This is a genomic window from Leeuwenhoekiella marinoflava DSM 3653 (assembly GCF_900129005.1).
GTDB lineage: Bacteria > Bacteroidota > Bacteroidia > Flavobacteriales > Flavobacteriaceae > Leeuwenhoekiella > Leeuwenhoekiella marinoflava.
In genome coordinates this window covers 57,672-105,699 of the sequence record NZ_FQUN01000020.1, presented here as the reverse complement: position 1 = coordinate 105,699, position 48,028 = coordinate 57,672, and the positions used below count along the sequence as shown (strand labels likewise).

Here is a 48,028-nt window from a genome sequence, read left to right as displayed (position 1 = left end):
GCTTTCTCCAAATCCAGAAGTATAGGTTGCATAAATACCAGAATATTCCGTAATTAACCAGCTGGATAAGGCTTTTAATACCATAGCCAACACCATAACACTTAACTACAGATCCATTCTTAATTACTTTATCAATCAATAGAAGTACAAACGCTTCAGCAGAATCCTTTAATGCCAAAGTAAAGGCTTTTAGATCACAATTTAGAGGAGTGAGGAATACCGAATACTTCTTATTCGCTTGATTAAATTATATTCTTAAAATCGTAAAAACCCAGATTTTGGACTTGATCCGTGAAAAATGTTGAATTCTTCTTATATAGATTAACCACAATTTTTGCTTAAACACAACAATTAGACTTTATCCCAAATACGGATCAAATTATATGAATATCACAAAACATAAAACCCTGTAAATCATATGATTTACAGGGTTTTGATTTAGTTTATAAGCTAAATTTGTGATCGCAGCAGGATTCGAACCTGCGACCGTCTGCTTAGAAGGCAGATGCTCTATCCAACTGAGCTATGCGACCCTTTTTGCGGGTGCAAATATAATGCTTTAACTAAAAAGTGAAAGCATTACTTGATAAAAAAATTAAAAATAAATAATTACAAAAGCCAAATCGTTAATAATCTGGATTTTGCAATTAAAAAAAATTAAAATAAGCTGCCATTTAAAATCGCAACCTAACAAATCGCTCATACTTCAAGTATTTGAACTTCCCACCTATTCCGGTATCTGGAATTCCTTAGGCGCCGACGAAGAAGAACAAGCCGAATATTACACCGAATTTTTAACTTTCGCAAAAGCGAATCAATTGCATTATACCTTATGGGCACTTTATGATTTTGAAGAAATTCCAGCAACTGTTGTGGAACGATTCCCTTAGAGAAAAGCCCAATAAAAGCATTTCGATTTGATTGATAAAAATGGTGATGCAAAACCGGCACTATCTATTATTAAAAACATTCAGGATTAAGCTGCTCAACTCATAAATTTGCTGAAAAACACGTTATGAAATTATTTGATCTGGAACCAGATCCTTCAAAAAACCTACTGCCAAAAGATGGTATGGTAACCTACTCCGGTAAACTGTTTTCTCAGGAAGAAGCAGCCTTCTATTTTCAGCATTTAATGCATCATATCGAGTGGCGTAACGATGAAGCTGTTATGTTTGGAAAAAAGATTATTACCAAGCGCAAAGTAGCTTGGTATGGCGATGCTCCTTTCTCATACACGTATTCTAAGGTTACAAAACACGCCCTGTTATGGACCGAAGAATTGAAAAATCTTAAATCAAAAATTGAACAAGAAAGCGGTGAAAACTTCAACTCGTGTTTATTGAATTTATACCATAACGGCAGTGAAGGAATGGGTTGGCACAGTGACGGCGAAAAAGATCTCAAAAAAGACGGAGCAATAGCTTCAGTAAGTTTTGGAGCCGAACGTAAATTTGCTTTTAAGCACAAAAAGACTAGAGAAAAAGTGGATTTAAATCTTGAAAGTGGCAGCTTACTAATTATGAAAGGTAAAACGCAAACACACTGGCTACATCGCTTACCTCCTACTAACAAGATACATTCAGCACGAATAAATCTGACTTTTAGAACTATAATAGGGTAATCTCTAAACGATATTATAATCTCGATTATATAAAGTGGGGTAAAAAGCTCCTTAAATTGAAATCAGGTATTTTTGATTTTTTTGAATTTATCAGCGATTACACTCATCGGTTGCGCCATAGCCGCGGCATAATTTGCTTTTGCCGTCTCCACACACTATTTCAGATTAGCCAATACTTTGTATAATGCAGTGGAGAGCTCTTCAATATTGTTCAGCTGAAAAAAGTGCGCCTTATAACCTTCTTCACGAGATAAATCTCCAGGTCGCCGAGGTTTGGTATAATCACCACTTTATCATAACTTCTTACCTGATGCAAAATGCCGCTTTCCCGGTAATAAAAGTCCCAATGCTACAGGAATTTTCTTATCTCCAAATTTCATCAACTGAAGATTGAATAAAATACCGTCTGGCTGTGTTTGACGAATTGTGGTTTAATTGCTATTAGAGTCTTTTAAATCAACAACCAAAAATTCTCAATAGCTTTCTACATAGCACGAAGTATATAAAAACGAAAAACCCGCGCTCTCGCGACGGGCCTTTCTCCCAACTTAAACTCGTGAATCAATTATGATTTGGGGTAATCAAAAATGCTTAGTATCCGGTTATTATGATTTGGGTGTTTTGAAGTCAGGTCCGGTTACTAAAAAGATTTGGGGTTTGAGCTTAAGAGGATCTATTATGATTTGGGAATTATACAACTTTTATAGGGTTCTTAATATTAGCAAGTTCAAGTGGCCTGTGTGCATAAATGGTTACACCGGTAAATTTCACTTTCTCTAGCTGATACAATCTTAAAATTGCAGCAGGTAATTCTGATACTATCCCTTCAGATTTTTTCAATTTATTTTTAAAATCAACATCTGGATTTTCAAATACTACCTTTACGCTTTCAGCGCTTATAATTGTATTTTTAAAAAATGGCTTTGATTCTTTAGTGTCATTTGCAAGAAGTGCGGTAGACACGAAAAAGAATAGAAGAAGGGTAGTTATTCTAAGCATGTTGTTGGGTGGTTTTGTTTGTATTACATCCCAAATATATAACCATTCATCCTTTAAAAGCAATTATTTTCGACGAAATGCAAACATTTTTAAAATTTTATTGATATTCATCAATTAAGTATATCATTTTCGTTTATTTTCCTACAATTAATTCTTACAAGTAATAGTTTTCAATTCTTAGATTTTTTATTAAAACAAGATTTGAATAACTAAAAGTAAAATCATATTCAGGTTTTACATCAAAACAAGCTGTAACAGTTAGTATGATCTATACCACAGATTCTGGTGCTAACAATCCCAAGCTGTTGTTAACTTCTTTATACTATGGGTTGACCAAAAAACCAGCTATCTTTAATTTTACTCGATAATCGAGGTTTAAATGCTACTAGACTTCCCTCGAAGTCAAAAGCTGTTTCCTTTTAATGCCTTATGGGCCTGCCTTTGTCGGTAGACAGGCTTGTCCCAAGATGATTTACATAAAAACTTCACTAAATATCTTTTTTAAAGTATATTTACATCGTGCGCGATTTAATCGTAAAAGATACACTATGAAAACTTCAACAACTCAAAACGTATTTAGAATACTATTAGGTACTATGATGCTGCTGGCCGGTATAGGTCACCTCACCTTTCAACGAGATGAATTTAAGGCGCAGGTACCGCGCTGGCTGCCTACCGATCCTGCATTTATGGATTTTGTGGTTTTAGCTTCAGGTGTAACCGAAATTCTTCTGGGTCTCGCCTTGATTTTTCTTATTAAATACAAAGTGAAGATCGGACTCTTTCTGGCGATTTTCTACATTCTGATTTTTCCCGGCAATATCTCACAGTATACCAATGGTATAGACGCTTTTGGACTTGATACAGATCTAAAGCGTTTTACCCGTTTATTTTTTCAGCCGGTTTTAATTCTATGGGCACTTTGGTCTACCGGTGCTATTCCTTATTTAAAAAATCTAAAAAACAACTAGTTATGAATTTTTATGATCTAGAAGCAAAGACACTACAGGAAAAAACCATTCCTATGCGTTTTTATAAAGGTAAAACAGTTGTCGTTGTAAATACTGCAAGCAAGTGCGGACTTACACCTCAATATGAAGGACTTGAGGAATTGTATAAAAAGTATAAAGATCAAGGTCTTGAAATTTTAGGTTTTCCGTGTAATCAATTCGGGAATCAAGAGCCCGGTTCTGCAGATGATATTGAAGCATTTTGTCAGGTAAATTATGGCGTTAGCTTTACCATGTTTGATAAAGTAGATGTAAATGGCTCTCAAACTCACCCGATTTTTAAATACTTAAAATCTGAGTTAGGCGGATTGTTAGGACGTAAGATAAAATGGAATTTCACCAAATTTCTCATAGACAAAAACGGAAAGCCAATAAAACGCTATGCTCCTATTGCTAAACCACACAAAATGGAAGCTTCAATTAAAAGATTACTTTAATGGATGACGCTTCAGTTTTATATTTAGAAAATCAGTTTTGCTTTCCGCTTTATGCGGCATCGCGGCTTACGACAAAACTATATGCGCCTTTGTTAAAAGAATTAGAGCTTACGTATCCTCAATATTTAGTGCTTTTGGTTCTTTGGGAAAATGATTTACAAACGGTAAACGAGATCGGCAACTGCTTGTTATTAGAATCAAATACCTTAACTCCACTTCTCAAACGATTAGAACAGAAAAAACTCATCAAGCGAACACGTAAGAAAGAAGACGAGCGCATTGTTACAATCGCTCTTACAGCACCGGGTAAAGCATTACAGGAACGTGCAGTTTTAATTCCGCAGCAGATAGCTTCATTATTTAAAGATACAGGCTTAACTGAAGAAGACTATGTCTTTTTTCAGCAAACCCTCCTTAAACTCGTAAGCACTCTAAAAGATGAAACCTCAAAAATTTAATCTTTTAAAGTATCTATTAACGCGGGCTGTAATTTTTTAAGAGCCAAGGATGCAAAAGAGCGCACATCTTTGTTCTTTGCCGTGATTTGCAATTCTGCGAGTAATGGTAGGAAAGTAGTATCTCCTAAAAACTGAATCAAATAGATAACAGGTAATCTCAGGTGGCCGTCACCCACTTCAATAAGTTTGACTAAAGCCTTATTAAAACTAATGTCTGAATCTACGAGTATTTCTTCATAAACATCTGCATCTTCAATTATGGCGAGTTCTAATAACGGTAATAACACGTGTCTCAATTTGGGCGACAGAATATTATCTAAAAACTCAATCGCGTTAGCCCTTGTATCTCTGTCTGTACTTATAAAACCTTTGTAAGCAACATCAAGATCTTTTCTACTGTAATAAACAGCGAGTAACTTAAAGATGGTCTCAATTCTTAATTGAAGCTGTTTATCCAGAATTTCTAACAGACCTTTACGAGCTATTTCTAATTCAATTTTATCGTCAGAAGAAATCAGATTCTCATAAGCTTCAGCATTAAAATTGCTTTTGATCACCTTGCGGCTGCTAACAATATCCCGATATTCAAACGTATATTCTAACAACAATCTAAAAATAGTCTTAGGAAAGAAATTGAGTTTTGGGTTTTTACTCTTGAGTCGATATAAAGATTTTGCTGAAGCTCGGCGTATAAGATTATCTCTACTCTTCAATAAACGCAACAAAACGCGAACCGAAGCTTGTGTTTCAAAAGTTTGAATTACTGCAGGAATATACTTTTTGGTGTTGTTCTTCAGCAACTTTTCAGCCTCTCGAGCGAGCAACTCTTCGCTGATGGATTCTCCGTAATTTTTTAGGGCTTCGATTGCTACATTACGATATTCTTTTACTGTTAAAAAGTCAATTAGCGCATCAATAAACATCAGCTCACCGGAAATTCCTGCAGCTTCAATGGCGTGACTTACAATATGTGGATTTCGGTTATTAAAATTCGCCGAGATGAATGAATAAAATTGTGGAATTTGGGCATAACCTATGGATTCTAATAAAAACGATAATTCTTCGGGACGATGATCGCTGTTAGGCAACTCGAGTTCAGCTAGCCAAAGCTCAATACGCAACTCCAGATTGTACCGAGATGCAATTTTTTTATTTTGTCGAGCTTCTTTTGCCAAGCATAGTAACGCTGCATGAGCGATGTAATCACTGCTGTGATTCAGGTAGGAATCAAAGATTCGGTTATCATTAAGTGAGGTATGCAAAATCAGATAGTTCATCGCAGCATAAACCACTTCATCATCTTTCAAATACACCATTTTCCGAACGGCTTCCAGCGCTGTACCTTCAGGATAATGATACAATTGATTGATCGCAGCAATTTTAACAGCATCATTCTCATGCTCTAATAACGGAATTATTTTATTCCGCAAGATCTTAGCATTTCTTGAATTGATGTGCTCTAAATACCTTACTATTTGTTCTGTATCACCAGAAGCTAAAATACGCTTACCCAATTCTAAAGGAGACTTACGTTTTCTTCTAGATGTACCTTCAGAAAGTTCTACAGCCTCCCTGAGACTCTGTCTAAAACTTTTAAAATAAGAATCACGAACCTTAAAAATTCCAACGATCCAGATGAGGATTAAGAACAGAATAATTACTGTTACATAATTTGAAGGAAGCGAAAGTGCTTTGATTACAAAGATTAATAAACAACCAGCAATACCAGTAGCAACACTATCAACCACAACATCAATAAATGACTTGGTACGGTTTTTTATCTCTAAGGAAATGGGAACCATCGCCAACTCGGTAGCCGCTTTATTAACCGATTGTTTTAAGCTGCCGTCTAGGCCTTTTATGATAATTAGCACCCATAGCTCCGGAAAAGTCAAAAACAACAAAGAGCCTAAGGCTATGCTTAAAGGAAGGATCAATAGCGAACTGTTTACGCCTAGTTTTTCTACAACCCGATTAGTTAAAAATAATTGAATCCCCAACGAAACGAGATTGAAGGTTGAAAACCAAAAACCAAAAAACGATGCTAAGCGATCTGCATCCGGTATGGCCTGGCTTGCAAAATCACTAAACTGAAAGTCTACCAGTTTTGCTACAATAACCCCAAGTCCTATTATTAACGCTAAAAAAGTTAAGTGCTTTGATTTTAAAAGCAGTTTAAAAGCAGTATCGCCTATATTGTGATGAGCATTTGTATATCGTGAAGTTCTACTAACATAACCCTTTTTATAAATCATTGAAAGTATCGGGATACAGGCTAAAATAAAAACCGAAGCTATAAGCAACATATTTCCGTTACCGATAAAAGGTACCAGAATAGTCGTCAGATAACCTCCAAAAATTCCACCTGCAATAGCACCAGATCCTATAAAACCAAATAGTCGTTTTGCCTCTCTGGCATTAAAAACCATATTTGCCAATAACCAAAACTGACTGGTTGTGAGTACGGCAAAAATTCCGCTAATGACATAATAGATGTACAAAGTTGCAGAACCTATGACCTGCATTTTATACAAAACACTCAGCAGAATAAAGGCAAATGCAAAGAAGTATAGTGAGAAAACCATAATGCGCCTCAATGAATAGCGCCTCACTGCCTGATTGTAAAAATAAGAAGTGATTATAGCTGTAGCTGCTATAAAAAGATACCCAAATGCAAGATTATCTGCCCCCAGTCCTTCTAGAAAAAGGGCATTTACAGTAGGCTTAACGATCAATAAAATTGTAATGATCAAAAAGACATATAACTGCATGAAAAAAGAGATGGTGATTTCACCATCTCTTATATTAAAAGTCTTTTTGAGAAATTTCCTAATCACCAATACTGCCTGCGCCTTTTGTAGCACTTGCGAGTAAAGTTCGAGATTTTTGAATAGCTTTCTCTACAGGAAATACTAAATTTCTTATAATTTGTTCACCGTTAGGATCTTCAACTAAAGCTACAAGAATATATTTGCGGCCATTATCACCCCACACTAAAATAGAATCAGAGTGGTATTGTTTCCAAGAACCAGATTTTCTAAACAAACGTGCATTAGGTGCAATACGCTCTAGCGTGTTTACAAACTTGTGATGTAGTGAAGGATTCTCCATAATATCAAGCATTGCTTTAGAACGCTCCAGACTTACTAATTTACCCGTAACTAATTTGTAATAAAATCTACATACTTGTTCTGCAGTAGCTGCGTGACTCAAACCTTTAATAGGATCTGGTCTACGTTCACCGGCAGCAGCATAACGCTTACCTACCCATAAACCACCACCATGAGCTTTATCATACAATTTGTATTTATCACTTTGTAATACACTTGATATCTTATCATAACCCAGGCGATCAATCATACGCGTACTAGCTTGGTTGTTAGATTTACTAATCATCAACCACATATCTTTTTTTATCTCTGCCGTTTCTTTTAACTCTCCTTTTTCGATAGCATCCATTGCAGAAAGAAGAATTGCGATCTTAGGTAAGCTCGCTGCATACATCATTTCTTCACCGTTAAGACCGGCATATTGAATCGCATTAGGATCATCAAGACTCACAATACCTACAGCCATCTTCTTTTGATCAACAAGACGCTTCATTGTAGGGTCTTTAGCGATCTGAGAATACAATTGAGAAGTTAAGATTGAACTATTAAAATCTTCCAGTGGGGCATCTATACAATCTTTAAATGGAAGTTCTTGGGCTGTTACTTTTGAAGCTATTACTACTACTAGCAATAGGATTAACAAATTTATTTTTTTCATAGACAATTTTTGGGTGTGCTTGATTTTGGGGTTTAACGCAATATTTGCATTAATAGTATACAAAGGTTAAAGAAAAATCAAGTTAAAATCAATATTTAACATTCTTTATTTGAACACGTTGCAAGTCTTATGCCCAAGAATTGTTAAAATCAACTACGTTAAAATCATTCTGAAGTGTCAACTGCAATTAAAGAAGACTAACTCATTGATTAATAATCCCAACGTCTTGTTTGATTAAGTTCTTCCTCTTTCTGTAATTCTTCATGTGGAATCACCTTTAAAAAGGAAGGATGTTGTTCAATGGCGTACTCGATCATTTCTACAATATCTTCTATAGAATCGTTCTCATAATCAATGTCTAGTGGTTTTTTAATTTCCATAGTCTGAAGAATACCGCGCTTTTTAATACGAATTCCCTTTTTATCAAAAGAACGTCTAAAACCATCAATTACAATAGGAACAACAACGGGTTTGTATTGTTTGATAATATGCGCAGTTCCTTTACGAATGGGTTTCCAGGGTTTAGTAGTTCCTTGTGGAAATGTAATCACCCAACCATCGTGAAGTGCAATTCCTATATTTTCAGTATCGCTAAGATTTACCGGGCGATCAACTTCTTTTCCTTTTGAACGCCAGGTTCTACTTACCGAAACCGCACCGGCATAAGCCATAATACGCGGTAAAATCCCACTACGCATCGTCTCACTTGCAGCAACGTAATAGATATTGAGTTTAGGCTGCCACAAATATCCCACATTTTTTATACTGTCTACCCTACCGCTTAAACTCGCGTTAAACACGTGAAACATCGCCACAACATCTGCAAAATACGTCTGGTGATTCGACACAAAAAGTACATTAGTATCTGGCAAATCTTTAATAATTTCAGAACCTTCTATTTGCAACGCATTAAAACCCCGGTAACGTCTGTGTGATAACGAACCGGCAATACGGATAAGCCACTTCTTGATGAAGTCATAATGCCCAAACGGATTGGTTTTTAAAAGTCCCATAGTTTTTATTACGTAATGAAAGGATAATTGTGAAATATAAAATTAAAACTTCAAACTATATACCGAAACTCAATCTAATTGTTGAAGTGCCCACTTAACTTCGCTAAGCATCATTGCTGTTGCACCCCATACTACGTGCTCTGTAAGGTAAAATGCAGGCACTTCTAACATAGTACCGTAAGATGTGTCGATACGCTGTTTAATAACTTTTTTCTCGTCTAAAAATTCTGTCAAAGGAACTTCAAGAATTGCTTCTACCTCAGCTTCTTCTTTTACAAAAACAGGCTTAGATTGTACAATACCTATAAACGGCTGAACCCAAAAATTACTAGGTGGAATGTATATTTTAGTCAATTTTTTGATGACTTCGATGGTATCGCGGTCGACTCCTATCTCTTCTTCGGTTTCGCGTAAAGCGGTCTCTTCTATTGATGCATCAAAAGCTTCTGCCTTACCTCCAGGAAAACCTACCTGGTTGCTATGCACACCTTTATAGGTTTTCCGTAGAATTAAAACCAGCGTGGTCTCCCCTGCTTCATTAGGATAAAATACAGCCATCACGCCTGCCCATCTTGGATTTTTTGCTTCTATATCTGTATCTTTCAACGCACGTATGCGTTCATCAGGTGCCATTAAGAATTGAGCATCTTGTCCCAATAAAGTCAAATTGCTTAATTTTGGCATTCGTTTTACAAACTCTTCAAACTGCATTTATGCGTATCTCTGTTACTTTAGTAATATTCGTTTTGGTATTAACCGGAGCCGGCTGTGAAGATAAAAAATCAAATCAAAAAACAACCGAATCGCAACCCGTTGAAAAAGTTGTAGATAGCACTCCTGAGCAAAAAGCAAAGGCCGAAAATGAGAAATTAAAAAAGAAAGCCGGTTCAATAATTGAATCTCAGGCAGAACTTATTCCATTTTTAACGGAATACGGAAAGAAGAATCCCGAGACGCGTGTACGCATCAAAACCAAGTTTGGAAATATTGAAATCCAACTCTACAGAGATACTCCTTTACATCGCGCAAACTTTATATTGCTGGTAAAACAAGGTTATTTTGACGATACAATGATTCACAGAAACGCACTGGATTTTGTCGTGCAAGGCGGAAACAGCGATGGCTATGAAACTCCAAAAAAACGCCAACGCATCGGTAATTATTTAATACCAAACGAGGCCAACTCAAATCACAAACACGTAAGAGGTGCCTTTTCTGCTGCTAAATATTTAGAGCAAAATATAAGTGCAGCTTCTTCTCCTTTTGAATGGTTTATTGTGGTTCCAGAACGCGGTGCACATCATCTGGATGGCGAGCATACCGTTTTTGGTCGTGTGACTAAAGGAATGGATGTTGTAGATGAAATAAACAAATTGAAAACTGACGACAACGAGTGGCCTATAGAAAATGTTTATCTGGAGGCTGAGTTGATTAAATAAATTTCCTACTCACTATTTCATTGCTGTCAGGATTATTATTCAAAAATTCCAGTATCTAATCCGTCGAGGCTGGTTTGATTTTTCTCGGTCCAGTATTCTTTGATTCCGCTTTTTCCTTTTTGTTCTGACCAAACTTTTAAGGTTTCGCGCTCGCCGGTATATTCCATAAACGGCACACCGAAACCACACGAAGTTTGTACCAAGTCAATATTCAATTTAAAAATTTGACGGGCTCCGGCAGTTTCTTCAAAATGATTGATGTGTTCACTAAAAGCTTTATCCCGTTCATGAAACACTTCGGCTTGGCCATATAATCTCAATATCAACGGATTTTTATCAAAAGAACAAAACATAATGGTCATTCTGGGATCTTTAAGCATATGTGCAGCAGTCTCATTGCCGCTGCCGGTCATATTGAGCCACAAAACTTCTTGCTCGTTTAAAATGTAAAATGTTGCCATCCCTTTGGGTGAAACATTTACACGACCTGTTTCTGCCGCAGTACCCACAAAGAATATTTTTTGATTGTTGATGAATTCCTTTAAATTATCTGTAAGCTGCGGAAGTTGTTTTCCCATAATTGTTGATTTTAGTGATACCGAAAATGGCTAGTCCTGCTCGCGCTCTGCTTTACTATAAATTGAAGGCAACTGTAACTCATAAACAACAGCAAGTGTTCTAATGAGTACCACCACAAAGCCTGAAATAACTGCGTTGATACCTGAAGAAACACCATAAGAATGCAAAATCACATATAACGAACCGCCGGCAATACAAGCACTAGCATAGATTTCTTTTCTAAAAATGACAGGAATTTCATTGCATAAAATATCCCGAATCACACCTCCAAAACAGGCTGTTATTGTTCCCAAGGCTACACAAATAACAGGATCTAAATTTACCAGAAGTGCTATTTCTACACCGGTAATTGTGTATAAAGCAATACCGATAGTATCAAATAAAAATAATGACTTGCGCACATAACGCAGTTGTCTTCTGAATATAATACCGACTATGGTCGTAATCACAATGATATATACAGTTGAATTCAGTAACCAAGTAACTGGCGATTTACCGATTAATAAATCGCGGAGTGTTCCGCCTCCCACCGATGTTACGGTCGCAATAATGAGAATCCCAAAAAGGTCCATTCGCTTTTTTGTTGCACTAATAACCCCGGAAATCGCAAAAGCAATCGTCCCCAAAATATCGATGATGTCTGCGATACTTTCCATTTACTTCTGGGTGTAGTAATTATAATCTTTAAGAACACGATCTACAAAAGCAAACGGAGTTTCTTCTGGCGTAATCTGCATCGTTCTGGCGAGTTTTTCGCTAAGCTTTAGAATGACATTGTGCTTAGAATAACGCTTGGCATTGCTGTAAACCGTTTTCACTTTCTGAATATCTGCATCGGTAAAAACGGTTACCTGCGGATATTTTGGCACATAATCCTCGGCTATATCTTCTAATATGGTGTGGCTCAAACGCACTTTCTTACGTTCGGTTACAACGGTAGTTCCGGCAGCGATATCTCCCAAGCGTTGCCCTTTTCCATTTAATAAAATAGTAAAAACAGCAATACCTCCTGTGGTTAAGGCTACATCGATCACACGCATAATCCATCGCACAAAAAAACTACCGAAGCCCGGTTTTGATCCGTCTAGTTTTACAACACGTAAGCCAATTGCTGCTTTACCCGGTGTGCGACCGTCCCAGAATCCTTCAAAAAAAAGAAAGTATAAAAACGAAGGAATCCCAATAATCATAAAATAAATATTGATAGAAGAATCTTCATTGGAATCTAATCCAAAAGCAGTTACTAAAAAGATTGATGCTATCCAGTAAGCTCCTAGTATCAATAAATCAATGAGGTAGCTTAGTATGCGATCCCCTATTCCCGCGACCTGCTGCTGAATGCTCACATTTTGTGCGGTTTCAATTTGAAAGTTATCCATGAATTCTTTTTCTTTACCTAATTAAGTAGGATTTGGAGTTTATCTCTAAACTAATTAAACTACACATCGCTAAACAGGGAATCGAACCTGATTAATTAAACGAATAACCAGACCATGCGCGAGGCGGCTTTTGTGAAGCAAAATAAGGATAAATGGTTAAGATTTGAAAACGTTCTGGAAGAGAATCAATCTGATTTATCTCCAGACGAGTTATCTTCTTTGTATCTGGAGGTTACAGATCACCTGAGTTATGCTAAAACTTTTTATCCAAAAAGTAAAACTACGCAGTATCTTAATTATCTCGCATCTCAATCTCATCAAAAGATCTACAAGACCAAGCGCGAGTCTAGCCGCAGATTCATCACTTTTTTTACTGAAGAGTTCCCGGTGTTGATGTTTAAATATCAAAAGCAGTTGCTTCTTTCTTTTGCTACATTTTTAATCTTTTGCATCATTGGGGCTTACAGCGCAGCAACAGACGGAGCTTATGTGCGCAGTATTCTGGGCGATGGTTACGTCAATATGACTTTAGAAAACATACAGAACAATGACCCGATGCGGGTATATAAAGAGATGAACGAGGTTGAGATGTTTATGGGCATTACTGTAAACAACATCAGGGTTGCACTTATGGCATTTATATTAGGAATACTTTTTAGCATTGGTTCGCTATATATGATGATGCAAAACGGTGTGATGCTGGGCTCTTTTCAATATTTCTTTTATGATAAAGGTTTATTGTGGGAATCTGTGCGCACGATCTGGATTCACGGTACTATTGAAATTTCAGTAATCATTATTGCGGGTGCTGCAGGATTGGTTTTAGGAAATGGCATTTTATTTCCGGGAACCTATACCCGACTCGAATCGTTTAAACGCAGTATGAAAGACGGACTGAAAATCGTGGTGAGTACCATTCCGTTTTTTATCATTGCCGGTTTTCTGGAAGGTTTTGTAACCCGCCATACCGAAATGCCAGACTGGCTTGCCATTTTTATTGTTAGTATTTCTTTGTTACTAATTCTGTTTTACTACGTCGTATACCCCAGAATCGCTTATAAAAAACAACTACATCCATTAAATGAAAGAATTGATCACCTTTAAAAAGCAACGGGAATTAGGAGAGATTATTACAGATACCTTTAAATTTCTCCGTCTGGAATACAAACCGCTGTTTAAAGCCTTACTGCGCAATGCCGCAATTCCGTTTTTAATCTTAATTGGTATCTCTGCCTATTACACGGGGATCTCTACAGATTTTGATATGTTTAGTAATGATATGTTTAACGCTGCAAATATTATACTGCCGCTGATAGGTTTATTTATTGCTGTGTTTTTTTACTACGGAATCTTATATGGTACGATTCTCAACTTTATCAAACTCTATATTAAAAATCAAGGTGATGTTGACCAAGATGAACTCAAATCTTTAGTGCGGCGAGACCTGGGTAATTTGACTGGTCTTACGTTTCTGATTGCAATTATGATCTTTTTTGGGTTTATGCTTTGCTTTTTCCCGGGAGTCTATGTTGCCGTCCCGTTATCGTTAACATGGGCAATCTTGGTTTTTCAAAATCAATCTGTGGGTGATTCTATCTCAGACAGTTTTAGACTCGTTAAAGATGAGTGGTGGATTACCTTTGCGACTATGTTTGTTTTAGGCTTGTTGATGTGGGTTGCAAGTTTTGTATTTTCTTTACCTGCACTCATTTATACTATAACTAAAGGCTTAACTTCCGCAGAACAAATATCTCAGGGAGATCTATCTAGTATGTTTGATTGGGTTTATATTCTCTTAAACGTACTCTCTTCAGCTGTACAATATATTTTAGCAGGAATTTTCGCTATTGCGATCGCTTTTATTTATTTCAATCTGAATGAAAAAAAGAATCAAACCGGAACTTTTGAAACTATAGAAAGTATAGGTTCTGATAATGATTAAAAACCTGCTTTACATACTCGTTTTCTTATATTCTTTTGATTGTATCAGTCAGACCGCAACTATTGATACTACTGAATTTATTCAGGAAGTTCAATATGACAAAAGTGCTATCACACCCTTGCAGTTTGATGACGAAGCCATACAAGAACTGAAACAAGGCGAAGCATTTGATTATGTTGAGTTTGTCCCGCCAGATAATATTTGGACGCGTTTTAAAAGCTGGATCAATGGATTGTGGAATTCTTTTATTGATTGGATTTTGCAGGGAAATGAAGCCACAGGGATTTTGGGGTTTTTGGTCAAGGCACTGCCCTATTTACTCATTGCAGGAGTTCTCGCATTTTTAGTATGGCTTTTCTTACGCATTGATCTGGGCGGTTCTCCTCTTAAAAATACAGAACTCAATAAAGTGATTCTTTCTGACGAACAGGATATCATTGAGACGCAAGATATACATAGCTTGATTACTCAGGCAGTACGTGAAAACAAGTATAGACTCGCAGTGCGTTTTTACTATTTATTGGTGCTTCAAAAATTATCACAGAAAGACATTATAGACTGGCAGGTTCAAAAAACAAATGCCGATTATGTTTATGAGATTAAAAGCGAAAAATTACGCAAAGAATTCACCAAACTTACCCGCATTTACGATTTTATCTGGTACGGTAATTTTGATGTGAATGAAACGGATTTTCTAAAAGCAGAAAAAGAGTTTAAACAAATAACCGCCACGCTATGAGTAGACGTTATAAAATAATGGCGGTTCTTTTGGTGGCTTTTCTATCGCTTTTGATCGTTGGCGAAGCCACACAACCCGCACCGGTAAATTGGTTTCCGGGTTATGGGAAGCAAGATAAAATTCCGTTTGGCACGTATGTTTTCTATGATCAGCTTCCTTCCCTAATTGATGAAGAACGCTTAGAAGACGTCACTATTCCGCCTTTTGAATTTTTGCTTGATTCTACAGATCTACCTCAGGGCACGTATCTTTTTCTCAATTCCAGCGTGTATAATGATGCTTCAGAAAGCGTTAAACTACTAGATTGGGTTGCAAAAGGAAATACGCTATTTGTTGCTTCAAAAGCGATTAGCGAGACCATCCTAGACAGTTTGTGCTTAAACATGGAGTATCTTTCAGAAACCAGCGAACTCAAAAAACGTCCGTTAGTAAACCTCAGTAATCCGTCTTTAAAAGCTTCAAAACCCTATCGGTTGAATAAAGATGTAGGCACAGTATATTTTGATCAGATAGATACGACACAAACCACAATTTTAGGTATTTATGATCTTATCAGAAATAACGATTCTACGAAAATCCAAGAGCCTAAAGTCAATTTTATCAAAACTCCGTACAGAAGAGGAACAGTCATTCTGAATACTTTTCCCGAAGGCTTTACCAATGTGTTTATGCTAGACAGTCTTAACGCTAGTTACACGGCAAAAGCTTTGTCCTACCTTCCCAAAGAAGGAAAAATTTATCTGGATCACCATTACAAAAACAGCAAAGCCACTGCGGTCTCGCCACTCTATTTGATTCTCACAAACAAGTATTTAAAATGGTCGTGGTACACGCTCTTAATCGGGGCTTTGATATGGATTTATTTTGAAGGAAAACGCAAGCAACGCAGTATTCCTGTTATAAAACCACTACCCAACCAAACCCTTGATTACACCCGCACAATTGCCGGAATGTATCTTGACAAAAAAGACAACCGCCAGATCGCGATGCACCAGATCAATCATTTACTGGAATACATCAGAAGCACCTTTGCTCTGGCAACAGATCGCAGAGATTCGGCTTTTATAGAGAAGCTCGCTGCAAAAATCGGAATCGAGCAGGCAACAGTAAAAAACCTTATAAATTATACCATAACGATTAGACAAAAAGCAGTAGTCACCGAAGACGAATTGATCAAGCTGAATACGTTAATCGAAAATTTTAAAAACACCCATTAAAATGGAAAAACATAAAGATCAGGAAGACTTAAATTTGAATCAGGAGCATCCCCAAACACCATCTGAAGCTTCAGAAAATCTCGAATTTAAAAATAGAATTCCGCTTGAGGATTTACGCAAAAGCGTAGCGTCTTTAAAAGCTGAATTGGCTAAAGTTATCGTAGGTCAGCATGAGTTTATTGAACTGCTCATTGTAGCCTTATTGACAGACGGTCACGTTCTGATCGAAGGCGTACCGGGAATTGCAAAAACCGTTACGGCCAAGTTGTTTGCAAAGACGCTCAATACCGCGTTCAGTCGTATCCAGTTTACACCAGATTTGATGCCAAGTGATGTTTTAGGAACTTCGGTGCTCAATATGAAAACCAGCGATTTTGAGTTTAAACACGGACCTATTTTTTCAAATATTATTTTGATAGATGAGATCAACAGGGCTCCTGCAAAAACACAGGCTGCGCTTTTTGAAGTGATGGAAGAACGCCAAATTACCATAGATGGTCATAAATATGAGTTAGAAAAACCCTTTATGGTTTTAGCAACGCAAAATCCTATTGAGCAAGAAGGAACGTATGCCCTTCCGGAAGCACAATTAGACCGTTTTCTGTTTAAAATAAAAGTTGAATATCCAGATCTTGAAGATGAAATTCTAATTCTTAAAAGTCAGAATGCTAGAAAAGGTTCACAATTGGAAGTTGTAAATGCCATTCTATCGCCTGAAAAACTTCAGGAATATCGCGATCAAACCCGTCAGGTTTTAGTAGAAGAAAAAATACTGAATTATATCGCTTCGATTACAGTTAAATCCAGAACACATCCGCATTTGTATTTAGGAGGTTCGCCTCGTGCTTCATTAGCCATTATGAATTCGGCCAAAGCATTTGCAGCCATAAACGGTCGGGATTTCGTGACGCCAGAAGATGTTAAACGCGCAGTCACTCCTGTTTTAAGACACCGTGTTATTCTCTCTCCAGAACGTGAAATGGAAGGTATGACCCCGGAAACCGTTATTGAGATGCTTGTTCAATCTGTAGAAGTACCTCGCTAGTGCGCATCATAAACTTCATAAAAAATCTGTATTTAGGCAAACGTATATTCTACGTGCTTGCCGTTCTTATTGTGTTTTTCTTATTTTCATATTGGATTCACACGCTATATCCTATTGCTTTAGTTGGACTGTTTCTTTTAGCCATCATTGCACTTTTTGACAGCATTCTATTATTCAAAAGGAAAGACGGCATTCTTGCAACCCGGGAGTTAGCTGAAAAATTCTCAAACAGTGATCTTAATGAAGTACCGCTACGTATTCAAAACAAATACGGGTTTAAAATTGCGTATACCATCATTGACGAAATCCCTGTACACTTTCAAAAACGAGATTTTCTTAAATCAGGAAGTATTCCGGCGCGAGCCAAAAAATCGCTTATATACCGTTTAAGACCGGTAGATCGTGGAGTTTACACCTTTGGCAAATTGAATATTTATGTGAGTTCTCCGCTCCGTTTTGTTAAACGTCGTTTTTCCTTTGGGAAGGATCAGACTGTAAAAGTTTACCCTTCTTTTATACAAATGAAGAAATATGCGTTTCTTGCAATTGACAATAAACTGACGCAATTCGGCCTCAAGAAAATTCGCCGTATAGGTCACACAATGGAATTTGAGCAGATCAAAGATTACGTGAGCGGTGATGATGTGCGCACCATCAACTGGAAAGCCACTGCAAAACGCGGCAACCTGATGATCAATCAATTTCAGGATGAAAAATCACAACCTGTCTATTCAATTATAGATGCCAGCCGGGTGATGAAAATGCCCTTTGAAGGTTTGACTTTGCTCGATTATGCTATTAATAGTGCTTTAGCTTTTAGTAATATCGCGTTAAAAAAGAATGACAAAACCGGATTATTAACCTTCAGCAATACCATTCACAATCATCTTGCTGCAAGTAGTAAAAAAACGCATCTTAATACTATTCTGGAGGTTTTATATTCGATTAAAACTAATTTTCTGGATAGTGATTTTGGTCGGTTGTATGCCGAAGTCAAACGCAAAATCACCCACCGCAGCCTGCTGTTGTTGTACACCAATTTTGAACACGAAAGCGCCCTGCAGCGTCAACTCCCCTATCTGAAAGGCCTGGCACAAAAACACGTGCTGGTTGTTATCTTTTTTGAAAACACCGAGCTTACCGAACTTATCGCTAAAAAGGCCAACAACACCCCTGAAATTTACCACAAGACCATCGCTCAGAAAATGGACTATGAAAAAAAGCGTATGGTTAAAGAACTGGAACGCCATGGCATTCAAACCGTACTGACCAAACCCGAAGCGCTTACCGTAAACACCATCAACAAATACTTGGAAATCAAAGCCCGCGGTATTTTATAGCTTTTTTTGATGGAATAAGGAATTCTGTAAGGGGGATTACTTAAGAGCGTATATAGAGAAACGTATCCCAGACTCACCCGGGGCTTATGGTAGGCGTTTCCGGGTCATATCCCTGGGTGAAACACGGGTTAAACACGGGTGAACCTCGGGTGAACCTCGGGTGAACTGCGGGTGAACTGCGGGTGAACTGCGGGTGAACTGCGGGTGAAATTGTTTTACAGAAACTCAATTGAAGAAAAATAAATGTACTAGAAGATCTTATGGATTTGTTCTTTAGTGAGTGCTGCCGATTTGCGACAGACCAGCCTGCCGTTTAGCATAATACGTAATCCCATCGATAGTGCCTGTAAAAGCACTTAATTTAGAAACCAACTTTGCCATGACACTTCATTTTTAAGTCCACTAATATACAACCTAAAAAAGCCTTTTTCAAACATAAAATTCTTATTTTTAGATATTTGCATATTTCAAAATTGGAGTGCGACGAACGTTAGAAGTTATTCATTATTTGTTATTCCGGATTGCTTATTTCTAATTTATTATTAATGATTTTTCAAAGTTTACGGTTAAAGGTTACTGAAGGGGCGTTTTCTCCTCATCCCCGATCCTTCTCCCGCCCGAGAAGGGAGCTTGTCTTTAATTGAAGTTGAATCCAAAAACTAAAGATTATATTCTTCGATCTTCTTTTTCTTCAGTGTAGCACTAAGCCCCTTTAAAAATTTAGGGGCCTTGTTGCAGTTTTGTTTGGTCAGGTAAAATACCTAAGAAATGAATTTCACCAAGCAGATGATGTATAATCCAATGCTTATAAGCATATTGAATCTGACTAATTAATAACAAATGAAAAAGTATCTTTCTTTGTTACTTTTCTTTGGACAGGCAAAGAAAAGTAAAGAAGCTACTAACTTCAATACGTGTTCCTGTTCTTTTGCCTTGATGCCAAAGAACCAACCTGCCTATCGGCAGGAAGATCACACTTCGAGAGCCTCAGTGTTACATCCTTGAAAACTACACCCTATCTTGCGGATGGTAAACCGCTTCGCCAGGCCATCATCCGCACCCAAGGCTGCGGTATTTACTTGTTTTACTACGGATCTAAAAAGTAGCGGGTTCTATCTCATTATTGAGTTATTGAGTTATTGAGTTATTTTAATTTGAAGTTGCTGGTTTACTTGTGTAAGGTGAATGGTTTTCTGTTTATTGTTTGTGGAAAATTCCAATTAACTTTTAACGTTAAACTGAAATATCCTCCTCACCCCCGGCTTTTCTCCGGCTTTAGCAGGAAGATTTAGAGGAATGCTTTGGGCGGTGTGTTATTTTCGATTTGCTGTTTAGGGTTCGCTGTAATTTTTAAAATCATGCATCCATTTTTTTCCCGAAAGCCCTTATCTTTGCAGCCTAAATTTTTATTATGATCCAAGTTACTTTGCCAGATGGCAGCGTAAAAGAATTTGAAAGCGGAGCAACACCTTTTGATGTTGCAAACAGTATTAGCGCAGGACTTGCGCGTAATGTTATCTCTGCAAAATACAATAAGCAAACCATAGAAATAACGACCCCGCTTACCGAGGATGGTTCTTTGGTTTTGTATACTTGGAATGATGATGAAGGTAAAAAGGCATTCTGGCACTCTTCTGCTCACATTTTGGCGCAAGCTTTAGAAGAATTATATCCGGATATTAAATTGACTATTGGGCCGGCGATTGATAAAGGTTTTTACTATGATGTAGATCTTGGGGAGCGCTCACTAAGCGAAAATGACTTCAAAAAGATTGAAGATAAAATGCTTGAAATTGCTCGAGGAAAACATGAGTTTTCCATGCGCAGCGTTTCTAAAGCAGATGCTTTGGAGCTTTATAAAAAACAAGAAAATCCGTACAAGGTAGAATTGATTGAAAACCTTGAGGATGGTACGATCACATTTTGTGACCACGATACATTTACTGATTTGTGTCGCGGTGGACATTTACCCAATACCGGTTTTGTAAAAGCGGTTAAGTTGATGAGCGTTGCCGGAGCATACTGGCGTGGTGATGAAAACAAACCACAACTCACACGTGTTTATGGTATTTCATTCCCTAAACAAAAAGACCTAAAAGAATATTTAGAACTTCTTGAAGAAGCTAAAAAGAGAGACCATAGAAAATTAGGTAAAGAGCTTCAACTTTTTACTTTTTCTCAAAAAGTAGGTCAAGGTCTGCCATTATGGCTGCCTAATGGTGCCGCTTTGCGCGAGCGTCTTGAAAACTTTCTAAAAGCTGCTCAGAAAAAAGCAGGTTATGAAATGGTGGTTTCTCCACACATTGGTCAAAAAGAACTGTATGTGACTTCTGGGCATTATGCCAAGTATGGTGAAGACAGTTTTCAACCAATAACTACTCCTGCGGAAGGAGAAGAGTTCTTATTAAAACCTATGAACTGTCCACATCATTGTGAGATTTATAATGCGAATCAGTGGAGTTACCGGGATTTACCGAAGCGTTTTGCTGAGTTTGGAACAGTTTATCGTTATGAACAAAGTGGTGAATTACACGGTCTTACACGTGTTCGTGGCTTTACACAAGATGATGCACACATCTTTTGTACACCAGATCAACTTGATGACGAGTTTATGAAAGTTATAGACCTGGTACTTTATGTATTTGGTTCTTTAGGTTTTGAAAACTTTACAGCTCAGGTTTCGTTGAGAGACCCGGAGAACAAAGAGAAATACATAGGTTCTGATGAAAATTGGGCTAAAGCCGAAAATGCAATTATAAACGCAGCAAAAGCTAAAGGCCTTAATTATGTGATAGAAACCGGTGAAGCCGCTTTTTATGGTCCTAAGCTAGACTTTATGGTAAAAGATGCATTGGGTCGCAACTGGCAGTTAGGGACAATTCAGGTAGATTATAACCTTCCTGAGCGTTTTGAATTGACTTATAAAGGAAGTGATAATGAGGAGCATCGCCCGGTTATGATACACCGTGCCCCTTTTGGAAGTATGGAGCGTTTTGTTGCTATTTTATTAGAACATACCGGCGGAAACTTCCCGTTATGGCTTATGCCAGTACAAGCCAGTGTGTTAACACTCAGTAAAAACTATGAGAATTACGCACAAAATGTATTAACTTTGCTTGAAAATCACGAAGTTCGCGCCACGATTGATGATCGTGGAGAAACGATGGGAAGGAAGATTAGAGAAGCAGAAATGCAAAAAACTCCTTTCATGCTCATAATTGGTGAGAAAGAATCCAATGATGGTACGGTTTCTGTACGTAAACACGGTGGAGAGGATTTAGGAACAATGACAGTTGCAGAATTTGCAGAAATCATCAATACTGAAATCTCCAAGACATTAAAGAAATTTGAAGTTTAATTAAAATTATATAGCCATAGCAATACGTAGAAAAAGATCAAGAGGACCAGCAAGAGTCCAGAAGACAGACCAACACAATATCAACCAGAAAATTCGTGCTCGTGAAGTACGCCTTGTAGGTGATAATGTAGAAATGGGGATATACCCTACTAGTAAAGCCCTTGAAATCGCTCAAGAGCAAGAACTAGACTTAGTAGAGATCTCTCCTAATGCAGAACCACCTGTTTGTAAGGTGATGGATTACAAGAAGTTTGTTTACGAACAAAAGAAGCGTGAAAAAGTTATAAAAGCTAAAGCGTCTAAAGTTGTCGTTAAAGAAATCAGATTTGGTCCAAACACAGATGATCACGACTACGAGTTTAAAAAGAAACACGCTCTAAAGTTTCTTGAAGAAGGAGCAAAATTAAAAGCTTATGTTTTCTTTAAAGGTCGTTCAATTATATATAAAGATCAAGGGCAGATTTTGCTACTTCGTTTAGCACAAGATCTTGAAGAATATGGTAAAGTTGAGCAGATGCCTAAATTAGAAGGGAAACGTATGATTATGTTTCTTGCACCTAGGAAAACAAAATAAAGTCTAACGACTTTTTAAAATATAAATCCCGCCCTTTTATAAAGGCCGGGATTGTTTTGATAGTAGAAAATCAGGACAAACAGCAATAAGCGGAATAAATTAAATAAACTAGGAATTATGCCTAAAATGAAAACAAAAGGCAGTGCTAAAAAGCGTTTTAAGCTTACAGGTACTGGGAAAATCAAAAGAAAGCATGCGTTTAAGAGTCACATCTTGACTAAAAAGTCTAAGAAACGTAAGCTAGCGTTAACTCACGATACTTTGGTACACAAAGCTGACGAGAATAACGTGAAAATTATGTTACGTCTTAAATAAGAACGTAACCGGTTCAATTATTTTATAAACCCTGGAGTTGGGCAAAACGAAAATATAAGAGTTTTAAAAGTGGTGCTTGTCACCCGCCTGCTACAAAAACAATTAAATTATGCCAAGATCAGTAAATTCAGTTGCTTCTAGAGCCCGAAGAAAAAAGGTGATGAAGCAAGCCAAAGGTTACTTTGGAAGACGTAAAAACGTCTACACAGTTGCAAAAAATGCGGTTGAAAAGGCTATGCTTTACGCATACCGTGACCGTCGTCAAAAGAAAAGAAATTTCCGTGCTCTATGGATTACTCGTATTAATGCGGGTGCTCGCATACACGGGATGTCTTATTCACAGTTTATGGGTAAAGTTAAAGCTGCAAACATCGAGCTTAATCGTAAAGTATTAGCAGATTTAGCGATGAATCACCCAGAAGCTTTTGAAGCAATCGTAAGTAAAGTAAAATAAGGCTAACGCCTAATTAATTAACAAGACTCCGCTTATAAACAAAAAGCCCGATCCGTTTGATCGGGCTTTTTCATTTTAGGTAGTGGGTGTGTAATTACTTCCAGTTAAAGCTTATTGCTTTTTCCATATCAGGATGCAGACTATTCAAAACAGGACATGTCTTAGCCGTATTTTCAAGAATCCTTCGGTCTTTATTTTTTTCAACTCCCTGCAAATCTAATTCGATTTCAATGCGAGCGATTCTACGAGGCTCTGCTTTCATTATTTTAGTTACTGAAGCAGTTGAGCCTTTTAATTCTACTCCGTCTAATTGAGTAGCTTTTATACCCATCACTGTCAGCATACAACTCGCTAATGCAGTAGCAACCGTATCTGTAGGAGAAAATGCTTCTCCTTTCCCATTATTATCAGTTGGAGCATCTGTATTAAATTTATCACCAGATTTAAGATGCTCGCATTCTGTTCTAAGATTACCCAGATAAATAACTTTACTAGTCATAGTTTTAATCTTTTAAAAATGAAGATGGTGTATTTTCTACAGGAATCTCAACAACTATTTCTTCCAAATCTTGCCCATATTTCATGATATAAGCAGCGGTATTAAAATACCCCGCTGAAACAGGATCCTTCACATAATTAAATTTATTCTCAACATATTGAGTAATATAACCTGCTGCTGCAGCATCATACAAGCTTTCTGCAGCTGCTAAACGCAATAAGGTATCAAAAGTAATATCATAGCCTCTTACCGCATAGCTACTAGGTACATAACCATACTTTTCTTTATAAGCATCTATAAAGCTTTCCTGACCTACACCATAAGCACGATCTACAGAAGGGAAATGGAAATTCAACTTCATCAATGTAATATTAGAAACATCATCACTTTCATAAGCAGAACCTTTATCTGTAGTCATTAACGTGATCTTTCTGCTTTCTGATATTTGAGTTGATAAACTTGTAGTTACATTACTAATCAACGCAATATCATTAGTCTCAAGAACGACCCAATTCTCTATAGTCCCAGACAATTTTGCAGTAAGATCACTAGCTCTCAAATAAGAACCATTATCTGAAGATTTAGGGAAAACAACTTTAGCATCAGGATACATGGCTAAAATCTTATTCTTAATACTCTGATGTTTTGAGTCGGCTATTACAACAATATTTTTGCCTTTACCTTGCAGTTTTATATAGCGAAGCATTTCCTGCTTCAATATCTCATCATCTGGTCTAGACTGAAACATATTAGGACTCATCGCTACATTAGGGACAATAGGAGATATCACTGGTATAGAACGCCCTCTTAAAAGTTGACTTGCTTTTTCTACGTTTGAAGTAAGAAGAGGACCAACAACAGCATTTATCTTTGAAAAGTCATTGCTGCTGATGAGATTATCTATCTTACGATCGTTACCCGCTTTACCATCACCACGAGCATATTGTGTATCATACACATAAAGATTTGAAGGAATGCCTAGTGCTTTAGCTGAATCTATCGCCATAAGAGCACCACTGTAAAAATCTAAAGCGATATTCATCACCCGATCTTTTTTAATTACAGATTTACGCACATCCGCCGTATCGACTTCTGTTTTACCAAGATTAAAAGGAAGCATCAACGCTATATTCTTAGTTGATTTATTTGTCAAGTTATCAGCAAGTTTTATCGCTCCACTGCTAACATTAACAGCTGTTTCATCACCCAATTTTGATTTTGGTAATTTCAGAATCATTCCGCTTTTAAGACCATCTTCAAGAGCTGGGTTAAGTTTCATTAATTCTGCTTTTGTCATATCCCATCTTTGGGTTAGTCTAAACAGATTTTCTTTCGGTTTTACTTCATAAAATCCAAATCGACCGTCTTCAAGAACTGCATCTTTCGCATAAGATTTATCGGGAACATTGATGATATCTCCTATTTGCAAGCCATCTTCAATACCGGGATTCATTGTTTCAAGCTCTGCTATTGTAATTCCATACATAGATGCCAGACCATATTTAGTCTCTTTCGGCTTAACAATATGCTTTCTATTAGTTAAAGCTGGTTTAGCTGTTTGATCAACAACTACTGTTTCTTGATTAGGAAGCTTTACAATCTCACCATTTCTCAATTCAGCACTGTATAAATGCTTGTTGTAGCGTTTTATCTCAGATTCTGAAATATCGTATTTTTTTGAAAGGCTATAAAGAGTCTCCCCTTTTGCTACGGTATGCAAAACATATTTACCATCAGCACTTATTTCTGAGCCTCCAGGAACAGATTTACCTCCCGGGAGAATAAGAACCAACCCCGGATAAAGATTCCCTTTAGCTTCCGGATTTAAACGGTAAATCTCATAAACAGTAACATTATACTTATTAGCAATACTGGAAACAGTCTCCCCATCGCGTACCTGATGACTCGCATATTTTTGTTGACCAATACTGGAGCAACTGAATACAACAAATATAAAAACGAATAAAATGGTGATGTTTTTCATTGTAGTTATTTTTTAAACCAATACCTCATAAAACTATGAGGTATTGGTTTGAAAATGATTTTATAAAAATTAAAAATTCAGTTTATTCCCACTCAATAGTTGCCGGTGGTTTTGAACTGATGTCATAGACTACTCTATTAACGCCTTTAACCTTATTTATTATATCATTTGAGGTCTTTTGTAGAAAATTATAAGGAAGGTTCACCCAATCTGCAGTCATACCATCTGTACTTTCTACAGCTCTAAGTGCAACACATTTTTCATAAGTACGCTCATCACCCATCACTCCTACCGAGTCAACCGGTAACAACATAGCGCCAGCCTGCCAAACCTGATCATAAAGCCCCCATTCACGCAAACCGTTGATGAAAATTGCATCAACCTCTTGAAGAATACGCACTTTTTCTGGCGTGATATCTCCTAAAATTCTAATTGCAAGTCCAGGCCCCGGAAATGGATGTCTACCTAGCAATGCCGGACTCATATCCATACTAGCACCTACACGGCGTACTTCATCTTTAAAAAGCATACGAAGCGGCTCAACCACTTTAAGCTTCATAAAATCTGGCAATCCACCTACATTATGATGTGACTTTATAGTTGCTGAGGGGCCACCTGTTGCAGAAACAGATTCTATAACATCAGGATAAATAGTACCTTGTGCTAACCATTTTGCATCTTCAACTAAGTGAGCTTCGTCATCAAAAACTTCGATAAAGACACGACCTATAGTTTTTCTTTTTTCTTCAGGATCGCTTTTACCGGCAAGAGCATCTAGAAAACGAGCTGAAGCATCAACTCCTTTTACATTCAAGCCCATTCCCTTGTATTGCTTCAAAACATCATGAAACTCATTTTTACGAAGCAAGCCGTTATTTACAAAAATACAGTGCAGATTCTTTCCTATAGCTTTATGTAATAACATTGCCGCCACAGAACTGTCAACACCACCAGAAAGTCCCAAAATAACTTTATCTGTCCCTACTTTCTTTTTTAAGTCGGCAACAGTAGTATCTACAAAAGTATCTGGAGTCCAGCTTTGTTCAACTTTTGCTATATTGATTAAGAAGTTTTCTAATATTTTCTTTCCGTCTGTTGAGTGATAAACCTCCGGATGAAACTGAATCGCATACGTTTCTTCTCCTCCTATACGGTATGCAGCATTTTCTACATCGTGCGTACTTGCTAATCTTACAGATCCTTCAGGAAGTGCCCTTATTGTATCGCTATGACTCATCCACACCTGACTACCCACTGCTACGCCTTCAAAAAAGGGTTCACCTTCCTTAATCATAGAAAGATTTGCACGCCCATATTCACGCGTATTAGACTGCCCAACTTCACCTCCGTGAAAATGAGCCAGATATTGTGCTCCATAACAAACACCAAGCAATGGCTTTATACCCCGTATCTTAGAAAGATCTGGGTGCGGTGCATTTTCAGCACGAACTGATGATGGAGACCCCGATAGAATCACAGCCTTATAACTGCTTAAATCTTCAGGTAAATTATTGAATGGTTTTATTTCGCAGAAAATATTGAGCTCCCGTATGCGTCTTGCTATTAACTGGGTATACTGCGAACCGAAATCTAGAATGAGTACGTTATTTTGCATAAGCAAAAATAGCATTTCTATCTATTTTCACTAAGTCAAAAATCATTCTTATTTTAAACAATTAATGAACAAACCTAAGAGGCTAAAAATTGATCTATTAATAAATTTTTATACTAATAAATTAGCATGAATTTAAACTACAATAGGTGTTTTACTAGCTAAAACTGATAAAAATACTTTAATTAAGGTATTTTTATCAGTAACATCCTACACCAAATAGTAAATGCAACTTATTAATCTTTTATTTTTTTTATGAAATGACTAAAGATTCAGTACTTATACACTGTAAATATCGTAATAAGCTAATAATCAACTAAAAATATAATTATCAGCAATATATCTGTTATTAATCTTTATATTTGAAGAAATTAGATGTTCCCTAAACCTAATCTATAAAATGTCTATATCAAAACAACTTAAAGCGCTCAGAGAAAAAGCTTCTTTATCTCAAAAAAAAGTAGCCGAGGAGCTCGGAATTACACAAGGTGCCTATTCCTTGATTGAAAATGGGCAAAATTCTATTACCACAGAACATTTGCTCACATTAAGCAGACTTTATAGTGTACCTACAGATCGAATTTTAAAAGGCTCTCACAATTCTATAATGATGAGCTCGACTAACGGGTTTGTACCACTTATTAATGTTGAAGCAAGAGCCGGTTTTATCGAAAATCGTGATAACGAGCAGTGGATGTCTACTTTAGACATGTTTAAACTACCTGGTTATGAGCCTGCTCAAGGTCAAAAATTATTTGAGGTTGAAGGAGATAGCATGATGCCTACGCTCATGCACGGTGACATATTAATTACACAACACACAGATGATATTTCAGAAATATTAGATGGCTCTGTTGCGGTTATTATTACAACAAAATCAGTACTGACCAAACGAATTAAGAAAGACCTTTCTAACGATGCTATTATTTTAATAAGCGATAATAGCAAATACGAAAGCATAAGCTATGATTTAGAAAACATTCTTGAAATTCTTATCGTAAGAGGCAAGATCACCAGTTCGCTAAATGTCGTAGATATGGATGCTAATAAGCGCGTACAGCATTTAGAAAGTCAGGTTGACAAGCTCCAAAGCGATATGAGTAAACTCATAGAAAAAATAAATAAACTGGTTTAAAATCCCAGTTTACCCAATAAAAAATCCGGCCTAGTTTAGACCGGATTTTTTTGTTCTTACCTCCTAGAGGATTATCTAGAAATCACACCACGTGGAAATGATAATGTGTTTAAATCCATATTTTGAATATTTGGATATAGACTAGTCCCCGACTGTGGATTAATCAATGGCTGAATCACAAAAGGATTAGCGTAATCAAAATCTGGTTCTGGTTCTACAGATATAAAGATTTTCTTAAGAGTTAAATTAGGTGCAGCATTAAAACCTATTTGAGAAAGTATAGTCATATTTATAAAATCTTCACCTGGAAATGGAGGTGCTGTATTAATTTGTGAACTATAAGCTGCAGACTCATCTCTTCCTGAGGGTGAACTAAAACGCCCTGTACTCAAATTAACCATTTGATTAGATGCATTAGGGACTGTTACCCAGCCCTCATAACGCCATCCATCAGGTAATACTGGTAAATTTAAACCAGCCTGAGGATTTCCATCATTTGGCGCTACAAAATAAACTCCATTTTGGTTATTTGATGTGTTGTCATCTGTTGGAGTCCATAAAGTAAAATTTCCTGATGCATTACTAAAATCACCCAAGGATCCTCTTATTGATAAATCGGCTGAATTACCATTAAAACTTCCTGATAAGAGAACCGTTTCACTTATTTCTGGGGAAGGATCATTACCAGGCTCTATACTTATTTTTATACCACTAGCATCTGCCACCTGTCCTGTTAATGCAGAAAATGTCTGACCATTACTCAAATTATTGAATCTCCCTAATGAAATATTTTCACCACCACTCACAAGCCAAACTTCATATTGAGATGAAGCTGGTAATTCCTCTAATCGAGTAATTGATTCCAAGGTGATTGTTGAACGATCTACTGTATCATCATCTCCCGAGCAAGATGCCAAAAGGACAGCAGTAAGTAGTATTGTTAATAAATTAAGTTTTTTCATAAATAGTTTTTAAGTTGTTTCAAATTACAAACGCAAATAGCGTGCAAAAATTTCAATAAAAAAACCAAACCGCCCTAAAGCGGTTTGGTTTTAATAAATATTTAGTATAACGCTTAGGCGTTTTGCTTCTTGATCAAGTTTAAGGCAGAGCCTTCTCTATACCAAGCGATTTGCGCATCGTTATAAGTATGGTTTGCAATGATAGTATCTTTACTTCCATCTGCATGTGTAACCTCTATAGTTAACGGTTTATCTGGAGCAAATTCTTCGATATCAACAAAACTAAATGTATCATCTTCCTGAATCAAATCATAGTCACTTTCGTTAGCAAAAGTCAACCCTAACATACCTTGCTTCTTAAGATTTGTTTCGTGTATACGAGCAAATGACTTAACTAAAACAGCTGCAACACCTAAGAAACGAGGTTCCATCGCTGCGTGCTCACGAGAAGAACCTTCCCCATAGTTATGATCACCTACAACAATAGTTTTAATTCCTTTGGCTTTGTATTCACGCTGCGTATCTGGAACTCCACCATATTCATTAGTCAATTGATTCTTAACAAAATTCGTTTTCTTATTGTAAGCATTTACAGCTCCAATAAGGCAGTTGTTAGAAATGTTATCCAAGTGACCTCTATACCGTAACCAAGGTCCAGCCATTGAGATGTGGTCAGTAGTACACTTACCAAAAGCTTTGATAAGCAATTTAACCTCTTTTAATTCTGAATCCTGAATAGGCTCAAAAGGAGTCAACAACTCTAATCTTTCGCTATCTTCAGCGACTTTAACCTCTACAGAACTCCCATCTTCGGTAGGAGCAAGATATCCATTATCATCTACTGCAAAACCTTTTGGAGGAAGTTCAAGACCAACAGGAATATCTAATTTCACTTGTTCTCCATCCTCATTCAATAACGTATCTGTCATTGGATCAAAGTCTAAACGACCAGAAATTGCGATTGCAGCAACCATTTCTGGAGATCCTACAAAAGCGTGTGTATTTGGGTTACCATCAGCCCGTTTTGAGAAGTTGCGGTTGAATGAATGCACAATTGTGTTCTTCTCTTCACCTTTACGGTCACTACGATCCCATTGACCGATACAAGGACCACAAGCGTTTGTAAATATCGTAGCACCTAAGTTTTCAAAAACTTCGAGTAAACCATCGCGCTCAGCAGTAAAACGAATCTGCTCAGAACCCGGGTTGATACCAAAATCACTCTTAGGTTTTAATTTTTTATCTATTGCCTGTTGTGCGATAGAAGCTGCTCTGGATAAATCTTCATAAGAAGAGTTTGTACAAGAACCGATAAGACCCCAATCAACTTTAATAGGCCAATCATTTTTAGCTGCTTTTTCTCCGAGCTCTCCTACTGGTGTAGCAAGATCTGGAGTAAAAGGACCATTAAGGTGTGGACGTAATTCTGAAAGGTTAATTTCAATTACTTCATCAAAATATTGCTCAGGATTAGCATACACTTCATCATCACCAGTTAAATATTCTTTGATTTCGTTTGCAGCATCAGCAACATCAGCACGGTCTGTAGCACGTAAAAAACGCTCCATAGACTCATCGTAACCAAATGTAGAAGTAGTGGCTCCTATTTCAGCACCCATATTACAAATAGTACCTTTACCAGTAGCTGAAAGATTTTTAGCACCAGGGCCAAAATATTCTACAATAGCACCAGTACCTCCTTTTACAGTAAGAATACCAGCCACCTTAAGAATAACATCTTTAGAAGCAGTCCATCCATTTAACTCACCAGTCAACTTAACACCGATTAGTTTAGGGAATTTAAGCTCCCAAGCCATACCAGCCATTACATCAACTGCATCAGCACCACCTACACCAATAGCAACCATACCAAGACCTCCAGCATTTACTGTGTGACTATCTGTACCTATCATCATTCCTCCAGGGAATGCATAGTTTTCAAGAACTACTTGGTGAATTATACCAGCACCTGGTTTCCAGAAACCGATTCCATATTTATTAGAAACAGATTCTAAGAAATCAAAAACCTCATTACTGGTTTCGTTTGCTCTTTTTAAATCTTTTTTAGCTCCCTGTTTTGCCTGAATAAGGTGGTCACAATGAACTGTGGTAGGCACAGCAACATTTTTTTTACCTGCTTGCATAAATTGCAAAAGCGCCATCTGAGCTGTAGCATCCTGACAAGCGATACGATCTGGGGCAAAGTCTACGTAGTCTTTACCACGTACAAATGCCTTATCAGTTTTACCATCCCAAAGGTGAGAGTATAATATTTTTTCTGCCAGTGTTAAAGGCTTACCGGTAACTTCGCGAGCTGCATCAACACGCTCTGCTATCTTACTGTAAACCGATTTGATCATATCAATATCAAATGCCATATCTAAGTTTTAGTTAAATGAATTTGTAATTTAAAAACGCTCGGAAGCGGCGTTAAAATTACGAAAAAGCGAAGAAAATAAGAAGCCTATAGATAGATTAAGGCTATCAAGACAAATGCTAAATTTATTGCAAATTCAATCAATAATAAATCGATTTCGTTGCTTAATTATGATAATTAGTTAGTTACAAACTAAATGTTAATAATAAACACTCTTTTAAAATTATTTAGAGCGTTTCTATATTAGTTCACAATAAGCTATTTATGATTTTATTAAGAGTTAAACCCTCAGCCTCAGCTTTATAGTTTTTTAAAAGTCTATGCCCTAAAATGCCCTGTGCGACAGCTTGTACATTTTCAATATCAGGTGAGTATTTCCCATTAATTGCAGCATGTGTTTTAGCCGCAAGGATTAAGTTTTGAGATGCTCTGGGTCCTGCTCCCCAGTCTATATAATCTTTAACTATTTGTGGTGATGCTTCAGAATCTGGCCTGGTTTTTCCAACAAGTGCAACCGCATATTCGATTACATTATCTGCTACCGGAATTCTACGAATTAACTGTTGATAAGTCACAATTTCTTCCGCGGAAAATAGAGAATTAGTAGTAACATTATTAGTTGTAGTTGTAGCTTTTACGATAGCCAACTCTTCTTCATAAGAAGGATAGGCTAAATGTATAGCAAACATAAAGCGGTCTAATTGAGCTTCGGGTAAAGGATAGGTCCCCTCCTGCTCAATAGGGTTTTGAGTTGCAAGTACAAAATAAGGCTTATCTAAAGGGTATTGCTTACCTGCAACCGTTACAGCTTTCTCTTGCATTGCTTCAAGTAAAGCCGCTTGCGTTTTAGGAGGTGTACGGTTTATCTCATCTGCAAGAATGATATTTGCAAAAACAGGTCCTTTTAAAAATTTAAAATTTCGAGACTCATCTAGGATTTCTGCACCAACGATATCACTAGGCATTAGATCTGGCGTAAATTGTATACGCTTAAAATCTAACCCCAAAGCTTGAGCAATAGTATTTACCATCAGGGTTTTTGCAAGTCCCGGCACTCCAATTAAAAGTGCGTGACCACCAGAAAATATTGAAATTATAATTTGATCAACCACTTCTTCCTGACCAATAATAACTCGAGAGATTTCCTTTTTTAAATCCTGGTAACGGATTACCAGTGCATCAATCGCTTTTGCGTCTGACATAGACTATTTTTTTAACCAGTTGCTACTATACTCGCAATTTCTAAAATCTCCGTTTAGTTTAATATAGGTCTCTGCAATTTTTTCATCTTGCCATTTTTCGATAGCTTTTATACGCTTAGCCTGTAGAGCAAAGTTTTTGATCTTCACATAATCTATAGCAAAGTCTGCTTTATGCTCTTCTATTCGGTCTGAAACCGTGTAGATCTCATAACGTGTTTTACCGGTACGAGTTGGATTATTAAATGCTATAGAGATTTCACCTTGCTTAAGGTTTTGAACCTTTGGGTATAACTCTGGAGGTAAATTTTTAAGCTCAAACATACGGTCTTGAGTTACTGGATTTATCATAATACCACCATCAGTAGCTGTTTCTTTCTCATCAGAAAATTCTTTTGCAGCTTCAGCGAAAGTAACTTCACCAGCCTCAATACGTGTTTTCAATTTCTGAATTTTATCTTTTGCAGCATTCTCTGCTTCAGAAGTTACTTTGGGAATTCTAAGGATATGTCTTAAATCTATCTTTTGACCGCGAATTTTTTCTACTTTGATGATGTGGTAACCAAATTCAGTCTCAAAAGGCTTACTTACTTCACCTTCCTGAAGACTAAAAGCTACATCTCTAAATTCTTTTACAAATTGAGATTTACGGTCAACATCTCTTATCAAACCACCGTCACCACGAGTAGACTCATCTTCCGACCAAAGCACAGCTTTTGTGGCAAAACTACTTCCATTATCTACAATATCACTGCGATAGCCGTTAAGTTGTTCTATTACTTTATCTTTTTCTTCTTGAGGTATTTCAGGTATAATTTGAATTTTTGAAATTTCAAGTTCTACACCAAATTGTGGCAAACCATCTTCTTCTAACTGCTTGTAGTATGATCTAATTTCTTCCGGAGTTACTTCAATCTCTTCAACAATATTTTGTTGCATAGCTTTAGCCAGCTCCTGGTTTTTATTCAGGTCGAAAAGTTCTTTTTTAAGATCACTCATTTTTTCCTTACGGTAAAATTTAAGCACTTTTTCTTCTGACCCTAACTGGTTTATAAAGTAATCTATTTGTTGTTGTGTGTAAGAGCGAACTTGATCTTCGTTTATCATAACACTATCTACAACTGCGTGATGCGCATAAAGCTTATCTTCCATAAGCTTGTCTATCACTTTACAATTAGAAAGATCCTGACCTTCCACTTCTTGCTGCTTTAAAGACTCTATAGCTTGCTGTATGTCGCTCTCTAAAATCACATACTCTCCTATTACTGCTGCAACACCATCTACTTTAAAAGTAGTCCCGGTAGTTAAAGGCTTGTCATCAGCCTGAGCCGTTTCTTCCTTAACACTGGTATCTATGATTTCTTGCGCATCCAATCCTGCACTTACCCCACAAAAAACAAGTAGTGTATATGCTTTAGTTATAAAGTTCAAATTGTTTGTTTTTAATTGCATCCTTAGTAATATCCTTTTCTAATTGTTTAATCAATTCTAATTTTCTTCGGTTGAGAAGAATTTGTTTTACCGTTGGCAAAACATAGCTTAATGGTGCGTCATCATTACGATTTAGACGATCTTTAACAGCGATCAAATATAATCCTAATGAATCACGCAGTTGTAAAAAATCAGTTTTATTTAATAAGCGTTCACTGTTATCTATAGTAACCGGCGGAATTTTAGCGATCACTTTATCAAGACTTATCCAAGTACTGTCATTCAAGTATTGTGCCTTAAACTGAACAGAAACTGAATCTAGATATCTCTTATCTTTATTATCAAATCGTGTAAAGCGCTTTTTTATTTCATCAATTTTATAATCAGTATCGCTCATCTCAAGAAATCTAAACTTGAGTAAAGATTCATTCAACTTAAAATTCTCTTTGTTTTCATCATAAAAAAGTGAAGCTTCAGCATCTGTAATTGTACTATCTAAATTACGAGCAACCAAAGCATCTTTATAAGCTTGAGCATATAAATCTAACTTATACTGATCTACTAATCTATTCAATCGGTCTTGTTCATCCAACGTGATATTCCGCTTCGCGTTATTCATGAGCAAACGCTGTGTTGCCCAACGATTGATATAGCTGTTTACCAAAGTTGTACTATCATCAGCATTCATATCAGATGTAACCAACTTTGCGATATCTTCTTTATACAAATAATGATCACCCACGCGAGCAACCCGAACTCCTACAGGAGCTTTAGACCCAAGTAAATCACAAGAAACCAGTAAGACCGGCATCAGCGCAACTAACAAATACTTTAAGGTATTTAACATAAATATTTCTTACTTTCAGCTAAACAAGATAAAGACGACTCTCTATCTATAATGTTGCATAAACTTTAAGATTTGCAAAATTACATATAATATAGGAGACTCAAGCCGGAGTATTTTATAGTAATACTTCAAGAATCTTGCTATTTTATAAAAATTTAGAACCTGAATTTTACGCTATGCAGTACACTAAAAAAATAATCATCGATTTACCTCTTGAAAAAACAGTCGAATTTATGGACAGCCTTGAAAATTTAAAAAAATGGCAAGAAGGTCTTGTTCAAGCAAAAGTTATTCGAGGGAATTTTGGAGAAAAAGGCGCTAAAACAGAATTAAAATATGACTTCGGAAAGCGTAAAATGACTTTAATTGAAACTATTCTGGAAACTGATATGCCTCGATTATTAATAGCTGAATACACAACAAAGAATGTTTACAATATTCAACGAAATACCTTTGAAGCAACACAAGACGGGAAAACAATCTGGACTTCTGAAAGTGAATTTAAGTTTGAAGGTTTAGCGATGAAAACATTTGGTTTTCTAATACCAGGAGCATTTAAGAAACAATCACTAAAATATATGCGAGACTTTAAGAACTTTGCAGAAAACCAATAAGAAATGATAAGTTGGTTTAAATTAGTACACTAATTGAACTACAATACATGGAAAAGAAGATAAAACTCATTTGGGATTTTCGGGGACCCGATGCTCAAAAAATCGCAGAGCATCACGAGATTCACTTAACCGATTATAAAAAAGCTCATGATCTAGATAAAAGTGCAACTGGTGTAGAAATTAAGAGTCCTTCATATAGCATTGCTTATCTGATAGTCTTACAAAGTGAAATGCCTGCAGTAAGAGATGCTTTAAAACCACATCGTGGAGAATTTTATGATTGAGAAGGTCTTATGAAGTTCATTAAAATGCTTTATTTAAATCTGATCTAAAAAAAATACTTTGATAGCTCAAGTGCTTTTTTATCTTTGCCCGTAATTTTTCACAAAAATTAAATAATTAAGTAGAATTAATTGCCTGTACAAAAAGGCTAAACAAACAACAAATGAAGAAATTATTTTTACCTGTAGTAGCTTTTTTAATAAGTTATACAGCGCTTGCACAATCTAAAGTGGGAACAATAGACAGTGATCTTGTTATCTCTAGTCTTGACGAAGTAGCACAAGTGCAAAAAGATCTTGAAACTTATGGAGCAGATCTTGACAAACAATTTAAAGAACTGGTTGCTAAGTATCAAGCATCAGTAAAAGCATATCAAGATGTAGAAGCAACTGCTTCTGAAGAAGACAAAAAAGCTAAGCAAGAAGAAATTGTAGGTATGGAACAAGACCTTCAACGCTTTAGACAAAATTCTCAGGGTCTTATTCAAATCAGACAAAATGAATTGATGCAGCCTTTATATCAGAAAGTTGGTCAAGCTTTAAATGAAGTAGCTCGAGAGCAAAATTACTCTCAAGTGCTTACTTTAAATGCAGGAGTAGCTTACTTTGATCCCGCTTTAGACCTTACTCAGGCAGTAGCTGATAAATTAGGTGTAACCTTAAAGGAACCTGAACAACAAACGGGAAATTAACAGTATTGCTGCTATACAGCACAAAAAAGGAGCCAATTGGCTCCTTTTTTAGGATATAAATTCTAAAATTATCTGCTGTAATTAGGAGACTCTTTAGTAATGGTAACATCATGCGGATGACTTTCGTGAATACCACTGGAAGTGATTTTTACAAAGCGACCATTCTCTTTTAACGCGTTAATATCTTTAGCACCACAATACCCCATACCTGCACGTAAACCACCTATAAACTGATGTACACTTTCGTACAACTCTCCTTTATAAGGAACACGACCTACAATACCTTCTGGCACTAATTTTTTAATATCATCCTCAACATCCTGAAAATAGCGATCCTTAGATCCTGTTTTCATTGCTTCAACAGAACCCATACCGCGATACGTTTTATATTTTCTTCCTTCATAGATAATAGTTTCTCCAGGAGATTCTTTAGTTCCGGCTAAAAGTGAACCAAGCATAACACAGTCTGCTCCAGCAGCAATAGCTTTGGGAATATCCCCTGTATATCGAATACCACCATCTGCGATTACAGGAACACCTGTACCTTTTAATGCTGCTCCTACTTCAAGAACTGCACTAAACTGTGGAAATCCTACACCAGCAACAACGCGTGTTGTACAAATAGAACCGGGACCAATACCTACTTTTACTGCATCTGCACCAGCTTCAACTAAATATTTTGCAGCATCTGCTGTTGCTATATTCCCTACTACAACGTCTAATTCTGGGAATTTTGCTTTTACACTTTGCAAAACACGTACTACACCTTGTGTATGACCGTGTGCAGTATCAATCACAACTGCATCAACACCTGCATTTACTAATGCTTCTACACGCTCTACAGCATCTCCTGTAACACCTACAGCAGCAGCGACACGCAAACGCCCATAAGTATCTTTATTAGCAATTGGCTTTTGGGTTAATTTAGTTATATCTCTAAAAGTAATTAAACCGATCAGCTTATTATCATCTGTAACTACCGGAAGTTTTTCAATTTTATTCTCCTGAAGAATCACTTCCGCTTGCCCCAAAGAGGTTCCTTCAGCAGTAGTAATTAGATTTCCTGAAGTCATTACCTCAATAATAGCACGCTCATTATCTTTCTCAAAACGCAAATCTCTATTGGTTACAATTCCTTCTAAATGACCGTCACTATCTACAATTGGGATTCCTCCAATACTGTGCTCAGCCATAAGACGCTTAGCATCTTTTACTTTAGCATCAGACTTTAACGTAACAGGATCTATAATCATACCACTTTCTGCACGTTTTACACGACGAACTTTTACCGCTTGCTGAGCAATGGTCATATTCTTGTGTAAAACACCAATTCCTCCCTCACGAGCTATAGCTATTGCCATACTTGATTCGGTAACCGTATCCATAGCCGCAGACACTATAGGAACATTAAGAGTTATGTTTCTTGAAAATTTAGACTGAATATTTACTTCGCGTGGAAGAACTTCTGAATAAGCGGGAACTAAGAGTACGTCATCGTAGGTAAGACCTTCTCCAAGTATTTTTGTTTCGTGAGCTGTCATTGCAATTAGGATTTAATTGCGTGCAAATATACTGCTAAATTCTTAGAATCTTTCTTTTTAATTGTTTTAAAAGAAATACCGAAGCTATTTAACCTAATGGTAATATTCAAATATTCGGGTTGCTTCGTTGTGTGCAGACTCAAAGCTCATAGGCTTAATACCAGAATCTGCCTTAACAGTATTAAAATAAGAAAGCATTTTTTCGGTAGGCATATTACCTGTTAATTCATCTTTTGCCATCGGACAACCACCAAAACCTTGAATTGCACCATCAAATCTTCGGCAACCGGCTTTATAAGCTGCATCAACTTTCTCAAACCATTTCTGCGGAGTAGTATGCAGATGCGCACCAAATTCTATATGAGAGTATTGCGGAATTAAATGACTGAATAAATAATCAATCGTTTGAGCATCTGAAGTTCCTACTGTATCCGAAAGCGAAATTATAGACACGCCCATTTTTGATAATTTTTCAGTCCACTTCCCTACTATTTCCACATCCCATGGATCTCCATAAGGATTACCAAAACCCATTGAAATATAAGTAACCACTTCTTTATTGTGCTTTGCTGCCAACTCGAGAATTTCAGATAAAATAGTTACAGATTCATCAATAGTTTTATGCGTATTACGCATTTGAAAATTCTCTGAAATACTAAAAGGATAACCTAAATAATCTATTTGAGAGTGAAGAACTGCATCTTGAGCTCCACGAAGATTAGCAACAATCGCCAAAAGTTTTGTTTGAGTCTTAGATAAATCTAATTGCTCTAAAACTTCAGCCGTATCTACCATTTGAGGTATTGCCTTAGGTGACACAAAGCTGCCAAAGTCTAAAGTATCAAAACCACACCTCAACAAAGATTGCAAGTATTGCGCCTTTGCTTTAGTAGGTATAAAATTTTTTATACCCTGCATAGCATCACGCGGACATTCTATTATTTTAAGGGCCTGACTCATGAACAAGTATTAGAGAAAATAAAGATACAATAAAGATGAAAGTTTGTAATTGAAGTAATCTTAGTCTTTTAAAACAGGTAATGCTAACGTAAAAGTTGAGCCTTTACCTACACTGCTTGTTGCGGTAATCTCTCCTCCTGCTTTTTTTGCTATTTCCTGACAAAGAATCAGGCCTATTCCGTTACCGACTTCATTAGCGGTACCTTCTACAGTATAACGCTCTTTATTAACTAAAACTTTTTCAATTTTGTCTTGAGTCATACCCACCCCAGTATCGGAAACATGAATGTAATGAAAGTTCTTTTTTTCTTCTATATCAAAAGTGATGACACCTCCATTTGGTGTGAACTTAATAGCGTTATTCAATAAATTTCTCAACACAACTTGCACTACCTGAGGGTCTGATATTAATACTATATCTGCTGATATATTGCATAATATCTTGATATCCTTTCGTTTAATAAAGACCAACTCATTATTATAAAGATGCTCAATAAATACCTTTAAGTTAATCTCTTTAGAAACAAACTTAAAACCATCCATTTGAGATTTTGCCCAAATCAATACATGTTCCAATAAATAATGAAGGTTTGAAGACTGACTTTTTAATTCTGAAGCTAATTTTTCTAATTCTTCAGATGTAAAACTCTCTAAATTTGAGTGCAGCATATTAGCACTACTCAAAATAGCAGCAACAGGACTTTTAACATCGTGAGCTACAATTGAGAAAAACTTGTTCTTCTCTCTGTTTATTGTTGTTAGATTACGATTGTATTCATTCAGTACACTTTGCTTATCTTTTAAAATAGTATTGTTTTTAGCCTTAAGATTATACATTCCGTATATGATTAAAACCATTAATAAAAGGAGAAATATAAAAATTGCTATCCCCCAAATTCCATACCGCTGATTTTTAATTTGAATCGCCTGAATTTCGGAATCAGCCCTAAGTATTTCATTTTCAAATTCACGCTCTTCAGTATCAAACTTCACTTTAATATTTTGAAGAATAGCTGTCTGCTCGCGGTTATGAATATCATTATTTAATTCAATATACTTTTTAGCATAATTCAATGCCTCAACAGTATTCTCTTTAGCTTCAAATACTTTTTGCTTTGACTTGTAGAACTCAAGCGCCACATATTGATCATTCAAACTTTCAACCTGAGCTTCTAAGTCTTGAAGTTCGTCATTTGCTTCTTCAACTTTACCCAATGCTAATAAAGCCTGAGATTTATAAGATTTAGATAAAATTTTAAATTGGACAGGGATATCAGGCTGAGCAATAGCATGATTAAGACTCGATATAGCAATATCGTATTGATTTAGATAATACTGAGCAGTACCTAAATTGAAGTAGATCACTGCTATTATCCTATTTTCTTTATCATTTTTAATATAATCTATTGCCTTTTTTGCGTAGTAGAGCGAGCTATCATATTGCTGTTTTTCTCTATACACGCCACTCAAATTAGTGATTAATTTACTGTATAAATTAACCTGTTTTAGACTGTCAATATAGTTTGATGCTTCTTGAAAATTCGCTAAAGACGAATCGTAATCTCTTAAATAAAAGTCAAGCGCTCCTAGATTACAGTAGCTTTCAGCAAGACCTACACTGTCTTTTGTTTTCTTAAAAAATGGTAGTGCTTTTTGAAATTCTACAATTGCCTCAGGATATTTAGACTGTAAAACATAATAGGTTCCTTTACGGTTATAACCAGCGGCAGAAGCAGATTTATTTTTAGCAAGCTCAGCAATCGTTATTGCTCTATCTATATACAATAACGCTGAGTCTGGCTTAAAGTACAGGTACTCATATCCCAAGCGCTCGTATAAATGACTCTTTATAGAATCATTTACAGTTAGCGTAATTTGATGCTTTAAAGAATCTATTGTTGGAGTTTGGGCACAAATTCCTGAATTTATCAATAGAAAAAACACTCCACAACAATGCAGAATAATTCGTCTGTGCAAGAAGGCAAATGATATCACAAGAATTAGACTACTTTTGAGCTTATAATTAATAGGTTAAAGCTAACAAAAGTTCTTTAAACTAATTAAGTCGTTTTAGAATTTCCTTGTTTATATTTTTAATTAAAGACGGGCCTTCATATATAAAACCAGTGTATAACTGAATTAAGCTTGCTCCGGCCTCTAATTTTTCTACTGCATCTTCCGGACTGTGAATTCCTCCTACTCCGATTATCGGGAAAGATCTATTGCTCTTTTCAGACAAGAACCGAATTACCTCTGTAGAGCGCTCTCTTAAGGGCTTTCCGCTTAAACCACCCATTTCCTCTTTATTTCCAGAAGATAGTCCAGATCGATTTATGGTTGTATTAGTGGCTATAACTCCTGCAATTTTGGTTGTATTTACAATATCTATAATATCGAGAAGCTGATCATCTGTAAGATCTGGAGCGATTTTAAGTAGGATAGGTTTTTCTTTTGCTGCTCTTGCTCTGTTTAATTTCTGCAAACCACTCAATAGATTAGTCAACGGCTCCTTATCTTGTAATTCGCGTAAATTGGGTGTATTAGGAGAACTCACATTAACTACAAAATAATCTACGTGATCATATAATGCCTCAAAACAAATCTTGTAATCATTAAATGCTTCATCATTAGGTGTAACTTTATTTTTACCAATATTACCCCCTATCAGAACGTTTTTGTTCTTTTTCAGACGCTCTACAGCTGCCTCAACCCCACCATTATTAAATCCCATCCGATTAATAATAGCCTGATCTTCTTTCAGTCTGAATAAACGCTTTTTAGGATTACCGGACTGCGGTTTTGGCGTTAATGTACCTATCTCAACAAAACCAAATCCCAACTGAGAAAGTTCGTTATACAGTTTTGCATCTTTATCAAATCCTGCTGCAAGCCCCACAGGGTTTTTAAATTTCAATCCAAAAACTTCGCGTTCAAGTCTCTTGTCAGCAACCTCAAATGCGGGTTTCAATACTTTTAAAATCCCGGTTTTACTAAAAACCCGAATGCTTTTAAAACTAAAATGATGTACCCCTTCTGGGTCAAACTTGAAAAGTAAAGGACGTAAAATTGATTTGTACATAAGGCAGATAAATGTGCTGCAAAAGTAAGTTTATGTCTTGCAACTCAAAAAAAAAGACACAATTAAAAAAGAGGCTGTCTAAAAAGTATTTAACCGGCTTCTTTTTGTGAATATTCTTACTGATAAAAAAGGCAAGAAAAGCCTTTGCTATGCTATACTGATCTTCTTTAAGTTGTGCGCCATAACTATTAAGCCTATTTCAGCAGTTACTTTATCCATTTCGCGCAAAATAACCCAATAAAAAAAGACTGCCTTTTCAGACAGTCTCTTTTGTAATATATCATTGTGAAATAACGCTTATTTAGCGAATTTCTTGTATTTATTTTTGAACTTGTCAATACGACCAGCTGTATCTACTAGTTTAGATTTACCGGTATAGAACGGATGTGATGCTCTAGAAATTTCCAATTTTACCAATGGGTAAGTCTCACCTTCAACTTCTATCGTTTCTCTTGTATTAGCAGTAGATTTTGTTAAAAAAACTTCGTCGTTAGACATGTCTTTAAATGCTACTACTCTATAATTTTCTGGATGTATCTCTTTTTTCATCGTAAATGCTTTAAAATCTGCTCAATTTTGAGGTGCAAATTTAGAAATAAAAAATAATCTGACAACATTATTTTTCAAATAAATTCTAAGACTTTTTAGACTTATAAAAAACGATGTAACGTTTTACTATCTTTGTTGACATATACACAACTTAATATAAAATAATAAAAATGGAAAATACCAGCCAACCATCAAGTAAAAAAATAATGATTACCTACGGAGTTATTTTAGCTGCAGTTTCAATTCTACTGAGCGTATTATCATACGTTATGGGTAATGTTTATCAACCGCACTGGTCTATTCAATTATTTGGATTCTTGGTTTTAATAGCTGTAATTGTTTATGGTATAATAGAATTTAAAAAACAAAATGAAGGATATCTTAAACTCTCTGAAGGCATTAAAATTGGTTTGGGAATAGCCGCTATTTCTGCTGTTCTAGGAGTTTTGTATTTCGTTATATTTACAAAGGTAATTGAACCCAATTATTTTGAAAACTATATTGATTTCCAAAGACAAACAGCAATCGAAACTAATCCTTCAATGACTACAGAACAGATTGATGCAGGTCTTAATATGTCTAAACCCTTTATGAATATTGGTTTTTTTGCAGGTATTCAGTTAATCCTGGCTTTATTTTTCGGGTTCATAGTATCTTTGATTGCTAGTTTAGCAATGAAAAAAGACAATCCATATCAAGAATAGTCACCGCATGCAATTATCGGTAGTTATACCTCTTCTTAACGAAAAAGAATCCCTTCAAGAATTATACGACTGGCTGCTTCGTGTGCTTCAAAAAGAAAAACTCTCTTATGAGATTCTCTTTATTGATGATGGAAGCACAGATGGTTCCTGGCAATTTATAGAAGAACTAGCTGCTCAAAATAGTCAGGTAAAAGGTATTTGCTTTAACCGCAATTACGGAAAAAGTCAGGCTTTAAATGCCGGTTTTCTTGCGGTTGAAGGAGATGTGGTTATCACAATGGATGCTGACCTGCAAGATAGTCCTGATGAGATTCCCGAGCTATATAGAATGATAGCTCAAGAAGGTTACGATATTGTTTCAGGCTGGAAGAAAAAACGATACGATTCGGTTCTTACTAAAAACCTTCCATCGAAACTATTTAACGCAGCTGCTCGCAAAACCAGCGGACTTCAATTACACGACTTTAATTGTGGCTTAAAAGCCTACCGTCTTGATGTTGTTAAAAACATAGACGTTTATGGAGATATGCATCGTTATATTCCGCTTTTAGCAAAAAATGCAGGCTTCTTCAATATCACTGAAAAGCCGGTACAACACCAAGCCCGTAAATATGGTCAGACAAAATTTGGTGCAGACCGTTTCATAAAAGGTTTTCTTGACCTGTTGACTATTTGGTTTACAACTCATTTTGCTAAACGCCCTATGCATCTTTTTGGTACGCTAGGTGCGATTATGTTTATTATTGGTTTTAGTCTTACTGCCTATCTGGGGATAGATAAATTATTTATAAATCCTACAGCTAGATTGCTCACGCAACGCCCCCAATTTTACATTGCACTAACCAGTATGATTATTGGTATGCAATTATTTATTGCCGGTTTTCTAGGCGAACTTGTGCAACGTTCTAAAAACGAAAGACCCCGCTATTTGATAAAAGACAAAAAAGGATTTTAACTCAAGCTTATCTTTAAAATAAAATTACTTCAGATTTCAATCTTAAGGTCGATTCTAGATACTTTACTTTCCGCGAAATGTTTATTTTTGAGTTTTAACGCTATTATTCACAACTATGAATCCAGAAATTAATGCCAAAGCAGAAGCTTGGCTTTCTCCCACCTTTGACGAGACTACGCAAAAAGAAGTAAAAAAACTTATTGAGCAAGATTCTGAAGAACTTACTGAAAGTTTTTACAAAAATCTTGAGTTTGGTACCGGTGGTATGCGAGGTATTATGGGGGTAGGTACAAACCGTATCAACAAATATACGTTAGGAAAAAACACACAAGGTCTATCTAATTATCTTAAAGAAGCATTTCTTGGTAAACTCCTTAAAGTTGCGATTGCCTATGATTGCCGTAATAACAGTAAAGAACTCGCTCAGGTTGTAGCAGATGTTTTCTCTGCAAATGATATTCAAGTTTATTTATTCAGTGATCTTAGAGCTACTCCAGAGTTGAGTTTTGCCGTAAAACACCTAGATTGCCATTGTGGTATTGTTTTGACGGCTAGTCACAACCCACCAGAATATAATGGTTACAAAGTATACTGGCAAGATGGGGGGCAATTGGTTCCTCCACAGGATTCTGAAATTGTAGCAGAAATTGAACGTCTGGATTATAGTGCTGTTAACTTTGATGCAAAAAAAAAACACATCACCTACATAGATAAAGACGTTGATAAAGCTTTTATTAAAGCTTCCTTAGAAAACGGAAGTTTTTCTGAATTAGATAAGCATCGCGATGATGTAACTATTGTGTTTACACCACTTCACGGAACTTCTATTACCATCATTCCTGATGTTCTGGAAGGTGCCGGTTATAAAAATGTACACATAGTTGAAGAACAACGCAAACCTGACGGGAATTTCCCAACCGTAAAGTCTCCTAACCCGGAAGAGCCTGAAGCATTAAAAATGGCGATGGATCTTGCTGAAGAAAAAAATGCAGATATTGTAATAGGTACAGATCCTGACTGTGACCGCCTGGGTATTGCTGTACGTGATAATTCAGGTAAACTGGTTCTTCTGAACGGAAATCAAACCATGGTCGTAATGACCGATTTCTTACTGGAGAACTATTTTGCAAATAACACTGCCAAAGGAAATGAATTTGTAGGCTCTACAATAGTTTCTACTCCTATGATGGAAACACTTGCTAAATCTTACGATATTGAATGTAAATTAGGACTTACCGGCTTTAAATGGATTGCAAAAATGATTGTTGACTATCCCAACCAGAAATTTATAGGAGGCGGTGAAGAGAGTTTTGGGTTTATGGTAGGTGATTTTGTACGCGATAAAGATGCGGTTACCGCTACCCTACTCGCTTGTGAGATTGTTACTAAAGCAAAAAAAGAAGGTTCTTCCTTTTTCAAGAAATTACAAGACTTATACGTGAAACACGGCTTCTTTAAAGAAGATCTTACTTCATTAGTTAAAAAAGGAATTTCCGGAGCTGAAGAAATCAAGCAAACAATGATTGATCTTCGTGAAAATCCACTAACCACTATTAATGGGGAGAAAATTGTAAAAATTGATGATTATGCCTCATCAAAATCATTGAAGGTTTCTACTGGAGAATCTACAGATATTGACATTCCTAAAGCTAATGTTCTTATCTATCATACAGACCAGGGTTCTCGTATTGCAGCGAGACCGAGTGGTACCGAACCAAAAATTAAATTCTATATCAGCGTTAACGATAATGCAGAGAGCTTAGAAGATTTAAAGAAAGTTGAAGAGAAATTAGATGCTAAAATTGCAGGAATTCTAAAAGAATTAGGTATTTAATGCTGAAAAATTATATTTGTCAAACACACCTCTGAAGGAATCTTATCAATTAGAAAAGTTGATTCCAGAAGAATTGAATTAAATTCGCCTCAATATTTCTAGTTATAGAATTATTGAGGTGAACTTTTTAAACAGCCCTTTTACGGGTTTCTTTTGATATGAATTATTTCAAACAAATCTTACAATTTGCTAAGCCGTATAAAAAATATGCGGTACTCAATATTGTATGTAATATTCTATACGCACTTTTTAGCACGCTATCTTTTTTAGCGCTGATACCGGTTATTGAAATTCTATTTGACAAGACGAAGCGTATCACCTTAGAACCTCAATGGGAAGGCTGGAGTAATTTTAAAGATTACAGTGTTGATTATTTTTATTACAATGTAAGTCAACAAGTAGCAGATAATGAGTTATCAGCACTTGTTTATATATGTGCAGTAGTTGTTATACTCTTTTTTCTTAAAAACATATTTGGATATTTAGCTACTTTCTTCATTACCTTTTTGCGTAACGGTGTAATGCGAGATGTACGTGATGCTATTTATGACAAGCTTATAGAACTTCCTATTGCCTATTTCTCAGAAAAAAGAAAAGGCGATACCATCTCTCGTATAACGGCTGATGTTAACGAAGTTGAGCGTTCTTTTCTTTCTATTCTTGAAATGGTTGTACGAGAACCATTAACAATCATTTTTACCATTTTTGCAATGGTAGTCATTAGTCCGGAACTCACCTTATTTGTTTTTATATTCTTACCCATATCAGGAATTATTATTTCTAGAATTGGTAAGTCTCTTAAAAAACAATCCCATCAGGCTCAAGAAGAAAATGGTGCTTTTCTATCTATAGTAGAAGAAACACTTTCAAGTCTGAAGATTATCAAAGGGTTTAACGGCGAAAATCAGTTTAGAAAGAAATTCAGAGACAGTACATCTCGATTAAATTCCATCCTTAATAGTTTGGTTAACCGCCAGAATTTAGCCTCACCAACAAGTGAATTCTTAGGGATTTTTGTGATTGTAGTGATTCTGTGGTTTGGTGGTCAAATGGTACTTGTTGAAGGATCACTAGAGGCTTCTC

46 protein-coding genes and 1 tRNA gene (1 of these 47 running past the window's edge) are annotated in these 48,028 nt (G+C 36.3%); 25 read left to right on the top strand and 22 right to left on the bottom strand.

Annotated features, from left to right (window positions below; translation table 11 throughout):
* Positions 1-122: 122 nt before the first annotated feature.
* Positions 123-242: a transposase gene (locus BUB91_RS21395; protein WP_317041359.1), complete on the top strand. Its 120-nt coding sequence runs from the start codon at positions 123-125 to the stop codon at positions 240-242.
* Positions 243-459: 217 nt separating this feature from the next.
* Here BUB91_RS21395 and BUB91_RS17100 read toward each other — a convergent pair.
* A tRNA-Arg gene (locus BUB91_RS17100) sits at positions 460-533 on the bottom strand.
* Positions 534-641: 108 nt separating this feature from the next.
* Here BUB91_RS17100 and BUB91_RS17095 point away from each other — a divergent pair.
* On the top strand, positions 642-890 hold the full coding sequence (locus BUB91_RS17095; RefSeq protein WP_073100496.1) for a hypothetical protein: 249 nt from the start codon (positions 642-644) through the stop codon (positions 888-890).
* A 125-nt stretch (positions 891-1,015) separates the two neighbouring features.
* On the top strand, positions 1,016-1,624 hold the full coding sequence (locus tag BUB91_RS17090; RefSeq protein ID WP_073100495.1) for an alpha-ketoglutarate-dependent dioxygenase AlkB family protein: 609 nt from the start codon (positions 1,016-1,018) through the stop codon (positions 1,622-1,624).
* A 690-nt stretch (positions 1,625-2,314) separates the two neighbouring features.
* On the opposite strand, the gene BUB91_RS17085 is transcribed toward BUB91_RS17090, so the two are convergent.
* A complete protein-coding gene (locus BUB91_RS17085) occupies positions 2,315-2,686 on the bottom strand; it encodes a hypothetical protein (protein WP_073100494.1) in 372 nt (123 codons plus the stop codon).
* Positions 2,687-3,171: 485 nt separating this feature from the next.
* On the opposite strand from BUB91_RS17085, the gene BUB91_RS17080 reads away from it, so the two are divergent.
* Genes BUB91_RS17080 through BUB91_RS17070 form a run of 3 tightly spaced genes read left to right on the top strand, consistent with a single transcriptional unit; the run spans position 3,172 to position 4,528 of the window.
* On the top strand, positions 3,172-3,594 hold the full coding sequence (locus tag BUB91_RS17080; RefSeq protein ID WP_073100493.1) for a DoxX family protein: 423 nt from the start codon (positions 3,172-3,174) through the stop codon (positions 3,592-3,594).
* A gap of 2 nt (positions 3,595-3,596) precedes the next feature.
* The gene (locus BUB91_RS17075) at positions 3,597-4,070 is read left to right on the top strand and encodes a glutathione peroxidase (RefSeq protein WP_073100492.1); all 474 of its coding nucleotides are present in this window, start codon (positions 3,597-3,599) and stop codon (positions 4,068-4,070) included.
* Positions 4,070-4,528 (top strand): MarR family winged helix-turn-helix transcriptional regulator, encoded by a 459-nt coding sequence (locus BUB91_RS17070; protein ID WP_073100491.1) that lies wholly within the window; start codon positions 4,070-4,072, stop codon positions 4,526-4,528. The genes BUB91_RS17075 and BUB91_RS17070 overlap by 1 nt, the downstream gene beginning before the upstream one ends.
* On the opposite strand, the gene BUB91_RS17065 is transcribed toward BUB91_RS17070, so the two are convergent.
* From BUB91_RS17065 to BUB91_RS17050, 4 genes are all read right to left on the bottom strand, one after another.
* Positions 4,525-7,281: an Npt1/Npt2 family nucleotide transporter gene (locus BUB91_RS17065; RefSeq protein WP_241652649.1), complete on the bottom strand. Its 2,757-nt coding sequence runs from the start codon at positions 7,279-7,281 to the stop codon at positions 4,525-4,527. The genes BUB91_RS17070 and BUB91_RS17065 overlap by 4 nt on opposite strands.
* A 76-nt stretch (positions 7,282-7,357) precedes the next feature.
* Positions 7,358-8,296, bottom strand: coding sequence for a serine hydrolase (locus tag BUB91_RS17060; RefSeq protein WP_073100490.1), 939 nt, complete (start codon positions 8,294-8,296; stop codon positions 7,358-7,360).
* 209 nt (positions 8,297-8,505) lie between these two features.
* Positions 8,506-9,309: a lysophospholipid acyltransferase family protein gene (locus tag BUB91_RS17055; RefSeq protein ID WP_073100489.1), complete on the bottom strand. Its 804-nt coding sequence runs from the start codon at positions 9,307-9,309 to the stop codon at positions 8,506-8,508.
* Between the two features lie 69 nt (positions 9,310-9,378).
* Positions 9,379-9,993, bottom strand: coding sequence for an NUDIX hydrolase (locus tag BUB91_RS17050; RefSeq protein ID WP_317041358.1), 615 nt, complete (start codon positions 9,991-9,993; stop codon positions 9,379-9,381).
* Positions 9,994-10,022: 29 nt separating this feature from the next.
* Between BUB91_RS17050 and BUB91_RS17045 the strand changes: the two genes are divergently transcribed.
* Entirely contained in the window at positions 10,023-10,748 is a 726-nt protein-coding gene (locus BUB91_RS17045; protein ID WP_073100487.1) for a peptidylprolyl isomerase, read from the top strand.
* A gap of 35 nt (positions 10,749-10,783) precedes the next feature.
* Here the strand turns inward: BUB91_RS17045 and BUB91_RS17040 are convergent, their stop codons facing one another.
* Genes BUB91_RS17040 through BUB91_RS17030 form a run of 3 tightly spaced genes read right to left on the bottom strand, consistent with a single transcriptional unit; the run spans position 10,784 to position 12,706 of the window.
* Entirely contained in the window at positions 10,784-11,326 is a 543-nt protein-coding gene (locus BUB91_RS17040; protein WP_073100486.1) for a pyridoxamine 5'-phosphate oxidase family protein, read from the bottom strand.
* 30 nt (positions 11,327-11,356) lie between these two features.
* Positions 11,357-11,983, bottom strand: a complete 627-nt coding sequence (locus tag BUB91_RS17035; protein WP_073100485.1) for a trimeric intracellular cation channel family protein — start codon at positions 11,981-11,983, stop codon at positions 11,357-11,359.
* Positions 11,984-12,706 carry an RDD family protein gene (locus BUB91_RS17030; protein WP_073100484.1) on the bottom strand — a complete coding sequence of 241 codons (723 nt, stop codon included), beginning with the start codon at positions 12,704-12,706 and terminating at the stop codon, positions 11,984-11,986. It abuts the gene before it with no gap.
* A 114-nt stretch (positions 12,707-12,820) separates the two neighbouring features.
* Here BUB91_RS17030 and BUB91_RS17025 point away from each other — a divergent pair, with 114 nt between their 5' ends.
* The 10 genes from BUB91_RS17025 (at position 12,821) to rplT (ending at position 23,690) form a co-directional block, all read left to right on the top strand.
* Positions 12,821-13,810, top strand: a complete 990-nt coding sequence (locus BUB91_RS17025; RefSeq protein ID WP_073100483.1) for a stage II sporulation protein M — start codon at positions 12,821-12,823, stop codon at positions 13,808-13,810.
* Complete coding sequence (locus BUB91_RS17020; RefSeq protein ID WP_073100482.1) at positions 13,788-14,648, top strand: YciC family protein; 861 nt, start codon at positions 13,788-13,790, stop codon at positions 14,646-14,648. Before BUB91_RS17025 ends, BUB91_RS17020 begins: the two co-directional genes overlap by 23 nt.
* Complete coding sequence (locus BUB91_RS17015; protein WP_073100481.1) at positions 14,641-15,387, top strand: DUF4129 domain-containing protein; 747 nt, start codon at positions 14,641-14,643, stop codon at positions 15,385-15,387. The genes BUB91_RS17020 and BUB91_RS17015 overlap by 8 nt, the downstream gene beginning before the upstream one ends.
* The gene (locus BUB91_RS17010) at positions 15,384-16,604 is read left to right on the top strand and encodes a DUF4350 domain-containing protein (RefSeq protein WP_073100480.1); all 1,221 of its coding nucleotides are present in this window, start codon (positions 15,384-15,386) and stop codon (positions 16,602-16,604) included. The genes BUB91_RS17015 and BUB91_RS17010 overlap by 4 nt, the downstream gene beginning before the upstream one ends.
* Position 16,605: 1 nt before the next feature.
* The gene (locus tag BUB91_RS17005; RefSeq protein ID WP_073100479.1) at positions 16,606-17,649 is read left to right on the top strand and encodes an AAA family ATPase; all 1,044 of its coding nucleotides are present in this window, start codon (positions 16,606-16,608) and stop codon (positions 17,647-17,649) included.
* 8 nt (positions 17,650-17,657) lie between these two features.
* A complete protein-coding gene (locus tag BUB91_RS17000; protein ID WP_073100499.1) occupies positions 17,658-18,989 on the top strand; it encodes a DUF58 domain-containing protein in 1,332 nt (443 codons plus the stop codon).
* A 1,411-nt stretch (positions 18,990-20,400) separates the two neighbouring features.
* Positions 20,401-22,347, top strand: a complete 1,947-nt coding sequence (gene thrS / locus BUB91_RS16995; RefSeq protein WP_073100478.1) for a threonine--tRNA ligase — start codon at positions 20,401-20,403, stop codon at positions 22,345-22,347.
* 22 nt (positions 22,348-22,369) lie between these two features.
* Positions 22,370-22,921 carry a translation initiation factor IF-3 gene (gene infC / locus BUB91_RS16990; RefSeq protein ID WP_073100477.1) on the top strand — a complete coding sequence of 184 codons (552 nt, stop codon included), beginning with the start codon at positions 22,370-22,372 and terminating at the stop codon, positions 22,919-22,921.
* A 117-nt stretch (positions 22,922-23,038) separates the two neighbouring features.
* Positions 23,039-23,236, top strand: coding sequence for a 50S ribosomal protein L35 (rpmI, locus tag BUB91_RS16985; protein WP_009780460.1), 198 nt, complete (start codon positions 23,039-23,041; stop codon positions 23,234-23,236).
* Between the two features lie 109 nt (positions 23,237-23,345).
* On the top strand, positions 23,346-23,690 hold the full coding sequence (gene rplT / locus BUB91_RS16980; RefSeq protein ID WP_073100476.1) for a 50S ribosomal protein L20: 345 nt from the start codon (positions 23,346-23,348) through the stop codon (positions 23,688-23,690).
* 94 nt (positions 23,691-23,784) lie between these two features.
* Here the strand turns inward: rplT and BUB91_RS16975 are convergent, their stop codons facing one another.
* The 3 genes from BUB91_RS16975 to guaA form a co-directional block, all read right to left on the bottom strand.
* Positions 23,785-24,189, bottom strand: a complete 405-nt coding sequence (locus BUB91_RS16975; protein ID WP_073100475.1) for an OsmC family protein — start codon at positions 24,187-24,189, stop codon at positions 23,785-23,787.
* A 4-nt stretch (positions 24,190-24,193) separates the two neighbouring features.
* Positions 24,194-26,173, bottom strand: coding sequence for a LysM peptidoglycan-binding domain-containing protein (locus tag BUB91_RS16970; protein ID WP_073100474.1), 1,980 nt, complete (start codon positions 26,171-26,173; stop codon positions 24,194-24,196).
* 82 nt (positions 26,174-26,255) lie between these two features.
* A complete protein-coding gene (guaA, locus tag BUB91_RS16965) occupies positions 26,256-27,788 on the bottom strand; it encodes a glutamine-hydrolyzing GMP synthase (RefSeq protein WP_073100498.1) in 1,533 nt (510 codons plus the stop codon).
* 397 nt (positions 27,789-28,185) lie between these two features.
* Here guaA and BUB91_RS16960 point away from each other — a divergent pair, with 397 nt between their 5' ends.
* Positions 28,186-28,920 (top strand): XRE family transcriptional regulator, encoded by a 735-nt coding sequence (locus tag BUB91_RS16960; protein ID WP_073100473.1) that lies wholly within the window; start codon positions 28,186-28,188, stop codon positions 28,918-28,920.
* A 71-nt stretch (positions 28,921-28,991) separates the two neighbouring features.
* On the opposite strand, the gene BUB91_RS16955 is transcribed toward BUB91_RS16960, so the two are convergent.
* The 5 genes from BUB91_RS16955 to BUB91_RS16935 all read right to left on the bottom strand — a co-directional run bounded on the left by BUB91_RS16955 (position 28,992) and on the right by BUB91_RS16935 (position 35,736).
* The gene (locus tag BUB91_RS16955; protein ID WP_073100472.1) at positions 28,992-29,882 is read right to left on the bottom strand and encodes an anti-sigma factor; all 891 of its coding nucleotides are present in this window, start codon (positions 29,880-29,882) and stop codon (positions 28,992-28,994) included.
* 113 nt (positions 29,883-29,995) lie between these two features.
* Positions 29,996-32,260 carry an aconitate hydratase gene (locus tag BUB91_RS16950; RefSeq protein ID WP_073100471.1) on the bottom strand — a complete coding sequence of 755 codons (2,265 nt, stop codon included), beginning with the start codon at positions 32,258-32,260 and terminating at the stop codon, positions 29,996-29,998.
* Positions 32,261-32,507: 247 nt separating this feature from the next.
* Positions 32,508-33,461 carry an AAA family ATPase gene (locus BUB91_RS16945; protein ID WP_073100470.1) on the bottom strand — a complete coding sequence of 318 codons (954 nt, stop codon included), beginning with the start codon at positions 33,459-33,461 and terminating at the stop codon, positions 32,508-32,510.
* A gap of 3 nt (positions 33,462-33,464) precedes the next feature.
* A complete protein-coding gene (locus BUB91_RS16940; RefSeq protein WP_317041357.1) occupies positions 33,465-34,889 on the bottom strand; it encodes a peptidylprolyl isomerase in 1,425 nt (474 codons plus the stop codon).
* Positions 34,873-35,736 carry a peptidylprolyl isomerase gene (locus BUB91_RS16935; protein ID WP_073100468.1) on the bottom strand — a complete coding sequence of 288 codons (864 nt, stop codon included), beginning with the start codon at positions 35,734-35,736 and terminating at the stop codon, positions 34,873-34,875. Before BUB91_RS16935 ends, BUB91_RS16940 begins: the two co-directional genes overlap by 17 nt.
* A gap of 176 nt (positions 35,737-35,912) precedes the next feature.
* On the opposite strand from BUB91_RS16935, the gene BUB91_RS16930 reads away from it, so the two are divergent.
* From BUB91_RS16930 to BUB91_RS16920, 3 genes are all read left to right on the top strand, one after another.
* Entirely contained in the window at positions 35,913-36,350 is a 438-nt protein-coding gene (locus tag BUB91_RS16930; protein WP_073100467.1) for an SRPBCC family protein, read from the top strand.
* Positions 36,351-36,397: 47 nt separating this feature from the next.
* Positions 36,398-36,634 carry a hypothetical protein gene (locus tag BUB91_RS16925; RefSeq protein WP_073100466.1) on the top strand — a complete coding sequence of 79 codons (237 nt, stop codon included), beginning with the start codon at positions 36,398-36,400 and terminating at the stop codon, positions 36,632-36,634.
* Positions 36,635-36,795: 161 nt separating this feature from the next.
* A complete protein-coding gene (locus BUB91_RS16920) occupies positions 36,796-37,323 on the top strand; it encodes an OmpH/Skp family outer membrane protein (RefSeq protein ID WP_073100465.1) in 528 nt (175 codons plus the stop codon).
* A gap of 68 nt (positions 37,324-37,391) precedes the next feature.
* On the opposite strand, the gene guaB is transcribed toward BUB91_RS16920, so the two are convergent.
* The 5 genes from guaB to BUB91_RS16895 form a co-directional block, all read right to left on the bottom strand.
* A complete protein-coding gene (gene guaB, locus BUB91_RS16915) occupies positions 37,392-38,864 on the bottom strand; it encodes an IMP dehydrogenase (protein ID WP_073100464.1) in 1,473 nt (490 codons plus the stop codon).
* 93 nt (positions 38,865-38,957) lie between these two features.
* A complete protein-coding gene (locus BUB91_RS16910) occupies positions 38,958-39,824 on the bottom strand; it encodes a hydroxymethylglutaryl-CoA lyase (protein ID WP_073100463.1) in 867 nt (288 codons plus the stop codon).
* A gap of 60 nt (positions 39,825-39,884) precedes the next feature.
* Positions 39,885-41,756: a tetratricopeptide repeat-containing sensor histidine kinase gene (locus BUB91_RS16905; protein WP_128759377.1), complete on the bottom strand. Its 1,872-nt coding sequence runs from the start codon at positions 41,754-41,756 to the stop codon at positions 39,885-39,887.
* 124 nt (positions 41,757-41,880) lie between these two features.
* Complete coding sequence (locus BUB91_RS16900) at positions 41,881-42,903, bottom strand: quinone-dependent dihydroorotate dehydrogenase (RefSeq protein ID WP_073100461.1); 1,023 nt, start codon at positions 42,901-42,903, stop codon at positions 41,881-41,883.
* A 297-nt stretch (positions 42,904-43,200) separates the two neighbouring features.
* Positions 43,201-43,452 (bottom strand): type B 50S ribosomal protein L31, encoded by a 252-nt coding sequence (locus tag BUB91_RS16895; RefSeq protein ID WP_073100460.1) that lies wholly within the window; start codon positions 43,450-43,452, stop codon positions 43,201-43,203.
* A gap of 170 nt (positions 43,453-43,622) precedes the next feature.
* On the opposite strand from BUB91_RS16895, the gene BUB91_RS16890 reads away from it, so the two are divergent.
* The 4 genes from BUB91_RS16890 to BUB91_RS16875 all read left to right on the top strand — a co-directional run.
* Positions 43,623-44,156: a DUF4199 domain-containing protein gene (locus BUB91_RS16890; RefSeq protein WP_073100459.1), complete on the top strand. Its 534-nt coding sequence runs from the start codon at positions 43,623-43,625 to the stop codon at positions 44,154-44,156.
* Positions 44,157-44,163: 7 nt separating this feature from the next.
* Positions 44,164-45,111 carry a glycosyltransferase family 2 protein gene (locus BUB91_RS16885; RefSeq protein WP_073100458.1) on the top strand — a complete coding sequence of 316 codons (948 nt, stop codon included), beginning with the start codon at positions 44,164-44,166 and terminating at the stop codon, positions 45,109-45,111.
* A 115-nt stretch (positions 45,112-45,226) separates the two neighbouring features.
* Positions 45,227-46,945: a phospho-sugar mutase gene (locus BUB91_RS16880; RefSeq protein ID WP_073100457.1), complete on the top strand. Its 1,719-nt coding sequence runs from the start codon at positions 45,227-45,229 to the stop codon at positions 46,943-46,945.
* Positions 46,946-47,103: 158 nt separating this feature from the next.
* Positions 47,104-48,028 carry the 5' portion of an ABC transporter ATP-binding protein gene (locus BUB91_RS16875; protein ID WP_073100456.1) on the top strand. It continues 899 nt past the right edge of the window, so the window shows 925 of its 1,824 coding nt (coding positions 1-925); it begins with the start codon at positions 47,104-47,106; its stop codon lies off the right edge, out of view.

Excerpts from the sequence above, each read along its gene's own strand:
- BUB91_RS17090 (WP_073100495.1), top strand. The coding sequence starts at position 1,016 with ATGAAATTATTTGATCTGGAACCAGATCCTTCAAAAAACCTACTGCCA.
- BUB91_RS17080 (WP_073100493.1), top strand. The coding sequence starts at position 3,172 with ATGAAAACTTCAACAACTCAAAACGTATTTAGAATACTATTAGGTACT.
- BUB91_RS17075 (WP_073100492.1), top strand. The coding sequence starts at position 3,597 with ATGAATTTTTATGATCTAGAAGCAAAGACACTACAGGAAAAAACCATT.
- BUB91_RS17070 (WP_073100491.1), top strand. The coding sequence starts at position 4,070 with ATGGATGACGCTTCAGTTTTATATTTAGAAAATCAGTTTTGCTTTCCG.
- BUB91_RS17060 (WP_073100490.1), bottom strand. The coding sequence starts at position 8,296 with ATGAAAAAAATAAATTTGTTAATCCTATTGCTAGTAGTAGTAATAGCT.
- BUB91_RS17055 (WP_073100489.1), bottom strand. The coding sequence starts at position 9,309 with ATGGGACTTTTAAAAACCAATCCGTTTGGGCATTATGACTTCATCAAG.
- BUB91_RS17050 (WP_317041358.1), bottom strand. The coding sequence starts at position 9,993 with ATGCCAAAATTAAGCAATTTGACTTTATTGGGACAAGATGCTCAATTC.
- BUB91_RS17045 (WP_073100487.1), top strand. The coding sequence starts at position 10,023 with ATGCGTATCTCTGTTACTTTAGTAATATTCGTTTTGGTATTAACCGGA.
- BUB91_RS17040 (WP_073100486.1), bottom strand. The coding sequence starts at position 11,326 with ATGGGAAAACAACTTCCGCAGCTTACAGATAATTTAAAGGAATTCATC.
- BUB91_RS17035 (WP_073100485.1), bottom strand. The coding sequence starts at position 11,983 with ATGGAAAGTATCGCAGACATCATCGATATTTTGGGGACGATTGCTTTT.
- BUB91_RS17030 (WP_073100484.1), bottom strand. The coding sequence starts at position 12,706 with ATGGATAACTTTCAAATTGAAACCGCACAAAATGTGAGCATTCAGCAG.
- BUB91_RS17025 (WP_073100483.1), top strand. The coding sequence starts at position 12,821 with ATGCGCGAGGCGGCTTTTGTGAAGCAAAATAAGGATAAATGGTTAAGA.
- BUB91_RS17020 (WP_073100482.1), top strand. The coding sequence starts at position 13,788 with ATGAAAGAATTGATCACCTTTAAAAAGCAACGGGAATTAGGAGAGATT.
- BUB91_RS17015 (WP_073100481.1), top strand. The coding sequence starts at position 14,641 with ATGATTAAAAACCTGCTTTACATACTCGTTTTCTTATATTCTTTTGAT.
- BUB91_RS17010 (WP_073100480.1), top strand. The coding sequence starts at position 15,384 with ATGAGTAGACGTTATAAAATAATGGCGGTTCTTTTGGTGGCTTTTCTA.
- BUB91_RS17005 (WP_073100479.1), top strand. The coding sequence starts at position 16,606 with ATGGAAAAACATAAAGATCAGGAAGACTTAAATTTGAATCAGGAGCAT.
- thrS (WP_073100478.1), top strand. The coding sequence starts at position 20,401 with ATGATCCAAGTTACTTTGCCAGATGGCAGCGTAAAAGAATTTGAAAGC.
- rpmI (WP_009780460.1), top strand. The coding sequence starts at position 23,039 with ATGCCTAAAATGAAAACAAAAGGCAGTGCTAAAAAGCGTTTTAAGCTT.
- rplT (WP_073100476.1), top strand. The coding sequence starts at position 23,346 with ATGCCAAGATCAGTAAATTCAGTTGCTTCTAGAGCCCGAAGAAAAAAG.
- BUB91_RS16975 (WP_073100475.1), bottom strand. The coding sequence starts at position 24,189 with ATGACTAGTAAAGTTATTTATCTGGGTAATCTTAGAACAGAATGCGAG.
- BUB91_RS16970 (WP_073100474.1), bottom strand. The coding sequence starts at position 26,173 with ATGAAAAACATCACCATTTTATTCGTTTTTATATTTGTTGTATTCAGT.
- guaA (WP_073100498.1), bottom strand. The coding sequence starts at position 27,788 with ATGCAAAATAACGTACTCATTCTAGATTTCGGTTCGCAGTATACCCAG.
- BUB91_RS16960 (WP_073100473.1), top strand. The coding sequence starts at position 28,186 with ATGTCTATATCAAAACAACTTAAAGCGCTCAGAGAAAAAGCTTCTTTA.
- BUB91_RS16955 (WP_073100472.1), bottom strand. The coding sequence starts at position 29,882 with ATGAAAAAACTTAATTTATTAACAATACTACTTACTGCTGTCCTTTTG.
- BUB91_RS16950 (WP_073100471.1), bottom strand. The coding sequence starts at position 32,260 with ATGGCATTTGATATTGATATGATCAAATCGGTTTACAGTAAGATAGCA.
- BUB91_RS16945 (WP_073100470.1), bottom strand. The coding sequence starts at position 33,461 with ATGTCAGACGCAAAAGCGATTGATGCACTGGTAATCCGTTACCAGGAT.
- BUB91_RS16935 (WP_073100468.1), bottom strand. The coding sequence starts at position 35,736 with ATGTTAAATACCTTAAAGTATTTGTTAGTTGCGCTGATGCCGGTCTTA.
- BUB91_RS16930 (WP_073100467.1), top strand. The coding sequence starts at position 35,913 with ATGCAGTACACTAAAAAAATAATCATCGATTTACCTCTTGAAAAAACA.
- BUB91_RS16925 (WP_073100466.1), top strand. The coding sequence starts at position 36,398 with ATGGAAAAGAAGATAAAACTCATTTGGGATTTTCGGGGACCCGATGCT.
- BUB91_RS16920 (WP_073100465.1), top strand. The coding sequence starts at position 36,796 with ATGAAGAAATTATTTTTACCTGTAGTAGCTTTTTTAATAAGTTATACA.
- guaB (WP_073100464.1), bottom strand. The coding sequence starts at position 38,864 with ATGACAGCTCACGAAACAAAAATACTTGGAGAAGGTCTTACCTACGAT.
- BUB91_RS16910 (WP_073100463.1), bottom strand. The coding sequence starts at position 39,824 with ATGAGTCAGGCCCTTAAAATAATAGAATGTCCGCGTGATGCTATGCAG.
- BUB91_RS16900 (WP_073100461.1), bottom strand. The coding sequence starts at position 42,903 with ATGTACAAATCAATTTTACGTCCTTTACTTTTCAAGTTTGACCCAGAA.
- BUB91_RS16895 (WP_073100460.1), bottom strand. The coding sequence starts at position 43,452 with ATGAAAAAAGAGATACATCCAGAAAATTATAGAGTAGTAGCATTTAAA.
- BUB91_RS16890 (WP_073100459.1), top strand. The coding sequence starts at position 43,623 with ATGGAAAATACCAGCCAACCATCAAGTAAAAAAATAATGATTACCTAC.
- BUB91_RS16885 (WP_073100458.1), top strand. The coding sequence starts at position 44,164 with ATGCAATTATCGGTAGTTATACCTCTTCTTAACGAAAAAGAATCCCTT.
- BUB91_RS16880 (WP_073100457.1), top strand. The coding sequence starts at position 45,227 with ATGAATCCAGAAATTAATGCCAAAGCAGAAGCTTGGCTTTCTCCCACC.